This is a genomic window from Acinetobacter calcoaceticus (genome assembly GCF_051947995.1).
Lineage (GTDB): Bacteria > Pseudomonadota > Gammaproteobacteria > Pseudomonadales > Moraxellaceae > Acinetobacter.
In genome coordinates this window covers 249,584-307,254 of record NZ_JBLVVH010000004.1, presented here as the reverse complement: position 1 = coordinate 307,254, position 57,671 = coordinate 249,584, and the positions used below count along the sequence as shown (strand labels likewise).

The window sequence follows — 57,671 nt, the reverse complement described above, 5'->3', positions numbered from 1 at the left end:
AATACTAGCAACTGGCGTAGCAAAGTCATTGGTATTCAGGCGGCGGGCCAAATGGGTCGGGATTTTATTGCCCATGGTACGCACAACAATCTTACTGCCTTGCTGTTGCACATCGACCGGTGTGTTATTGCCTAATAAATCAATCACCACCAGACCTTCACCCTGATTGCCACGCTGGAAACCAATATTGGAAATTCCCTGTTGCACCTGACGGACAGCCGCTACCGGTGTGGCCATTGCTGCCGGCTTAGCTGAATTAATTTTCAGTACAAAGGTATTGCCTTCAACACGGGTGGTAAATGCACCTGCATCTTTCAAGTTCACAATCACACGGGCGCGCTGATCATCTGCCGCAACCTCAACAGAGCTTGCTTCATTGGTGGAAACTGGAATAGCGCTTTGTTTTAAGGTTTGTTGTGCTTTATCAAAATCCAGAATCAAGCGGGCAGGCTGCTCAAGCTGATAGGCTTGTGGTTGTGGTGGCAACCCATTAAACATGACACGGATTTCTGTACCTTGTTCAGCCAAATTCATCGGTACAATATTGGTCATGCTGACTTGTGCTGAGGCCACCTGCATCACCGCAAGCGTAATCGCAGCCATAGAAAATTGACGGAATGCATGATTCATGGTCTTCGCTTCCCCAAATAAAGAATCTTTAAACTGTTTTTTCATTGTTATTCCCTTAATCTTATGGTGCCGGTCCGATCAGAACGAGTGTTCGAGGTCTTTCTACGTAACCTTCCCGTCCATCCGGTACAATTTCCACCAAATCTATCTGCGTCGGGCTAATTTTAATGATACGCCCCTGATTCATGCCTAAATAATTGCCGACCTGCACACGCTCAATCTGCCCGTCCGGTGTCTGAATCAAAGCAATCGTTGCATTGGTTCTACCACGCATACTGCCCTTCATGTTTAATGACTCAAGCGCATAGCTCTCTAGCGGTTGTGGCTGACGATTGAAATTCGGATAAACACGCTTGCCGGCCATAATCTTTAACTCAGCAGCTAAAGAACTTGGCATGAACGGGCTTTTCAGCTGATGCGCCGAATAGTTAAATAGCGGTACAGGTGTAAATACCGGTGCAGGCTCAATCGGTAAAGGCGGCTGATTGCGAATTTCAGCCATCTTCTGGTTGACTGCATCAATACGCGAATCACATCCAACCAGCCCCAATCCAAGCAACAAGCTCAGCAGTAATTTATAATTATTCATGGCTTATTTTCCTCCTGCAGCAGGTGGATTATTTGTTGCTGCCGCAGCGGCATTGGCCTGATCATCCGCACCTACATAACGGTAGGTTTTGGCTTTCACGGTATAATTCACCACAGGAATATCAGATTTTTTCTGAGTATCTTCTTTTGCTTCAACGGTAAAGTCATGCAAAGTGACAATACGAGGTAATGCCGCAATACCGGTAACAAATGCACCAAAGGCATGGTAGTCACCTGTCGCATCGATACTGATCGGCTGCTCAATAAAGAACTCTTGTTTGACTTCATTTTCCAGACGGATATTTTTAAATTTCAGCCCCGAGTTCACTCCGGTCAAGTTAATGTCTTCAACCAGACTCGGAATCTCTGTCTCTTTTGGGAGCTGTTCTAATTGTTGATTAAAATTCGCTTCCATTTCTTGCAGCTGCGCTTGATATTGTTGCAAGTTACGTAGTTTGGAATCTTTTTCACGAAACTCGTTGAGCAAGCTCTGTTCCTGTGCCTGAGCATTTTCAATCGCTTCGAGCTGAGATTTAATCACCACAAAATAACCCAGCGCAAGCACGGCTAGAAATACGAAGATCCAGCAAGTAATCTTGACGGATAAAGGCCAACTGCCATAGTTGTTCATATCCAGCGTATTAAATTGCTGGAAGAACTGCTCGACCGTCATTTTCTTTTTCTTGACCGCAACGGTGTCTTGATTCAATTCATCTTGGTTCATTTCGCGGCCCCCACTGCTACTACCCCTGATGCTGCCTGTTCTGCTGTTGGTGCAGCCTCAGCAGTTGTACCAATCTCACCTAAATCGACAGTGACAATAAAACTGCCATAATTTTCCTCAACCCGAGGAACCAGCGAACTGGCTGCTTTATCTTTGTTTTTATCTTCATCCACTGCCAGGAATGAATTCATGAAGGCATTGCGATACCATGGCGAAGCTTCGAGGTTACGCAACAGCTCAGCCACGGTATTCGGACTTTCTGCTTTTCCTTCAATCGTGAATTTATCACCAGTGCGTGTGAACTTGGTTAAGTACATGGTCGGTGGTGTGACCCGGACCAACTCATCCACCAGACGCACGGTAACCGGACGCTGACCTTGCAAACCCTGAATCAGCTTCATGCGCTCGATAATCGCATTGCGGCGCTCTTGCAAGCCATCCAGTGCTTTCAGTTGTGTATCCAGATTCTGGTTGGTACTCACAATCAGTTGGTTAGCCTGTTCCTGATCACTGAGTTTATGATCAAAATACACCCATCCTGAAAACACCGATGCAACCCCTAATGCAGCAACCCCAACACAAAAAGCGACAAACTGTTTCTTTCTTTGTTCTCTTAGCTCATCACGCCAAGGGAGTAAGTTAATCTTTGCCATTAATCAAAACTCCTCATTGCCAAACCGCATGCCACCATTAATGAAGAGGCATCATTTTCAATTTTTTTAATATCAATTTGGGGAGAAAAACCCATTTGTAAAAATGGATTGGCAATGGTCACCCGGTAACCGAGTTTTTGTTGTAATAGTTTCGCCAGACCTGGAATATTGGCATTCCCGCCAGCAAGCAGAATATGGTCAATTTCATTGAACTGAGAAGATGAAAAGAAGAACTGCAGTGAACGTGCCGCTTGCTGAACAACGGCATCAAGGAAAGGCTCAAGCACTTCGGTGTCATAGTCGTCTGGCAATGTTCTTTCTTTTTTTGCACGTCCTGCTTCTTCAAAAGACAAGCCATAGCGACTTTGTACATCTTGAGTCAGTTGACGGCCGCCAAACACTTGCTCACGGGTATAGATAATTTTGCCTTTCTGCATCACAGATAGCGTGGTCATGGTATGACCAATATCCAGAATACCCACAGTATTGGCACCCATAGGCAAAGTATCGGCAAAAACACTAAAAGCACGCTCCATGGCGTAACTTTCAACTTCTGCAATCTTTGCGGTGAGGCCAGCCAGCTCCAGTACTTCGACGCGCGTGTCTACATTTTCTGTCCGTGTTGCCACAAGCAGTACGTTTACCCGGTTTGGATTGGCCAAACGATCCGGTAAAACTTCAAAATCCAGACTCACTTCATCTAATGGGAACGGAATGTATTGCTCAGCGTCCATACGGATTTGAACTTCACGCTCTTCGTCCGACATGTCAGCATCCATTTCTATGATCTTGTTAATGACCATAGACGTAGGCACTGCGATTGCAACATTGGTGGTGTGAGGATTGGCAAGGTTGACCACTCTCTCAAGCGCATCCCCCACCGCCTCCGGGTTCAGAATGCTTTTTTCCACTACACTATTTTCAGGTAATGGCATCACCGCATAACTTTCAACCCAATATCTACCGTTCTTTACAGAGAGCTCCAATAATTTAACAGTTGTCGAACTAATATCGACCCCTACTAACCCCTTATTTGGTTTACGATATAACCTGAGCACAGTACTTTCCTATTTATTTTTTTATCCCCAAAAATACAACATACTAATTTTGTTTTGGTCTTTAATTGATACGGATACAATAACTCATCTAACAATCCGCATGTCTAAAGGATATACTGACCACAATTAGTTTGCCATTCGCTCTTATTAAAACTTACTTATTATGAAAAAGCTATCCAGTTCTGGTATTGTTCGCCCATTTTTTTTGATCGTTATTATTATCTTAGTCTCACTTCCAATGGGATTTTATGGCATGTATCTCTATCTCGCGCCATCACTGCCAGATATGAGTTCATTAAAAAAAGCGCCTCTATTAAAACCATTGCAAGTCTATACGGCTGATAATAAGTTGATTGCGGAATATGGCGGAAAACTCTCCATTCCTGTTAAGTATGAACAGATTCCTCCAACCTTCATTCATGGTTTCCTTGCAGCAGAAGACTCCTCATTTTTTGAGCATAACGGCATCAGTTTTAAAGGCTTAGGGCGAGCTTTAACTGAATCTGTTACGGGTTCTGATGTTCAGACTGGGGGCTCAACCATTACCATGCAGGTTGCGAAAAACTATTATTTAAGTCCGGACCGCACGCTCAGACGTAAACTGACGGAAGTGTTTCTGGCACGCAAAATCGAACAGAATTTAACAAAACAGGAAATTTTGACGGCGTATGTCAATAAAATTTTCCTGGGTAAAAATGCCTATGGTATCGCTGCCGCAGCTCGTATTTATTACAACAAAAACCTGAATGAGCTGACCACCGCACAAATGGCAATGATTGCGGGTTTACCAAAAGCACCTTCAAAATATAACCCGGTCGTGAATCCAGATCGTGCGCTCGAGCGTCGTAACTGGATTTTAGGCCGTATGCTACAACTGGGTTATCTCAACCAGAACCAGTATCAGCAAGCCGTTGCCGAGCCGATCAATTTGAACATGGTCGATCGCTCCGTCAGCAACGTTTTCCCCTATGTCGGAGAAATGGTCCGTTCCGAATTAGTTGAGCATTTTGGCGAACAGGCAATCGATTCGGGTTATAAGGTTTATACCACCATTGATAGCAACCGCCAGCGCTATGCAGAACAAGCCATTCAAAACGGACTGGAGGCCTATGACCGTCGTCATGGCTGGCGCGGCCCCGAGGCCCATGACAAACCGCTGAAACAGTTCATGGCTTATGCCAACACCTACCCTGCGCAAGTCACCAAAGTGAACAACAATTCCTTTGAAGCCTTGATGCAGGATGGTTCAACCGTAACTGTCAACTGGTCAGGCATGTCTTGGGTCCGTCCATATCGTAACGCCAATAGCGTCGGTGGTGCGCCATCCAATGCTTCACAAATTGTTAAAGTTAAAGATATTGTGCGTTTACGTCCCAATGAGGGCAAAACGGTATGGGCTTTGACGCAAGTACCGAAAGTACAGGGCCAGCTCATTGCCATTAATCCCAATGACGGTGCAATTGAAGCCGTTGTAGGGGGCTATAACTTCTATCAATCAAAATTTAACCGTGCTTTACAGGGTTGGAGACAACCTGGTTCGACCATTAAGCCTTTCGTATATGCACTGGCTTTAGAGCGTGGTATGACGCCATATAGTATGGTTAACGATAGCCCGATTACCATTGGTAAATGGTCACCAAGAAACGCCGATGGTCGCTATCTTGGTATGATTCCATTACGCCGTGCGCTGTATTTGTCACGAAACTCGGTTTCTGTGCGTTTATTACAAAATGTCGGGATCGAGCGTACCCGCCAACTATTTATGGATTTCGGTTTACAAGATGACCAGATTCCTCGCAACTACACCATTGCCTTAGGTACACCACAGGTATTACCGATCCAAATGGCAACCGGTTATGCGACCTTTGCCAATGGCGGTTACCGTATCCAGCCACACTTCATTACCCGTATTGAAGATACCTATGGCAAAGTGATTTATGAAGCCAAGCCTGAGTATGCATGTATCCCATGTATTAGTGATGCAAATAACAATGCGAAGCAAGCAACGGCGGATGCAAGCAAAAAAGATGACGTTAAAGAAATTACCAATGAGACGCTGGATGATGCAAATGCAGCATCTGATGTAGCAATGACGGCTGCCGATACTGAAAAGTCAGGCAAGCCAAATGGTGATTATCGTCAGGCACAACGTATCCTGAAATCAAGTTCGGCCTATGATATGGCGAACATCCTACGTGACGTAATTCAACACGGTACTGGTCGTGCAGCGATGAAAATCGGACGTGACGATCTGGGTGGTAAAACCGGAACAACCAACGATGCAAAAGATGCATGGTTTGCAGGCTTCAATGGCAAGTTAGTCGCTGTGGCCTGGGTTGGCTTTGACCAGCCGCGCACGTTGGGGCGTCGTGAATACGGTGGTGTTGCAGCGCTTCCAATCTGGACCAACTTTATGGGGAACTCTTTAAAAGACACGCCATCTGCATGGGTTCGTCTGGATAAAGAGGCCAAAGATCCGATTTCTCGCGACAAGTTACAGATCCAGCAAAGTGAAGACAAGAAAGAATATCGTGCTTCTCCTCCACTGGCTCGTCCACTTTATCGTCCGGCACCGCCTGTACCAACGCGCTCAACCCAGAACGACTTTTCTGACTTGCCTGGTACTACAGCACCAAGCCTGAATGAAGAACGTCCAATCACCCCTGCGAAGAAGCAGCCACCTGCAATGGGTTCAAACAATCCGGCACCTCAAAAAGAGCGTGACGGAATTGAAAATCTGATTAATCAGATTCAGTAATCAAAAAAGAAGCCATCAAATTGATGGCTTCTTTTTTTTCTGGAACAGATAAATCTGGAAGGATGCGGTCGCTGCAAATTGTGACGACTGTTCCAGCAATTTGCGTCGCTCAGGATTGGCCTTATAAGCATAGGGTGTCATGGCAATCAGGTTTTTTAAAGCCTGCTGATCCAGCGACATGATGCTCTCAACCACCTGTTCTTGCTTGAGCTCAAACTGTGCTTCTAGCTGCTCCACAAACTTTTGCGGCTCGTGCAAGTTCACTTGTTCAAACAAGGCGGCACGCAAATCATATAAATGACGTGGCGCAGGCGTGACTACAATCAGATATCCATCCTGTTGCAGCACCCGCATGATTTCATCTTGAGGAATAGGGCTAAACAGACTGGTACACAGATCAATGCAATGGTCCTGAACAGGCAAGGTTGCCCCCGTTCCCACCACCCAGGTTACGTTGGCATTCAGCTTGGCAGCTCGTTGCACCGCTGTCTTGGCAATATCCACCCCGATACAGTGCTTGGTCTGTGCCTGCATGGCACTGGTGTAGTAACCCTCACCACAACCAATATCCAGTACCTTCTCAGGTTTAAGCCGTTGCAGCATCTCAACCACCGCCTGCTGCAAAGGTTGATAAAAACCTGCCTGCAGAAACTCACGGCGTGCCAGTACCGACTCAGGCGTGTCCCCAGGTGACTTGCTATGTTTATGCTGCACCACATGTAAATTGACATAGCCCTGTTTTGCGACATCATAATGATGTCCTTGTTCACAACGCCATGAGTTCTCTACCAAATTCAATGATTGGCGACAAACAGGACACATCAACAAACTCATCTATTTTCTCCAAACATAAAAAAAGCTGGTCAATACCAGCTTCTTTCTTGAATCTTGGTTTAACGTAATTTTAAGGTCATTAAGCCTAACACGACCAGGAAAATCGTGATAATCCAGAAACGGATGACCACCTGGGTTTCTTTCCAGCCCTGTTTTTCATAATGGTGATGCAGAGGTGCCATCAAGAACACCCGTTTGTTACGCATACGCAATGAACCGATCTGCAAGAATACCGAAATGGCTTCCATCACAAAGACACCGCCCATAATCGCAAAGACGATTTCCTGACGCACCATCACCGCGATGGTACCGAGCATCGCTCCGAGTGCCAACGCACCGACATCACCCATGAAGACTTGTGCCGGATGTGCATTGTACCAGAGGAAGGCCAGACCAGCACCGACCATCGCCGAACAGATCACCACCAGCTCAGAGGTATATTTAACATAAGGAATATGCAGATATTCGGCAAAACGGATATCCCCCGATAAATAAGCAAATACGCCTAAACCCGCTGCCACCATCACAATCGGCATGATCGCCAGACCATCCAGACCATCGGTCAGGTTCACTGCATTCGATGCACCGTTAATCACCAGATAAGTAAAGACAATAAATGCCAAACCTAATGGGAATACAGATAAAGGAATTGAAAGATTCTTAAAGAAAGGAATTAGCAAGTCCAGCATATTCGCGGTATGTACTGCGCTATCTTGCTGTTTTGCAATCACATATAAGGCAATACCGGCTCCTAAAGACGCCACCGAAGTCCAGAAAAACTTCTTCCGTGCAGGTAAGCCCGCATTGTCTTTATAACGGACCTTAATCCAGTCATCAGCCCAACCTACCGCACCAAACACCACCATCACGCCAAGCACGATCCAGACGTATGGATTAGATAAATCCGCCCACAATAAGGTACTGATCCCGATAGAGAGTAAAATCAGGATCCCGCCCATGGTAGGGGTTCCCATTTTTTTGGCATGGTTTTCTGGCGCAAAAGAGCTGACTGCCTGACCATACTTGAGTGCCTGTAATTTACGAATCATGACCGGGCCTAAGGCCAGACCAATCGTCAAGGCAGTCAGTAAGCTCAACAAAGAGCGCAATGTTAAATAACGAACAACCTGAAACGAACTGTTATAGTCCGCCAATTGTTCAAATAACCATAACAACATTTAAATTTTCTCCATCAAGTCAGCCATCAACGTTTCCATATGGGTATAACGAGACCCTTTGAACAGGAAACTCATTGACTGGGGTTGATGTGTGTGGACTAAATTAATTAAAAACGGTAAGGCTTCTGCCTGTGTTGCAAAGGCATGTAGCTTTGCTGAATGAGATGAACCTTGTTGCGCTGCTGCAGCGAATTCACCTACTACAACCAGATGCTCTAACGGCAACAATGCCAGGTCGCGCCCGAGATCATGATGCTCTTGCCAGCTACTGTCACCCAGTTCGCCAATATCACCCATGACCATGACTTTTAAGCCCTGCTGCTGCAAGAGCACCTGCGCGGCTGCACGCATCGAGGTCGGGTTGGCATTATAGGTATCATCAATAAACAGATAATTATGCTGCTGGATAAAGTTCAGACGACCTTTGGCACCCTGTGCTTGCTCTAAGCCTTGCACAATATCATCCAGTGCAATACCTAGTGCTAAAGCAAAAGCCGCAGCAGCAGTGGCATTCTGTACATTGTGCGCGCCAGCAAATGGCAAATTCACTGCACGTATACCTTGTGGCGTATGCAACTTAAACTGTGCCGATTGAGGGTGAAGCTGAATCTCTGTCGCAAAAATATCACCGCCTTCACCAAAGCTCAGCGTCGGATGGGGCTGTGCATTTTCACGAATAGTGGCTGTAAAATCATCTTGCGCAGGAACAATGGCAGTGCCTTGCGGCAAAATATGCGCATAGATTTCTGATTTAGCGCGGCAAATCCCTTCGCGGCCACCAAATTCACCCAAATGCGCTGTACCAATATTCAAAATACCTGCCACATGTGGCTGCACCAGATTGGAGGTGTAATCAATTTCACCTTGGTGGCTGGCACCCAGCTCCATCACTGCATAGTGATGTTCCTGACGTAGTTCCAACAACATCATTGGCACACCCAAATCATTATTCAGGTTGCCACGAGTAATCAGGGTCGGTGCTAAACGCGATAAAATACTGCCCAACATTTCTTTGGTGGTGGTTTTACCACTACTACCGGTCAAGGCAATCACTTTCAACTGCTGATTCTGCTGACGGCGATAGGCTCCAAGGTGTCCTAATGCCAAACGTGTATCTTTTACGACAAGCTGTGCAATATCAGCCTCAACAGGATGCTCTACAATGGCGATCTGACAACCTTGTGCAGCGACTTGCACGACAAAATCATGTGCATCAAAACGCTCGCCCTTTAAAGCAAGAAATGCATCATCGGCCTCGGCATGACGTGAGTCAGTCAAAATACGCTTAATGTTACCCTGCGGAATATTCTGCTGATACCACTCCCCTTGGGTGGCTTGTTGTAATTGTTCTGCTGTCCACGCTTCTAATGGAACAGTACTAGTTGTTGAGGTATGCATGGTTTTTTATTTACCTTTTTTCACACTATTGCGCAGGATAAGCAGAATGTAGCGAATGTGGTTGCGCAGCAATGGCAGACTGCACTTCAACCACATCATCAAACCAATGACGGACGCCATCGATTTCCTGATAGTTTTCATGGCCTTTGCCAGCAATCACCACGATATCTCCGGCTTGGGCTTGTGCTACAGCAAATTTAATTGCTTCACGGCGATCATGGATTTCATGCATCACATGAGCAGTAAAATCAATACCCTGCTTCATATCGGCAAAAATCTGTTCAGGATTTTCAGTGCGTGGATTATCCGAGGTCAGCATGACCGGATTGGCATGATCAAGCGCGGCCTGCGTCATGAGTGGACGCTTGCCACGGTCACGATCGCCCCCGCAACCAAATACCGCCCACAACTGCCCAGTGACATGACGTTTTAATGTGGTCAATACCTGAATCAGGGCATCCGGTGTGTGTGCATAATCCACCACAAAGAGACGCTCGGCATCCTGAATTACCTGCATACGACCCGGCGCACCTTTCAATTGCGGCACAAACTGCACCAGATCTGCCAGTGCGAAACCTGCATATTCGGCAGCAATCAGGCTAGCCAATAAGTTTTCAACATTAAAATGCCCAAGCAGTGGGCTGTGTACTGCATAAGCACCGGTTGGGCTGATCAGGGTAAAACTTGCCCCGCTTAAACGATACTGCAGATCAGCAATATGATAGTCGGCAGAGGTTTGCGTCAAAGAATAGGTAAGGATTTTAGGTTGCGATGGATTGGTTCGTGCTGCATCCAACATAAGCTGTGCATGTGCATCATCCAGATTAATCACAACAGCTTTTAAAGTCGTAAATTTGAACAGCAAGGCTTTTGCTTCAGCATAGGCCTCAAGCGTACCGTGATAATCCAGATGATCACGACTTAAATTACTATAGACCGCAATTTCAAGCTCACAGCCATTGAGACGGCCTTGTTCCAAGCCATGTGAACTGGCTTCGAGTGCCACGAAGCTCGCGCCTTGTTTGGCATAGTCATGCAGCGCATGCTGTAATTGCAAGGCATCTAAAGTGGTGTGCGTAGACGGTGTTAAATTGGGTAGAATCCCGTTACCTGTAGTCCCCATCACTGCACAGCCTTGGCCTTGCGAGCTAATCAGTTCGGCAATCAGGCGAGAAATCGTGGTTTTGCCATTGGTTCCCGTCACCGCAATACCGCGTAAGGACTGCACAGGATCGACTGTCTGCAAATATTGTTTTTGCCATTCGCCCATGTGATAGCGAACCTCAGGACACACCCATTCATTGGCAAGACCTAAAGCACTTTCACTAATCACGGCCAATGCACCTGCATCTAGAGCATTCTGGGCAAACTGGCGCGTTTTTTCTGGTTGGCTATAACTACTCAGGGCAATAAAAATTTGCCCCTTCTCAAGCTTACGACTATCCAGAGAAAAACCCTGAAAAGGTTGGGTAGACCAAGCCGCATCTATGCTGATCGGATGTATCTGTTGAAAACTAATCGACATAATCTACCTACGGATTGGATTTTATAGAAGTATCAAGTGGTTTATCTAAAGGCACGTTAAGCAGACGCAACGACTCTTGCATCATCCGTGCAAATACCGGGGCAGCAACCAGACCGCCGTAGTAACGGCCTTGCGGGTTTTCCACTACCACGATCATCGCCAGACGTGGATCACTAATCGGTGCAACCCCCGCAAACAAAGCACGATATTCACTGTTCGAATAACCTTTACGGTCTGCACGTAATTTATGTGCTGTCCCTGTTTTACCGCCTACACGATAGCCCGGAATCACTGCCTGTTTAGCTGTACCGCCTGGCATGGTCACTTGCTCAAGCATGGTCAAGACCTGATCGGCAATTTTAGGCGCCAGCACTTGTGTACCTTCTGGTGCCTTGTCCAGTTTGCGCAAGCTCAACGGCATTTGCACACCATGATTCGCCAGCATGGCATAGCCTTGCGCCACCTGTAAAATGGTCGCATTGAGGCCATAACCATAAGCCATGGTTCCCAGTTGTGAAGGATTCAGCTTGTTACCGGAATAGAGCAGACCCGCACTTTCACCAGGGAATTTGACCGCAGAACGCTGCCCAAAACCTGCACGTCTAAAGAAAGAAGGAACGGTATCTTTAGGCAGGGACAACGCGATCTTGGCAGAACCGACGTTTGACGATTTAATAATGACACCAGACACCGTCAAGGCGCCATAGTTATGCGTATCGCGGATGGTATGCCAGCCTAAACGCATTGAACCCGGCGAGGTATTGACGATGGTATTGGGCGTATATTTGCCACTTTCCAGAGCCGCCGCCACCGTAAACGGTTTCATGGTCGAGCCTGGCTCAAACATGTCAATCGCACCGCGGTTACGCATGGCGTCTTTGTTGCTCAGGCCGTTTTTGTCATTCGGGTTATAAGACGGCCAACTGGTCATCGCCAGAATTTCACCGGTTTTCACATCGACCGCAATTGCAGTTGCTGAACGTGCATTATTGGCCACACCTGCTGCGGTCAGCTCGCGATACATGATGTATTGCAAACGTGAGTCGATACTCAGGGTAATATTTTCGCCTGACTCGACTTCTTTAATCACTTCAGAAACTTTAAGGCGGTTACCTTTTTTATCCCGAATGATCTTTTGCTCGCCATCGACACCGGACAACTGTTTATTCAGCTGCATTTCCAAGCCTTCGATCCCGACGCCTTCACTATTGGTTAAGCCAATAATCTGTGCATTCGGTTGTGGCTGCGGATAGTAACGTTTATAACTTTTCTCGGCATAAACACCCTGAAAGTTACGTTTGATAATCAGATCAGCCTGTTGAGGCGGAATTTCTTTTTGTAAAACCAGATAGCGTGAACGTGGACGTGCCTGCATCTGTTTCTTTAAATCTGCGCGATCCACACCGACCGCATCGGCCAGCTCATCCAGATTCAGGTTTTTATCAGGCAATTGACGTTTTAATTTACGGTTATTCGGATCTTTTTTCAGTTCAGCTGTAATTTCATCAAACTGTTGTTTGGTTTCCCAGTAATCCCGTGGGTCGATCACGATTTTCATGATCGGAGTACTAATCGCCAAAGGCACACCGTGGCGGTCACTGATCACGCCACGCATCGCCTCAAGACGTTCGGTACGCAGAATATTGGCATTGGCTTTATTCTGTAAAAAGTCTTTATTAACCACCTGAACGTAGAATGCACGTGCGACCAGTACTACAAAGCAAAGTAGCACCGTGCCCCAAAGCAAATAAAATCGCCACATGTCCAAAGCAAGTGTGGGTCTTTCAGAAATCGACTGCTGTTTTTTTCGTATTGGTTTGCTTCTCTTATCTGCCATACAGCATGCCTTATTTATCTTGCTTTGAAGTCATAGGTAAAGAAATCACTACAGTTTGCGTAGCGGGCGGCGAGAACATACGCAGTTGTGTCACTGCCCGAGAACCAATCTGCGCAGTCGCACCAAAGGTCTGCTGCTCGATCAGCAATCGGCCCCACTCTGCATTCAGATCATCCCGTTCACGCATATAAGCGCTTAAGTCACGATAATCATGACGATATTCAAAGACCTGAAACACCACCATCATCGCACTGGTAAAGACCAATGCAACGAGCACAGCATAAACAACAACTTTTTTCAGTCCCTTTCTGCTGCTTGGTAAAACGTCGTCATCATTCTTGTTGTTCATTCTCAGCCTTTTTGCTCTAAACGCTCCGCCACACGTAGCCACGCACTACGCGAACGAGGATTTGCTTTTACTTCTGCTTCACTCGCACGAATACGAGAAACTTTCTTTAAACGTCGAGTATCGACCTGTGCTTGAGGCATGCCCCAACCTGAATCTTCGGCCAGACTCGATTCTTTTTGAATAAATTGCTTGATCAGACGATCTTCCAGCGAATGGAAGCTAATCACCGCCAGTTGCGCCGTTGGTTTTAACAAGGCAACCGCTTGCGGCAAGAATGTCTCGATATCATCGAGTTCTTTATTGATGGCAATCCGGATGGCCTGAAAAGTCCGTGTGGCCGGATGCTTATGTTTTTCCCATTTTGGATGTGCTGTTTTAACCACTTCTGCCAGTTGAGCTGTTGTTGTCATTTCGCCTGCCAGTTTAATGGCTTTGGCAATACGGCGGCTATAACGTTCTTCACCATATTGGTAAATAATGTTTGCAAGTTTTTCTTCTTCAATATCAAGCAGCCATTCTGCAGCAGTTGGGCCTTGCGAATTATCCATACGCATATCCAGTGGCCCGTTTTGCATAAAACTGAAACCACGTTCTGCCTGGTCGAGTTGTGGTGACGACACGCCCAAGTCAGCCATAATGCCATCAACTTCGGTAATGCCAATCTTGGCAAGCTCAGCCTGCAGATCGGCAAAGCTGGCATGAATAATTTTAAAACGCGGATCTTCTTGTTCTAATTGTGCTGCAACTTCAAGCGCTTGAGGATCTTTATCAAAGGCATAGACGCGCGCATTCTGATCAAGTTTTGACAATAAAAGCTTGGTATGCCCCCCACGACCAAAGGTGGCATCGACAAAAATACCAGTATCGCGACCTGCCAATACGCCATCAACGGTTTCATGAAGTAAGACAGAAATATGCGACATAAGAATTGAATCAACAGCTGAAAATGTAACTGCACATTATCACCTTGTTTTACGCCAGCACCAAACGACTTTTTGTAGAGAATTCTTAACTTTTCATAGATAAAACCGTTTTCTTGTCATTTTTCATGCAATAAAAAAGCAAACACCTTGGGTATTTGCTTTTCAATCTTTTGTGTTGATCTGAATGAAGACCAAATTTATGGTTTTTCCGCATAAATCTGGTCAAAAATCGCACCATTTACAAAATGCGTTTTTTGCGCTTTTGCCCAGCCGCCAAACACGTCATTTATATTGAATAATTTGATCTTGGGAAATTGTTTGGCATATTTGGCCGCCACCTGAGGATTGCGTGGACGGAAATAATGTTTTGCTGCCAGTTCCTGACCGAGCGGCGAATAAAGAAAGTTCAAATAGCCACGTGCCAATTGACGGTTACCATTCTTATCTACCGTTTTATCCACGATTGCCACTGAAGGCTCCGCCAGAATCGAAATTGAAGGATAGACGATGTCAAACTTATCTTTACCTAAACCTTGCGTTGCCAATAAGGCTTCGTTCTCCCAGGACAGCAACACATCCCCAATGCCACGCTCAGCAAAGGTGGTCAGGGAACCGCGTGCACCAGAGTCGAGAACTTTGACATTTTGATAAAGCTTTTTCACCAGCTCACGTGCTTTGGCATCATTTCCACCCGGCTGTTTCAAGGCATAGCCCCAAGCCGATAAGTAGATCCAGCGCGGTGCCCCACCAGTTTTTGGGTTGGGGGTAATGATTTCCACCCCGTCTTTGGTGAGGTCATTCCAGTCGCGGATATTTTTAGGATTACCTTTACGCACCAGAAAAACCACAGTCGACGTATAGGGTGCAGAATTATCCTTAAACTGTTTTTGCCAGTCTTTACGGATTAAGCCGGCATTGGCAATTTCATCAATGTCATTTGCCAGCGCCAAAGTCACCACATCGGCTTGCAAGCCATCAATCACGGAACGTGCCTGCTTACCCGAGCCGCCATGAGACTGTTTAAAATCAACCTCCTGACCGGTTCGTTGTTTCCAGTATTGACCAAAGGCCTGATTATATTCCTGATAAAATTCCCGAGTCGGGTCATAAGACACGTTTAAAAATGTCGTCGCGGCTTGCGCCACCCCATTTAAGCCCAGCGCCAATAATGCTGCTGCAATCACTGTTTTCATTGTTTATTGATCCAGTCCACCCCATTTGTAATCACTATATTTATTTAAAAATATTTTACAATCATGCAGTTATATCAATAAATTTATTACTTTTCAGTTTTTAAGCTAAGGTGGGAATGCACTGGCTGGATAAAAAGCAGCCAAAACAACACCCAGCAGCAAAAATGAGAAAAATTATCATTCTCCACTTTTTCTACACATTTGCTTGCTAAATTGCGCTTGTATACAAAGTAGCCATATTGCTATAAACATAGATAAGGATGTGTCAAATTTTAAGATTTTTGTAAAAAGTGTGACTTAGTTCTACTTTTTTATTAAGATTTATGTTTAAATCGTATTATTAAAGCAATAGTATAGTAGTTTGGTAGTCTTATAGACTCAAATTCATGAGGGGGAATGTTAGCAATGCCAACATTGAAATTGAAGAAAACAGTATATATAAGTTTATTTTTGCTATGTTCTGTTCAAGCCGGACATGCAGCCGCGATTAAAGAAAGCAATAACATAAAAACGCTTGATAAATCGTCTTCGAGCCTAATCGTTAAAGCACTGGATCAGCAAAAACGTAATACCAGCATGCTACCGTCAACAGATGACGAGTTAAAAATGTTAAATACCATTCGTACCACGCCAACCCAGACTTTTTTTGCCAGTCAACATGAGCGTTTTTCACGTTTCGTTCAAACCATATTCCAGCCGCATAGCTCATAATTTTTAAATATGTGCCCCTCACATGTTTAAATGAAGCCTAGTCCTGTTGTGACTAGGCTTTTTCGTTATAATAGTTTCAATTTTAATTTAACCTCCGATCATTTATGAAAGTCCGTACCCGTATTGCCCCTTCTCCGACAGGATTTCCGCATGTAGGCACCGCCTATATCGCGTTGTTTAATTTATGTTTTGCCAAGCAACATGGCGGTGAATTCATTTTACGTATTGAAGATACCGACCAGCTTCGCTCTACACCAGAATCTGAAAAAATGATTCTGGATTCTTTGCGCTGGCTAGGTCTGAACTGGTCTGAAGGTCCGGATGTGGGTGGCCCACATGCGCCTTACCGCCAGTCAGAACGGATGGGCATTTATAAGCAATATGCGCTTGAACTGGTTGAAAAAGGCCATGCATTTTATTGTTTTGCAACAGCAGAAGAATTAGATCAAATGCGTGCAGAACAACAGGCACGTGGCGAAACACCAAAATATGACGGTCGCGGTTTAAAATTATCTCAAGAAGAAGTACAACGCCGTCTTGCTGCGGGTGAACCTCATGTTATCCGTATGAAAGTACCGGAAGAAGGCATTTGCAAAATCAATGACCTTCTCCGTGGTGAAGTCGAGATTCCATGGGCGCAAGTGGACATGCAAGTCCTGCTAAAAACCGATGGCTTGCCCACCTATCACCTTGCGAACGTGGTAGATGATCATTTAATGGAAATCACTCATGTATTACGCGGTGAAGAATGGTTACCTTCTGCACCCAAACACCAGTTGCTTTATCAATATTTCGGTTGGGACATGCCAACACTGTGCCATATGCCGTTATTGCGTAACCCGGATAAATCAAAACTGTCTAAACGTAAAAATCCAACCTCAATCAACTACTATCGTGACATCGGTGTCTTGCCAGAAGCCTTGCTGAACTATCTGGGTCGCATGGGCTGGTCAATGCCAGATGAACGTGAAATCTTTACCTTAAAAGACATGATTGAGAATTTTGACGTACAACGTGTTTCTCTTGGTGGCCCAATCTTTGATGTTGAAAAACTCAACTGGCTCAATGGTCAGTGGATTAAAGGCCTGACACCAGGGCAACTGCTAGACCGTTTACTGGCATGGAAGAGCGACCGTCAAACCCTTGAAGATATTGCGGCTGCCATTCAGCCCCGTATTAACTTACTCTCTGAGGCAGTGAACTGGGCTGGTTTCTACTTCAACCATATGCCACAAATCAGCAAAGAACAGTTCGAAAGCAAAAAACTGAGCGAAGAACAGGTTCGTCAAAGTTTACAGTTTGCCATCTGGCGTTTAGAAAGCCAGTTCAGCTGGAACAATGACACCGTCAGTCAAACCCTGATGGATCTGGCTAACCAGATGGAAGTTAAACTACGCGACTTCATGCCGGCCTTCTTTATTGCTATTGCCGGTTCAACCAGTTCAACTCCAGTGATGCAGGCCATGGTTACTCTTGGACCTGATTTGACCTTTGCCCGCTTACGTCACGCACTGGAAATTGTGGGGGCACCAAGCAAGAAAGAACTGAAAGCATGGGAAAAGTTAAATGAATCTCTAAAATTGCCGAAAAATGATGCAAATAGTGAGACTTAATTCAGTTTAATGATTGACGTGTGAGCGCATTCCCCCTAATATTGCGCTCACACATTCTGGGGTCATAGCTCAGTTGGTAGAGCGCTACAATGGCATTGTAGAGGTCAGCAGTTCGATCCTGCTTGGCTCCACCACCGTTTCCGAATAGGAAGCGTGCAGCAGAGTTATGCTCAAATCTTTGTGTATTTCCTCATCTGTCCCTATCGTCTAGAGGCCTAGGACATCGCCCTTTCACGGCGGTAACCGGGGTTCGAATCCCCGTAGGGACGCCATATTCCATACGCTAATAATTATATTTTTCTTACAATCTTGCCTCAAGCAGATTGCACATTTTCGAATTTTCCATAAAATAGCCGCTTCTCTATGCTTGGACAAATTGTCGTATGCAATCTTCCAACTCAAATGCGAATTCAGAGCCAAAAACGCTAAAGCGTGCCATGAGCACTCGCCATTTAGTCATGCTGTCTTTAGGTGGCGCGATTGGTACCGGCCTGTTTTTAGGCTCTGGTGAAGTTATCGCTCAAACCGGACCCATTGGTGCAATTATTGCCTATATTCTGGGTGGTTTGATTGCCTATATGGTCATGCTCTGTTTAGGTGAACTCGCAGTACATATGCCTGTTGCTGGATCTTTTGGTGCATACGCTCAAAAATATATTGGTCCAGGCACAGGTTACATGATTTCTTGGGTGTACTGGCTCACCTGGACAGCAACTTTAGGGACAGAGTTTACCGCTGCTGCCCTGCTGATGCAGGAATGGTTTCCGCATATTTCCATGTGGATCTGGACCATTATCTTTGCCATCACGATTCTGGGACTGAATTTAACCTCAACCCGAATGTTTGCCGAATCTGAGTTCTGGCTAGCCTTGGTTAAGGTAGTAACGGTGATTGCCTTTATTATCCTCGGTTTACTGGCAATTTTTGGTCTGATTCCATTCCATGGTTACGAGGCTGCACCGCTGTTCCACAACCTGACCGCCCATGGCTGGTTCCCGCAAGGCTTAATTCCCATCTTCACCACCATGCTGATCGTGAACTTTGCTTTCTCGGGCACCGAGTTAATCGGTGTTGCCGCAGGTGAAACCAAAGATCCTGCTGAAAATGTACCCAAAGCTATCAATGCCGCGATCTGGCGTTTATTGATTTTCTTTGTGGGTACCATCATTGTGATTAGTGCTCTTCTTCCTTTCCAGGTGGCTGGTTTAGGCGGTGAGGGCGTGAGTAGCAGTCCGTTTGTGACCGTGTTTAACTACATCGGTATTCCTTATGCCGATGACATTATCCGCTTCGTGATCATCACAGCACTGCTTTCTGCTGCCAACTCAGGTTTGTATGCGGCATCACGTATGATGTGGTCCTTATCCGATCAGCGTCAGTTACCCAGCGTTTTCTCTCGACTGTCAAAGAGTGGCACGCCTATCATTGCACTGGTTGTCACCATGTTTGGTGCAATTCCAGGGTTGTTGTCAGAACACTTTGCGCCTGAGACCATTTTCAAGAATTTACTTGGGGTGGCTGCATTCACCATGGTGATTGTATGGATGAGTATCTGCTGGAGTCAGTTTAATTTTAGACGTCAATGGTACAAGGCTGGACATAGCGCAAAAGACTTAAAATTTGCTGCACCACTTTACCCGATTGTCCCAATCTTAGGTTTTATCTTCTGTTTGATTACAGGGTTAAGTATGGCAGCCGATCCTGAGATGCAAGCAGGTTTTATTGGTTGTTTGCTGTTTATTGCCGCATGTTATTTGAGCCATTACATTTTCTATCGTCATCGCAAATAATCCATTCCTATAAAAAATGCAGCTTAAGCTGCATTTTTTACATTTGGAGAAAAGCCCTCTTTGTCATTTTTTTGAGCTTAACTGCTTATTTTTGGTTATTTATTCCTCGATATGTTTTATTTTTAAACACTTGTTTGGTTTTTTTAATTTTTCTTGAGAAAAGTGTTTGACACCCCACCCGATTCACCCTAATATACGCCCACCTCTGAAACGTCCCTATCGTCTAGAGGCCTAGGACATCGCCCTTTCACGGCGGTAACCGGGGTTCGAATCCCCGTAGGGACGCCACTAAATTCGAGGAAAAGCAAAGATGAATCATCCTTGCTGAGAATTTAGGCTTACACGCGATATGTTTCATATTCTGTAAGTAAATCTCCTCCGATAAGTCCCTATCGTCTAGAGGCCTAGGACATCGCCCTTTCACGGCGGTAACCGGGGTTCGAATCCCCGTAGGGACGCCAAATTCTAAAAAGCCACTGCATTGACAGTGGCTTTTTTCTTATCTGCTTTTGCTTTTATTGTCTTCATCTGTGCCAATTCCAACCTGCACTTCCAGACGACCCGACTGTACACGTAAACCACGAATCTCAAACTGATCCACCAGTTGCTGTACCAGTTCACGACTTTCCTGCAAAATATTCAAACCGGGCAAAATACTAAAATCAGTCAGGCTTAATAGTTTATCGACCATCCACGAGCGGTTATTAATGAAATCGATAAAACCCGCCTCTTCCAGATCGATATACCATAATCGATGCCCTTCTTTCTGGATGCCCGGAACATCACGAATCAGGTGATTAATCAGAAAAGGAATAGGAAGCGAATTGATCAGTTCGAAACTGGCGTTACCCACACGGCGGGCCGCCCAGTTGGTGAGTGTCCCACCATGACGGATTTGCAGATCAAGATGTTCATCGACCTGACGTAAGCGTAAATATTTTTCCTGTCCGATCCGACATTCCAAGACATTAAATTCCAGTGAAAGCCGATACAAAAAGCGATGGTAATGTCCATCCAGTTCAATATGAAAGCGGTCATTGCCACATTCAATCTTAATATCATCAATCTCTGAGCGATCCATGCGCTTGCGAATCTGGTTATTCAGCAGCATTTCCGGCAAATACAGGGTCAGACTACTTTTGCCCAAAGAAGCCCTTGCCATTGCCAAAGCCACCTGACGTGCTGCTTCACTGGTTTCCGAGACCATGTCCCGTACCGTATTGCGCATGCCTTCCACACCACGCTTGGTATGATGCGTGACCTGATCCAGTGCATCCAGCGCGGCATCTGCTACACCTGCGATATTCCTTGAAGTATCACTGGCAAATTCAACGGCATCTTGTGCATGTTGCAAGGTCTTATTGATGAGTCGACGTGATAATGATGGTTTCACAGCAGATATCTCTGTATCTGCTGGCATAATATCGAACATCGCCTTTTTATCATCTTGTCGATTCAAGATGTTCTCCCTCTTCCCTTTCTTACTGACTCACTTCTTATGAGCTATGATCTGCTTTCTGAACTTATTCGACGTTTTTCTGTAGATTATCATGCTCTACCAGACAATTTGCGTATTTTTGTTGCACAGTTTTAATTTCTTTCGACCAAGGATTCAGCTCCTGAGCACATCTATTTAATCCGGATCTTGATCTATGGGTACAACCGTATCCACAGGCTGTAATCTCTGAATCTGACTTAAACGGATCACCTTGTACTGCTCCAATGCCAGCTCAATCCGTTGCACTTTCTGGTGAGCCAGTGGCTGCTCAAAATTCGGTAATTCTCGCAAGGCCACCCACGCCACCTGCACGTGCTCAAAAGTATGACCCATTTCCAGTTTATACTGCATCCAGTTCGCAAGATCCTGTACTCGCTGTTGCATTTCAAACTGCAATGCAAATAATCCACTACTCAGGGCGGTTTCATCTAGTTGCATCGCTAAACGGTGTACCTGTTGCAACAATTGAGTTTGCTGTTCAAGATAGGGCAATAAAATTTGCCGATAAAACCATTCTGCAAAAGCAGTCATCTCAGTGACGACTCGATCATATTGCGCATACAAAGCATCGCGTTCGGGATGCTGCTTGTCTAACCGCACTTCACCTAAATAGGCCATCAACCCCTGTTGTAGAATGAGCTGAATATTTTCAGAACGTGTTGAATCTTTGCGTTGTGATGTGCGCTGCTGAAGCCACTCCATCAATTGATCATATTGAGCTGGCTGCACCAATAATTCCAGAATTGCTGGATCGTGTTGCAGCGCTTGCCATAAGGATTGAAGTAAAGATGAATCATTGATGAATGGATGGTGAGCCTGTTTTTCAAAACACTGCTGTAAAGCATGTTGCATCGACTTTGCCTGAGCCAGCCCCTCAACCATGCTTTGCTCTGTTAAAAGCTGTGGTGCACTGGCGATCACCTCCCGACTAAAAGGCAGATGATGCTCCCGACCACCCCATAAGCTATTCAGTGTTTTACCCAAAGCATTCAAGCTGCGTCCAGCATCAGCCATCATACGGGTTTTCGTGGCCCGTGACTGGAGTATGTCTTTAGGTAAAAGTCGACTCACTGCCTGCTGCAGGATGTTCCGATACGCTTTTTGATCAATCGGTTTCTGATAGCGTACCAACAGATCAATCGCATATTCGATATCACTGACCTGAGGTTGATATTCGGGCTGATTGCGCTTGAGCAAACATTCAATATAGGCATAAAAAGCCACTTCATTAAATTGAGTTGCGTGCTGTGCAGCCCATTCAAAATACGTCATCGCCTGGGTGTATTGGCCTGCACCGGCATATGCTTTGGCAAGTGCGTTCGCATGCAGTGCACAGGGAGAATAGTGCTGGAAATAATGGAGTAGCTCTATTTTCGGCGGCTGATCCAGACATTGCTCCAGCTGGCGTAAATAGCTATTAATTTGCTGTTGGGTCGGTTGCGGGACGACAAAGTTAAGCTGATACATCAGGCATTGCTCATACCAGCCATATTTGCGTGCATGCGTGCTATAGGCAGCAATAAACTCATCTTCAATCAGCTGAATCAATTGGGTGGCATAGAGAATATCTTCATCATTCTCATGATGAAATTGCCATTGCTTGGGCAAAGTTAATTTAAAAAGCCGCAATAAAAAATTCGCACTCAGGTCAGGGTTTTCCGAAGTTACCAGCATCAATTGATCTTGTGTGGACAGATACTGTTTTCCCTTCTGGATTCGGGATAAACGTAACTTTAAAATTTTGGTGGGTAACATGCGTATCCTTTCGCATTAATCAGCCAACTCATCCTGCAAATTAGCATGACTGCCTATGCTTTTGCGAATAGCTTTAGACGAGCTGTAACCCCGTGACTCCTCTCTTGTCAAAGAAGCGAGCAGACAATGCATAATTACAAATAAGTAAAGTTATGTATTTGAATCACTCAGCATTTTTGCTTTTGCATAATTTTCGCTAAAATAGCCAAAACACTATAGGAAATCCTTATGCAATACCGCTGCCCTAAATGTCAAAGCGTGAAAATTATGCCTGTCAGCCAGGGTACCAACAGCCCTCGCCCGAACGTACCAAAAAGTCTGGTGCTGTTAGTGCCTGCAATTTTTATTTTATTGTTTTTGGTGCTGATCAGCATTGGCATGTGGATTTTCGGTAATGGTGCAGGACAAGGTCTACAAATCGCGACGGTTGTGGTTTTTGCAGTCTGCGTGATTGCAGGAGTTTTATTCTGGCGTGATCTGCCTGATTTCAAAATTTCAATGCAGGCATTTATGCAAGCGCAAAAACATTGGAAATGCCGTGACTGCAATCATGAATGGCAGAATTAATCCGGTAACAGCAGTAAGATTCACATCAGCTTAATGCTGATGTGAATGGTCATGTGCTTCATGGTCAGCATGTTGATGCGTATGCTGGCAGTTCATTTCTGCATCATCTTCAATTTGCAAGGTCACCTCGGCAATACCATGTTCATGTGACAGCATTTCTGTGGCAGTCCGATGCAACTGATTACGATCCGCCTTGGGTGCAAACAGATGCACCGTCAGATGAATATTCTTGGAGGTGATGGCCCATACTTTCAACTGGTGAATGCTTTCCACCCCATCGAGTGCCAGCAAGTCATTGCGTAGTTTCTCGACATCAACTTCTTCAGGCACACCTTCCAACAGGATATTGATACTTTGTTTGAGTAAAATCCACGTTCTTGGCAAGACCCAGAAACCGATTGCAACCGCAATAATGGTATCAACCCAGTACCAGTTGGTGAAATAAATAATCACCGCACCAATAATCACGCCGACCGAACCCAAGGCATCGCTCAGCACCTCTAAATACGCACCTTTCATATTCAGGCTTTCAGCAGCGCTCGACATCAGGATCTTCATTGAGATCAGATTGATCAGCAAGCCAATCGACGCCACGATCAACATACCCAAACTCTGGATTTCAGGCGGCTGGGTAAAACGTTGATAGGCTTCGTAAAGAATATACATCGCCACAAAAAACAGCATGGAAGCATTAAACAATGCCGCCAGAATTTCAAAGCGTTGATAACCAAAGGTTCGCTTATTGTCTGCTGGGCGTTTGGCAATCTGGATCGCAACCAATGCAATGGCCAGTGCGGCGGCATCGGTAAACATATGCGCCGCATCAGACAGTAAAGCCAGACTTTGGGTGATTAGGCCTGCAATAAATTCAACAATCAGAAATGTTGTGGTCAATACCAACGCAATCGTAAGTTTTTTTGCATTGCCTTCGGTAACGACTGCATGACTATGATCATGCCCTTGATGTCCACTCATGTTGGACTCCTTATAATTTTAAAATTCAACTTTCTTTCTACACTATCTCAAATCATCGATGAATATGATGAGTGAAGTGCAACGAATTGTCCTAAAATCTTTCGCTATCTGATCTCTAACCTATATTTACGATCGTGGTGGCGGCATGGATGCCGCCTGTTGGTCTGCGGCATCATGGAAGTGCCGTCAGACCAACAAAGGATTTTTGTTACTTTTGATCCTTCAAAAGTAAGTAAATCCAATCCCCTCACTGGTAAATGCCTGATTATTGTTCAGAGGACTTTTCATTCATCCAGCGATAAACCACAGGTAAAATCAGCAAGGTCAGCAAGGTCGAAGAAATAATCCCGCCAATTACCACCGTCGCCAGTGGACGCTGGACTTCTGCGCCTGTACCTGTGGCAATGGCCATGGGAATAAAGCCCAGCGATGCGACACAGGCCGTCATCAGTACAGGACGCAAACGCAATACCGCGCCATGCCAAGTGGCATAATGAATATCAAATTGTTCTCTTAACTCTTTGATAAAGCTCAGCATCACCAGACCATTCAATACCGCAACACCCGACAGGGCAATAAAGCCCACACCTGCCGACATGGACAAGGGAATATCACGTAACCACAGCGCGACCAAACCACCCGACAGGGCAAATGGCACACCACTAAAGACCAGCAAGCTCTCTTTAAAGTTATTGAACACTGCCATCAGCAGAATAAAGATCATCAGCAATGCCAATGGCACCACAATTTGCATTCTGGCTTTTGCCGATGCCAGATTTTCAAATTGCCCGCCATAACCAAGCCAATAACCGCTTGGTAATTTTTGCTGGGCCAGTTTCTGCTGCATCTCAGCCACAAATGAGCCCAGATCACGGTCACGTACGTTGGTCGTCACCACCACACGGCGCTTGCCATTTTCACGGCTAACCTGTGCCAGACCTAAGATATTCTCCACTTTTGCCACATCTTGCAGTTTGATCAGACCACCATTCGGTAATTGAATCGGCAGCATGGCCAATTGCTGTGGCGTACGCATGACATCATCCAAACGCACCACAAAATCAAATCGACGGTCACCCTGTAAAATCTGTCCAACACTTTGACCGCCGATACTGGCAGCCACCAGATCCTGAATGGATTTGACCGATAAACCATATTGCGCAGCCAGTGCATGGTCGATATCAACATTGAGTAACGGTAAGCCATCGGTCTGTTCGACTTTGACTTCGCTGGCCCCCGGAATGGTTTTCAGGGTTTGAGCAACTTTCTCAGCCTCCTGGTTCAGCACCTGCATATCATCACCAAAGATCTTGACCCCAATATCACTCCGTACGCCTGAAATTAACTCATTGAAACGGAGTTCAATCGGCTGCGAAAACTCACTGTTATTCCCTGGGATTTTCTCAACGTAGGCCAACATTTTAGTTCGGAGCTCGTCGATACTTTCCGATTGATCCGGCCATTGGTCACGAGGCTTTAACAGTACCACTGCATCGGAAATATTCGGTGGCATGACATCGGTTGCCACTTCAGCAGTCCCGGTACGCGCAAAGATCGCCTTGATTTCAGGAAATTCTGCCATAAGCTGTTTTTCAACACTTTCCTGGATCTTGAGTGACTCCTCAATCCCAGTACTTGGCGCACGCATTAACTGCAACGCAAAATCGCCTTCACTGAGTTGAGGTGCAAACTCACTCCCTACACGTGTACCAATCGCAGCCGTTAATATTAAAATCGTCACAGCACCCGCCAGTACGACATACCGGAAGGCATACGCTCGATCAAGGAGTGCCTCATAATTACGTTTCAGTGCCGCCATCCAGCGACTTTCCTTCTCCTTCACCTCACCTGTGACAAATAATGCCACCGCTGCCGGAACAAAAGTCACCGATAAAATGATGGCTCCAATCAATGCAAGCACCACGGTCATCGCCATAGGATGGAACATTTTCGCTTCCACGCCCGCCAGTGCAAAGATCGGCAAGTACACCACCATGATGATGATTTGTCCAAAGATCAGCGGACGTCTCGCCTGTTTCGCTGCCAGAAATACTTCGGTGAAGCGTTCAGAACGGGTCAGTAATCGTCCCTTATGATGCTGTGCTTCGGCCAACCGCCGGATACAGTTCTCCACAATCACCACCGCACCATCCACGATAATCCCGAAATCCAGTGCGCCCAGACTCATCAGGTTGGCACTGATTTTCTGCTCTGCCATTCCTGTCAGGGTAAACAGCATCGATAGTGGAATAATACAGGCAGTAATCAATGCAGCTCGGAAATTGCCGAGGAACACAAACAAGATCACAATCACCAGAATTGCGCCTTCAATCAGGTTTTTGGCCACCGTCTTAATGGCTTTATCCACCAGATCACTCCGGTTATACACCGTTTCAACCACTACACCTTCTGGCAATGAGCGTTTGATTTCCTGCATCTTGCTATCTAAGGCCTGAGCAATAGATTTACTGTTCTCGCCCATCATCATCATGGCGATCCCAAGTACCGTTTCTTCACCGTTATAGGTCGCACCACCGGTTCTCAGATCATGACCAATCGACACTGTTGCCACATCGGCCACCCGGATCGGTAAACCGTTTTTGGTACTCACCGTAATATTTTCGATATCCTGTACGGTCTTGAGCATCCCCGGAATACGAACCGTCAGTTGCTGCCCATTTTCTTCAATAAAACCTGCACCACGGTTTTCATTGTTTTCAGACAATACCGTTTGCAAGTCAGTTAACGGAATTTGCAGTTGTTGCAAACGTTTCAGATCTGGAGCAACCACATAGGTCTTGTTATACCCCCCAATACTGTTGATTTCGGCGACACCGGGCACACGTTGCAATTGAGGACGAACAATCCAGTCCTGAATTTCACGCAGGTCCATGGCTTGGTACGGCGTGCCATCTGCCTTTTTAGCATTCGGTTCCGCCTTGATCACCCATTGATAAATCTCTCCCAAACCTGTGGAGATCGGTGACATTTGCGGATCAATCTCATCAGGCAAAGCACTCTTGGCTTCCTGTAAACGCTGGTTGATCAGCTGACGCGCCCAATAGATATCGGTGCCATCTTTAAAAATCACCGTAACCTGTGACAGGCCATAACGGGAAATTGAGCGGGTTTGCTCCAGATTTGGAATACCCGACATCGCATTTTCAATTGGATAGGTAATCCGTTGCTCAACTTCAGGGGCTGTGAATCCGCCTGCCTGACTGTTAATTTGCACCTGAACATTGGTAATGTCAGGGACGGCATCAATCGAAAGCTTCTGATAGCTATAAATCCCGACACCAATCCAGGCCACCACAAACAGCATCACCCAAATCGCATTACGAATGGAAAATTGAATAATACGGTCAAACAGGCCTTCCGCAGGGGGAAGTCCTACATTCTCATTAGTGTCCATGTTCAGCCTCTCCCTTCTCCATCTCGGATTTCAGAAGGAAACTGCCCTGACTGACATACTGCTGTTTTTCAGTCAGACCAGACCGGATTTCCACCCACTGTCCATCACTGGAGTAATTGCCCAGTTGGACTGGTGTAGGGGTGAAATGCAACTGATCTTTTTCTTGCTTGGCGACAAAAACCGTGGCTTTGCCTTCAATCTGCTGAATCGCCGCTTTGGCAACGCGCAGCACAGGTTGCTTGTCTGTGCCTTCTAACAGCACATTAACCATCAAGTTAGGTCGCAATTCTTTAGCCGGTGTCAGGACTTTGGCACGTACTTGCAAACGACCGGTTTGGGTATCGGCCGCTGTGGTTAGGGTCTGAATTTGCGCCTTAAAGGTGTTGCTGGTTTGCAGCGACTTAAACTCGATCTGCTGATCCGGCTGGACATTGATGTTATTGACGCTTGGTAAGATAAATTCAATCCAGAGCTGATCCAGCTGATCAATCACGAACAATTGTTTATCCGGGGTAATCTGCTCGCCCACCACGATATCTTTCAGACTCACGATCCCGCTTAACGGTGCGGTCAGCACATAGCGCCCCTGACTCCCTGTAGATGCACCTAAAGCAGATAAACGGCTGCGTGCGGCTTGCACCTGAATCTGGGCCTGACGGTACGCATTATAAGCCCGCTGATAATCCTGACGTGCAGACACGCCCTGTTCCCAGAGTTGCTTTTCGCGCTGATAATCTTGCTGCGCCAGGGTCAAGGCTTCCTGTGCAATACTTAAATTAGCTTGTTGATCGACCAGATCCGGAATAAACAGGGTAGCAAGTACCTGTCCCTTCTTCACCTGCTCCCCCAGTGCCGCATTGACTCTTTCCACCCGTCCGGCAAAAGTTGCAGAAACGTGCGCTTGTTGATCGGTATTCGGTACCAGCTTGGCAGGATAGGCATATTGCTGTGATATTTCTCCAACACCTACCTGAGCCAGTTTCACCCCATATTCCGCCATCTGTTTTGGCGTCAGGTTTAAACTGCCTTCCTCCGTTTCACTGCCTTGTCCAGCTTCCGCTTCAGCATGCCCTTCTTCACCTTCGGCATGCGCGTGCTCCTTGGATGCAGCTTCGCCACCTGCTTTATTTTTCCCCGTGAAAAAGAGCAATGCACTCAATACCAGACCGGCCACCACAACAAAGATGACCCAAAACCACTGTTTCTTAGATTGATTCGTCGACATTATTCTGCTCCTACAACAGTGGGAAGGTTATTGGTCTCTTTCCACAGGGTCTGATTGATCTGGTTTAAGGCATCACTTGAACTCACCATACTCGGTTCAATTCCGAGTGCTAAACTCTCTGCCTCAATCTGTTTCTGCCATGCACTTTTAAGTAACTGGACTTTATTCAAGCGTTGCTCTTGCAATTGCATGGTAGCTTGCTGCACATCGGTAATGGCATATTTACCGACCTTAAAACCGAGCAGCATTTTCTCCTGCACCGTTTCAGACAATGGAATTTGTCGCTGGCTCACCAGATCAAACTGCTGTTTCAGACCAGCCAACTCTGCGCTTAAAGTCTGGATTGCATTTAGGTTTTGTTGCTTATAGAACTGTTGCTGTTTGACCAGCAAATCTTGTTTGGCATTGGCAATCCGCAATGAATATTGCTGAAGATTAAAAATATTTAACGGAATCTCGATCCCGACTCTGAACTTGTTATCTGTTGAATTTGTTTCTACAGTTTTACTTTGCACCATGCCTAAATTAACGGTCGGATTCGGGCGATTCGACACTTTTAAATAATCAATATTGGCCTTTTGCCGTGCGATATCGAGCTGGATCGCGCGCTCGAATAAATTATTCTGCATATAGCTTTGCAAATCCTGTTGCTGCGGCCAGACATTGCTTGCCTGCGCAGAGAAGCGGTCGTCCGTATTGCCCCACAAATTGGCCAGTTGCCGTTTTGCTGTCGCCAGCGCCAATTCGGTTTGCTGGAATAAGCGCTGATTTTCAATATGTGACATCAGCGTACGGTCTAGATCGACCTGAGCAATACTGCCTGCCTTGAGTCGTAAGCGTGTCGCATCCAAGGTCGCCTGACTGGTTTTTAATTGTGCCTGAACCACATCATGCTCTAGCTCAAGAACCACCACTTGTGACCACAGATATTTCACCGCGAGTTCGAGCTGCGCATCATAAAGTTGCTGATTAAGACCGACTTGGGAGGCTTGTACATCAGCGAGTTTCACCGCTGCGCGACGTTCGCCAAACACATCCAGCTTTTGTGAAAGACCAAATTCCAGTTCCTTGTCTTTCCCTGAGCGAAACTCGGTTTGCTGAATCGAAACACTTGGATTTGCCCATAAACCGGCTTGTTTCACATTGGCTTCGGCAATGCTTTGCTGGGTTTGCCAGACACCGATACCAGCCTGATGCTGTTTCACATCTTGCAAAATCTGTTCAAAATTCAGATGACGCTGCCCGGTTTGGGTCGAAGCATGATTCACATCAAGCAAGGACTCTGACTCTGCTGCAGCAGATTGACTAAAAAGCACAGCCGTTAGCGCAATTGCCAAGGCCGACCATTTCATTGACGATGGATGCGTATGAGGATTTGATGCATTGTTCTGAAATGCATGGATACGCTGATTTAAATTTAAAGACATATAAAGCCCCGCAAATAATAAGGTTGCGGTGGGTTATTTTTCGGCTACCCCACCTATAGCGGGGTCAATACAGGGGGCGGATTTAATCCGGAGAGATGGGGGGACTGATAGGAGTTTGACCAGTAATATTTTTGTTCTGCCTGATGCATTCCTAAAATCGGTTGTTCCAGTTGTTGCTGGGCTTCGGTCACTACCACATGAAAACAGGAAGGCAAGTGATCATGATGATCTTGCAAACTTAAAGGCATTGGTAAATCAGAAGCGTCCTGATCAACCGCAATGGCAGGCTGAGCAGAAACTTGGGACTTTTCTGGAACGTGATGTCCAAAATGATTGAGTGAACTATACTCGCCTGACGTTTCATGCGCACAAAAAGCCGCCGCCACATTCCAGAACCCCTGAAACATGAACAAACTCAGCAAGACGGTAATGAAAATCGCGGAACGATGCAATGTTTACTCTTTAGACAAAAATTGCTCGGATGAACTATAGCAAGTAAAGCAGATGTAATAAAATTACATGTCTGGATTTAGCTACAAAATCCCAGCTTAAGATCAAAGCAGACTACGATAAAGGTTTAAAACAGGAAACGGCCCTGCTCATTCAGCCGTTTCCCTTCGGTTTAAACTAACTTATTTACACTTTTGGTGATGCTTGTGCTCAAGCGTCTGTTCAAGCTTGGCCTTGGCCTGTTGCTGAGAGTTAAGATTCTTTTCCAGAAAAATCAAACCACCATCGGCATTGGCCCAGCTTGCTGAAAATAATAAAACCAAAAAACATAGCGCTGTATTTAATTTAATAGACATAACATTCACCTGATTTAAATCTGTTGATTCATGTTCCATTTCTGTCAATGAGAAATGGAGTGAGGGTGAATTCATCTTCAACAAACGCCTGATTCCAAACCGCTGCAAGAAATGCGGCATGTCTCTAGAAGCTACGATTTATCGAGACAAGTTAAAATCTGCCAAGCATTTGATTAAGGACAAATAACCCCGTGAAATAGATATATTTCCAGTGAGTTATTTTTAGGCTACCTCACTTATAGCGAGGTCAATATCGGAGGCGGATTTAATCCGGATAAATGTGGGGACTGGTAAGCATTAGACCAGTGATAGTTGTGCTCGATTTCATGGATCCGTACAACAGGCGTATGCCACTGCTGCTGTGTTTGCATCACCATCACATAGGAACAGGACGGTAAATGATCATGATGATCTTGCAAGTTTAAAGAGGCGGCAACATGCGTATCTGCTTCAACAGCAGAAGATGAATGCGTTGCAGAAACATGACGCTTTTCAGGGGCGTGATGCCCAAAATGCTTGAGCTCACTGTATTGGCCCGACTTTTCATGCGCGCAGAAAGCCGCTGCCACATTCCAGAAACCTTGGAACATGAACAAGCTTAACAACAGGGTCATAAAAATGATCGAACGTTGCAACAGCGCACCATTACAGTAAATTGCATAAAGTCACTATAGCAAGTGATGGCAATGTAATAAAATTACAAAACAATTTTCAGTTAATTGACGACTGATTTTAAAGATTTTTTCCTATACATCGATAACAAACATTTTCAAATACGGGTCTTTTATGTCAAAAATATTTGCGATCTTAGTGCTGGCTTCAGCTCTCGGCCTCAGTGGCTGTGCCACCAGTATGCTTTCGACTGCACTTCCCAATGAAACCACTCAGGTTCAAACCAGTACCATAAAAAATGACCAGATTATTGCCCTCGGACAAGCTATACATAACCAGCAGAGCCAAGGTCTGGTGTTTATTGGTCAAGATTTTAATTATTTAATGACCGATGGTAGTGAGCAACTGCTTAAACTGCTGCAGGCCATTCCAGCAGAGCAACGCAGCTTTAGCAATCCTAGCCCGCTGGTGCTAACGATGGATGACCCGAGTCATTTCCGCGGTGTATTACAAATTCGCTATCACACCCGTATGGTCGATCTCAATCAAAAGCAAAAAGAGCTATTGAAGTCTTTAGGTTTTAGACAGAATTTTGACCTGATCCAGAATCAAGACACCGCGCCTTACCCTTATATCAATGTATTTTTTAAAGGCCAACTGTATCAACGACCCGATACCCAGAAAGTTCAGCAGAAGTTAGCCGAGCCATACCCGGTCACTCTACAACAGGAAACGACAATCACCACCAAACATCCATTTAAACGGGCAACACGCAAGGTGCTTTATCCACTCGCCATGACCTTTGATGTGATTACTGTTACACCACTGTTAATCTGGTCTGATTTACGTGGCGATTTTAATAAATAGGCTTTATCTTGTTCCACGACCTGTTTATCCAGCGCAGGCTTTGCATAAGCATAAAAAAACCAGCCCTGAGGCTGGTTTTTTTATTTACGGAATATTAACCCGTAATTTTTTTGTATTTAGTGCGTTTTTGAGCCGCATCTTCACCTAAACGTGACTGACGATAAGCTTCATATTCTGCATAGTTACCGGTGTAGAACTCTGGCTGTTCGTTCTCGAATGACAAGATATGCGTTGCAATACGGTCAAGGAACCAACGGTCATGCGATACCACCATGACGGTACCCGGGAATACCAGAATGGCATCCTCAAGTGCACGTAAAGTTTCGATATCCAAGTCGTTCGACGGTTCATCCAGCAAGATCACGTTTGCACCCATCTGCAAGATCTTGGCAAGTTGTAAACGGTTACGCTCACCACCCGACAATTCACCTACACGTTTTTGCTGATCTTGGCCTTTAAAGTTAAAGCGACCAATATAAGCACGTGATGCAATTTCGTAATCACCGATTTTCAGGATATCTAAACCGCCAGAAACTTCTTCCCAAACGGTTTTGTTGTTATCCAAGGTGTCACGAATCTGACCCACGTAAGCCACTTTAACCGACTCACCTAAAGTCACAGTACCAGTATCCGGTTGCTGTTCGCCCGTCATCATACGGAATAAGGTGGTTTTACCCGCACCGTTTGGACCAACGATACCCACGATCGCTGTAGGCGGTACAGTAAACGTCAGGTTTTCATAGAGTAAGCGACCATCGAATGATTTACTGATCCCTTCCACTTCCACCACTTTGTTACCCAAACGTGGGCCAGGTGGAATGTAGATTTCAGAGGTTTCATTACGTTGCTGGAATTCTTTAGAGTTAAGCTCTTCAAAACGTTCCATACGCGCTTTGTTTTTCTTTTGCTGGCCTTTGGCATTTGAACGAACCCATTCAAGTTCTTTTTTCAATGCTTTAGCAAAAGATTCTTCTTGTTTCTGTTCCTGCTCTAGACGGGCATTCTTTTGTTCCAACCAAGAAGAATAGTTACCTTGGTAAGGAATACCATGTCCACGGTCAAGTTCAAGAATCCACTCAGCCACGTTATCCAAGAAATAACGGTCATGCGTAATCGCAACGATGGTGCCAGGGAAGTCTTTCAAGAAACGTTCTAACCAAGATACTGATTCAGCATCCAAATGGTTGGTCGGTTCGTCGAGAAGCAACATGTCTGGCTTAGAAAGCAATAAACGGCACAATGCCACACGACGACGCTCACCACCTGAAAGCAATGATACATCGGCATCCCACGCTGGAAGGTTCAATGCATCAGCAGCAATTTCAAGCTGGTTATTGAGGTTGTGTGCATCCCATGCATGGATGATGGATTCCAATTTTTCCTGCTCTTTCGCAAGTGCATCAAAATCTGCATCCGGTTCAGCATATTCAGCAAAAACCTGATCAAGACGTTCTAAAGCGTCAAGTGCTTCACGTACACCATCTTCAACGTTACCACGAACGTCTTTGGTCGGATCAAGTGGTGGCTCTTGTTCTAAGTAACCGATTTTGATTCCTGGTTGTGCACGAGCTTCACCTGAGAAATCTTTATCTACGCCAGCCATAATACGGAGAAGGGTTGACTTACCTGCACCGTTCAAACCAAGCACACCAATCTTCGCGCCTGGGAAAAATGATAAAGAGATGTCTTTCAGGATTTCGCGTTTCGGCGGAACCATTTTAGACACTCGGTTCATCGTATAAATATATTGGGCCACGCAGGACTCCTCAATTGAAAAACCAGTACATCGCAAATAAGCGAAAAAATATCTGGCATATTATACGCTGAAACCCCATTGACTTGAAGTTAAGTTGGCATTTGTTTGGCTTCAACAAAGAATTTTCTTTTTCAAGACATTACAGGCTTGAAGAATGAAGCACTGATAAAAAATTGATCTGCTTCGGATTAACCCTGCTATATCACTAAAAACACTATACAGCGCAAAATTTATGCACCCTTCTGGATAAAATATCGGCTAGACTCGATGATTATTTAACTCACGTAGATGAAGTCATCATGACCTATAAAGATGAAACTTTAGCCATTCATGCGGGATATTCACCAGAAGCCACCACCAAGGCTGTGGCCGTGCCAATCTATCAAACCACTTCTTATGCCTTTGATAATACACAGCATGGTGCAGACCTATTTGATTTAAAAGTTCAGGGTAATATCTATACCCGGATTATGAACCCGACCACTGCCGTGCTTGAACAACGTATTGCAGCACTGGAGGGCGGGATTGGGGCGTTGGCGCTGGCCTCAGGCATGGCTGCGATTACCTACGCAATTCAGACCATTGCCGAAGCAGGCGACAATATCGCCTCTGTCTCCACCTTATATGGCGGAACTTATAATTTATTTGCCCACACCTTGCCGAAGCAAGGCATTGAAGTGCGTTTCTTTGACTATCAGAATCCGGAAGCGCTGCGTCAAATTATTGATGACAAAACCAAACTGGTGTTTGTGGAATCGATCGGTAATCCGCTCGGCAATATCATCGACCTTGAAGCCATTGCCAAGATTGCGCATGAGTATGGTGTGCCTGTGATTGTCGATAATACGGTAGCAACACCTGCACTGCTTAAACCTTTTGAATTTGGTGCAGATATTGTGATTCATTCCCTGACCAAATATATTGGCGGTCACGGCAATAGCATCGGTGGTGTGATTGTCGATAGCGGCAAGTTTCCTTGGGGCAAATATCCTGAACGCTTCAAAGCATTAAACACGCCAGACCCAAGCTATCATGGTGTCAATTATGTCGAAGTATTGGGAGAAGCCGCTTATATTGCCCGTGCGCGGGTGGTACCGTTACGCAATACCGGCGCGGCAATTAGTCCGCTCAGCGTATTCCTGATCCTGCAAGGACTGGAAACTTTAAATCTACGCATGGAACGACATACTGAAAATGCCATCAAGATTGCTGAATATTTAAAACAGCATCCAAAAGTAAAATGGGTCAATTATGCGGGTCTGAAAGATCATCCACAGCATCATTTGGCGCAAAAGTATGTGAAAGGTAAACCTTCTGCCATCCTGTCCTTTGGTGTACAAGATGGCTTAAAAGGCGGTACTCGCTTTATTGATGCCTTGCAACTGTTTACCCGTCTGGTCAACATTGGCGATGCCAAAAGTCTGGCCTGCCATCCTGCGACCACAACTCACCGCCAACTCAATGCAGAAGAGCTAAAATCAGCGGGTGTCAGTGAAGATTTAGTGCGTTTGTCGATCGGGATCGAACATGTGGATGACCTGATTGCCGATCTCGAACAAGCCCTCGCCCAAGTTTAATTTTAATGAAATCAATGAGCCCCGAAAATGGGGCTTATTTTTTGTGCAAAACTAAAAAAATATGCTCGATTTTTCAACTAATACAACACCTTGTTTTAGAGCTTTTACTCTAAAAAAGATATTATTTTTCAAATGTTTACACTGGACAAACAAAAAAGATCGGTTAATATTAGACCAAAATAAATTGCAGTGTTAAGCGGTATAGGACAGCATTGCACACAACAGCATGATTCGTGATGAATGTAGGATACTTACATGAATGCAAAACTCAAAAAACTTTTTCAGCAAAAAGTCGACGGTAAAACAATCATTGTCACTGGTGCATCAAGTGGTATTGGTTTAACGGTTTCAAAATACCTTGCGCAAGCTGGGGCCCATGTCTTATTGCTCGCTCGCACCAAGGAGAAGTTAGATGAGGTCAAAGCAGAGATTGAGGCTGAAGGTGGAAAGGCGTCTGTGTTTCCATGTGATCTCAACGAAATGGAATCCATTGATGCAGTTTCAAAAGAAATTCTGGCTGCAGTGGACCACATCGACATTCTTGTAAATAATGCCGGTCGTTCAATTCGCCGAGCGGTACATGAATCGGTTGACCGTTTTCATGACTTCGAGCGCACCATGCAGCTTAACTACTTTGGTGCAGTACGTCTGGTTCTGAATATCCTGCCGCACATGATGCAGCGCAAAGATGGCCAGATCATCAATATCAGCTCGATCGGGGTACTTGCCAATGCGACCCGCTTCTCGGCTTATGTTGCATCAAAAGCGGCTTTGGATGCATTCAGCCGCTGCTTATCCGCAGAAGTACATTCACATAAAATTGCGATTACCTCTATTTATATGCCTTTGGTCCGTACGCCAATGATTGCGCCAACCAAAATCTATAAATATGTCCCAACCCTTTCACCGGAAGAAGCTGCGGACCTGATTGCTTATGCCATCGTGAAACGTCCAAAGAAAATCGCCACCAATCTTGGTCGTCTGGCGTCGATTACCTATGCAATCGCACCAGACATCAACAATATCCTGATGTCGATTGGCTATAACCTGTTCCCAAGCTCTACCGCATCTGTGGGCAAACAGGAAAAACTCAATCTGGTGCAACGTGCTTATGCCCGCCTGTTCCCGGGCGAACACTGGTAAGCCTTTAGCCGATTCAATAAGAAAAACAGCCCATCCTTTGACTGGCTGTTTTTCTTTCGCATAAAGCTCCGTTTAACGGGCCTGACTGACCCAATCCGTGGTTTTACGAATTGCATCTTCCAGATCACCCGTTGAAATCTGCCAGCGCTGTTTGAACTGCTGTAACACGGCTTGCTCTAATGGTTCGGTTCTAAGGAAATCTAACATTTCCCGAGACATTTCCAGCTTCGTCGCCAGCCATTGCCACTTTAAAATCAGCTTCAACAAAGCGATCGGGATATGCCGTGTAGGTGCCTTGACCTGCAACTGCGTTGCAATCATGCCCGTCAATTGCGCTAGGGCCAGATCATGCTCGCTGACTGCCAGCATCGACTGATTTGTTAACGCCTGATCCATCGAAGCCTTGACCATGATCTGACATAAATCATCAACCCGGATCAAAGGCAGATAATGTTGTGCAGTTGCCGGCAGTGCACTCATTTTCTTGCGTTTTAGCAAATCTATCATTTGGGCAATCGGCTGGTTCAACGGAATCTCACCAGAGACATCATCACCCAAAACCGTTGCTGGATGGATAATGGTCCAGTCCACCGATAAGCGTTGTGCGGTGCGAATCCAGGCAAAATGGGCCTCTATCTTTGAGGCCTCATAGGCACCTAAGCGCTGATATACCGAGAGCCAGTCAGTCTGTTCGGGCTGTTCAAGACAAACGCCAGCCTGACGTAAGTGATCAAGCAGCGTCAGCATATATCCTGACATATGCACAGCGCGTTTTAAGTCACAATGCTGATGTACACAGGCCAGTAAATTCAGTGCGCCATCAACATTGACTGCCCGTGCCTGCTGCATCTCCAGATTCCAGGCAAACAAGGCGCTACTATTATATAAGGTATTGACGGATTTTAATTTTTCCCAGTCATGTGGCTGAATACCAAGATTTACCTGAGTCACATCCCCTTGAATAAAAGTCAGTTGCTGCAAAGAAACATTTTTTTGTTGCAGCCATTGAGTCAGGGCCTGTTGTTGCTCGAGCGGATGACGGAGCAAGGCAAAGACAGAATGTCCCTGTTGCAAAAGTTGCAGAATCAGATAACGACCAATAAAACCCGTCGCGCCAGCAACCAGTGCAATTTGACGAGATTGTTGATTTTTTAAATGATTATGGTCCATTTTTTATGCCTATTTGATTGACTGTAGGCACAGGTTAAAGGATGGAGTACACTCAATGGTCAAGGGGTTAATACCGCTTTTTTTATAACAATAAAGGATACGCAAAATGTTGATTGGACAGTTGGCAAAACAGGCAAATCTAAGCCGGGACACCATTCGCTTTTATGAAAAGATGCAGCTGATCCAGTCCATGACCTGTAATAATGGCTATAAAGACTATCCGGAACAGACGCTGCAACAGCTACAACTGATTCGTTCTGCCAAAAATCTGGGCTATACCCTGAATGAAATCAAGCAAATTTTAAATATGACGGCGCACGAGGAAATTCCTGCGGCACAGGTCCAGACCCTTCTTCAAGAAAAGCTCAATCTGATTGATGAAAAAATTGCCCAGCTTTATCAGATCAGAAGCATGCTGACTCAATTTACGCAGGGAGAGCCCTGTCCATTCAGAGCAGACTGCGTTATTCCAGTGCTGGACTAAGTGTTATTTCAAAATAGCTTGCTGCTCTAGCACGGCATAAGCCAAAAGCAAAAAATCAGGACGGGTGAAAATACGATTAAAAACAACACTGATTGACTGTGTGTATAAACTGAAACTTATCCACAGCTTTGACGATTTAATCACCAGCTCTAACGACTCGGCCTGTTTATAGCTTAGTGAATGGATATTCATGTCTTAATGCATCGACCAAGCTTGAATCTCCACACAGCCATGCAATCATCTAAAAAAATGCTTAAGATAGATTGCACCAAAATGGCTCTATTACAGACCATTTACATAAACTAAATTAGGCGAATGCAAATATTGTCTCTGATAAATACTTAATTATCTGCTTTTAAAAAGATTAAAACCTATACATTGACCATTCTGACAATGTATATCTGTCAATGAGTTAGCTCAGGATTCTAGTAATTGTCTATTAATAAAAATATATTCATAAAAAACATACAAAATAGTGTCATTTTCATGCTTCTTTAGCGGTATATAACATTCTGTAAAGATTCAGTTACAGAATCTTGCTTGGTGAAAAGGAACGTATATGAGTCAGGTATATAGCAAGGAAGAAAGAAGAAGTCGTATCAAGGGTATCGTCGGTGCGGCATCAGGGAACTTGGTTGAATGGTTTGATTTTTATATCTATGCCGTCTTTGCTGCTTATTTTACGCATGCATTAACTGCACCGGATATGGATCCAACCACTAAAGCGATTTATGTATGGGGTGTATTTGCTGCCAGCTTCTTTATGCGACCAATCGGCAGTTGGTTATTTGGACGAATCGCTGACCGTCACGGTCGTAAACAGTCCATGGTGATTTCAATCTGTCTGATGGCACTGAGTTCATTCCTGTTTGCAGCCTTGCCGACCTATGATCAGGTAGGTATGTGGGCCCCTTTCCTGCTACTGATGGTTCGTTTATTACAAGGCCTTTCGGTCGGTGGTGAATATGGTGCTGTCGCCACTTATATGAGTGAGCTGGGCTTAAAAGGACAACGCGGTTTCTTTGCTTCATTTCAATACGTCACCTTATCCGGTGGTCAGCTGCTCGCCAGCTTACTCGGGGTCATCCTGCTTGGCTTTATGACCGAACAGCAATTGAATGATGGCGGCTGGCGTATTCCATTCGTGATTGGGGGTATTGCTGCAATCTTGTCTTTACTGGCACGAAGCCGTTTAGAAGAAACCTTATCGCATGAAGATGCGGAACGTGAGGAATCCGGGAGTCTGGTTGCCTTACTGAAACAGCACTGGAAAACCTTCTTGCTGGTAGTCGGTTATACCTCTGCAGGTTCACTGACTTTCTATGTGGTTACGGTGTATTCTAAAACCTATCTCACCAACATCGGGATGGATGGCAAAACTGTCGGCTTCATTATGACCACAGCCTTGTTTGTGTTTATGTTGGCGCAACCGTTGTTTGGGATGCTTTCAGATCGCATCGGCCGTCGTGCATCCATGCTGGCTTTCAGTTTACTTAGCGCGATCTTTATCTATCCGGTGATGGTCACCGGTATGCGCAGCTTTGCTGACTCGCCTGTTATTATTACCTTATTACTGATTTTCCTGATGATGCTGCTGAGCTTCTACACCTCAATCAGTGGTTTGGTCAAAGCAGAAATGTTCCCTCCGCATGTGCGTGCCTTAGGTGTCGGTTTCTCTTATGCCGTCGGTAATGCCTTGTTTGGTGGTTCAGCACCATCGGTGGCGTTGCTATTTAAAGATGCAGGTATTGAAAACATCTTCTTTATTTATGTGATTATCATGCTGATGATCTGTTTCTTCTGTAGCTGGGCCTTACCGAAAAAACCTGAATATCTGGAACATGACCACTAAATCCATTCAAACTTAACAAGCAAAAACCACTTTTGTTCAGGCAAAAGTGGTTTTTTATTTTGGACTTATTTTAAATAAGGATTTGAATTCACCAACTGCTTAAATCCACTCTGGACCAGCATGGCGGTGCGGGAACGGGGACGCTGTTCAGCTTCTTGCTCGGTAAATTCAATCATGATCCGGTTAAAATCGAGTCGCGGATAGTGTTGCTGTAATTGCTGTCTAAATTGTTTGGAAAATTCAAAACCACGGCTACCAATGACATCGCAGCTGGCAGCCTGTTGTAATAAATGCGCCTCAATCCCCTCCTTAAGGGCGACATAGGGGTTCATATGCAGACTGATCACATCAAAGAGTTGGTCAGCACGCCCGATTGGCCAGCCTTGTTGAATTGACCAGTCTTTCGCCGCATGGGCTCCTTGTCCGGCAAAGCAACGGCAATGTGCATGATGCTGATAATGTTGTGTAGTCATCCCCAAATCGTGTAACAGGCATGAAACTGCTAACAGCTCAGCATCACATTGCAGTCGTTGCATTTTGGCAAAGGCAATGGCGTAACACCATGTACGCAGACAGTGATTCTGTAAGGCCTCAGCACTACAAGACTGCATCTGTGCCAAGGCCTGTTGTACATCTGGGCTATCGGGTAATACCAGATCTTCGATACTCAGTTGCTGCATTCTATTGCGCTGTTTATGGTGGGCTAGAGCATAGCTTTTAATGGTTTGCTGAATGACTGGCAGTAAACTGTGACTCAGCAAGGTTATGCGATCTTTTAATCCTAGATCACCAGAAGTCCGGATCATCCAGTGCTGTCGACCAATCTGCATCGTATTCTCCAAAATTAGAGTAATTACTCTAATTTTTAAAGCAACGCATTGAATCTGTCAAAGTCTTTTACTTCCTCGACCTGAGCTGGTTTATACAATACCATCATGAGGCCTGGATAAACTTTGGCTTTTCTCCCCCATCTTTCGATATTTTTCACTGCTGAATAAGCGCAAAAAATGATAAAAACTCCATCACTTTTCAGCCAGTTTCCCAATTTCCTTTACAACCATTTTTAGCAAAAATTAAATAACTTGCTCACTTATGCAGCATTTCGTTTAGTTTTTCTGCTGAAATTTAAGCTTAATTTAAGTTTTTATGCATAATGGACGGCGTTTTATTTTTTATTTTTTGGTGTACTTTTAACACTTTTTTTATGGCAAGAGGTTACGACTTAAGGGAGTAAATAATGCTTACGCTGATAGGTATTCTAATTATTGTAACGATTGTCGCGTTACTCATGTCGGGTAAAACCAGTCCAATTGTTGCAATGTCGATTGTTCCGCTTATTGGGGCACTCATTGCTGGCTTTTCGATTAGCGAGATTTCCGGCTTCTTTGAAGCAGGTTTATTAAAAGTCAGCAAAGTGGCCACCATGTTTTTATTTGCCATTTTGTTTTTCAGTATTTTAAAAGAGTTACATGTTTTTGATCCCATGATCCGCAACATGGTGCGTCTGACCCGCGGTAATGTCGTGATTGTTGCGGTGATGACCACCTTGATTGCTGCTATCGTGCATCTGGACGGTTCCGGGGCGGCCACTTTTCTGATTATTATTCCTGCCTTACTGCCGCTCTATCGCAAACTGGGGATGAGTCCTTATCTGATGCTTTTGCTCATGGCCGGCAGTATGGGCATTATGAATATGGTGCCATGGGGTGGCCCTTTAGGTCGTGCATCTGCCGTCACTGGCATTGAAGCCGCCGCACTCTGGCAGAGTCTGATCCCGGTACAGGTGATTGGTATTCTGGGCATGATGGGCTTTGCCGTATTGATGGGCTTACGTGAAAAAAAACGTATCCTTGCAGCACAAGCCTTGGGTACTACACCTTTTGAACAGGACTGCATGGCAGCCGATATGGCGGAAGATGTACAAGAACAAGTCAAACCTAAAAAGTTCTGGTTTAACATCGGTCTGGTTGTTCTTGCGGTTATCTGTCTGGCATTTGGTCTATTCTCTGCACCCTACGTCTTTATGATTGCCTTATCGCTCGTATTATTGGTGAACTTCCCTAAACCAAGAGAGCAAATGGCGGTGATCAGCCGACATGCACCTCAAGCCTTAAGCATGGTGGCCATTATTTTTGCGGCTGGCGCCTTTTTGGGAATTCTCTCCGAATCAGGCATGTTGAAGTCAATCGCACTGGATCTGATTCATATTTTACCAACGACTTGGGTCGGTAGCCTGCATATTCTGGTCGGTATCCTGGGTGTTCCAATGGATCTGTTTACCAGTACCGATGCTTACTATTTTGCCCTCTTGCCGATTGTTCAGGAAGTGACTGCAACTGCTGGTGTAACTGCTGATTCGGTGGTGTATGCCATGGCCATTGGCAATAACGCCGGTACCTTCGTTAGCCCATTCTCACCAGCAACCTGGCTGGCCATGGGACTTGCAGGTACAGACATGGGACGTCATCTACGTTATTCATTTGGCTGGATCTGGCTATTTAGTTTCTTCACCCTAGGTGTTGGTTTCTTGCTCGGTCTTTATTAATCTTTGCCAAAATAAAAAGAGCGTACTCAGGTATGCTTTTTTTATGTCTTATAAATTTTTATCGTGAGCAGATCAATGCCTAGAGCTGCTGCTTTAATAATTCCTCTAACCAATCAATAAAATCCTGAAAATATTGAGGACGATACTGGCGATCCGTCAATAAAATATTGACCGGTAATTGCAAGTCCGGAACCTCTACAAATAAACGCTGTAACACACCTTGCTGTACATAGGGTGCAGCATCAAATTCAGGAATCTGGATAATACCAATGCCAGCCAAACCGGCCTGAATATAGGCTTCGGTATTTTCAATCAGTAAACGGTACGGCATTCTCAGACGCTGATCCTGAAATACCAATTCGCTCCATTCCCGATAATGTTTCGCCACATGGTAGTCCACAGCATAATGCTGCTGCAGCTCCTCAAAGCTTTTGGGTTCACCAAATTCGGCTAGATAAGCAGGTGCTGCCAGTGTCCAGATATGGGTGTGTGTGATGGGTCTGATCAGCAGATATTGATCCTGTACCTGTCCCACCCGCACTACACAATCCAGTTGCTGTTCAATCAGATTGGAAAAGTCATCACGACCATTCACCAGCACCTTGACCTTGGGATAGCGCTGATAAAAAGAACCTAAATGAGGAATCAACAGCTGAGTGGCCAAGCGTTTCGGCATGCCAATGCTAATCTTGCCTTCCGTACTCCGCACATGCGTCTTAAAGCGATTCAGCTCTTTTAATTGCGTCACCAGACGCATGGCTTCCTGATAAAACAGGCTCCCCTCATGGGTTAAAGCGACTTTACGAGTGGTGCGATAAAACAGCAGTACTTCATATTCTTTTTCAAGCGCCTGTATGGCATAGGTCACATTAGAGCGGGGCAATCCCAGTTGCAGTGCAGCTTGTGCAAAAGATTGCTTCTCTGCCACTAAACAAAAGATTTTTAAGCGCTCAATCTTATCCATTTTATTATTCAACTTTTCTGCACAATCAGTTCAATACTAACAACTATTTCAAACAAATAAATTGCATTAGCATGATTTTCATACACAACAATCAGGAGATCGAGATGTCACAACATACGCTAGCAGGAAAAACCGTATTGATTACGGGCGGCGCTAAAAACCTGGGAGGCTTGATTTCACGCAAGTTTGCAGAACAAGGGGCAAACTTACTCATTCATTATAATAGTGCAGCAACACAGGCAGATGCAGAAGAAACCTTAAAAGCCGTACAGGCATTCGGAGCAAAAGCGGTTTTGGTGCAAGCAGATTTATCCGATATTCAGAATATTGAACACCTGTTTATCACTGCCAAAGAAAACTTTGGCGGGGTGGATATTGCCATCAATACCGTCGGTCGCGTGCTCAAAAAACCATATCTGGAGACGACTGAACAGGAATTTGACGGGATGAACGATATTAACAATAAAATTGCTTATTTCTTCATTCAGTCTGCAGGCCGTCATCTCAATCCACACGGAAAAATCTGTAGTATTGTGACCAGTTTGCTGGCTGCCTATACCGGTCTCTATTCCACCTATGAAGGTCTGAAAGCACCGGTGGAACATTACACGCGTGCCGCATCCAAAGAGTTTGGTGAACGTGGCATTTCGGTGACTGCGGTTGCGCCGGGTCCGATGGATACGCCATTTTTCTATGGTCAGGAAGCCCCTGAAGCCGTGGCTTATCATCAATCTGCTTCGGCTTTAGGCGGACTGACCAAGATTGAAGATATTGAACCGCTGGTTCGTTTTCTGGTCACAGAGGGCTGGTGGATTACTGGACAGACCATTTTCGCCAATGGCGGTTATACCACCCGTTAGTTGCAAAACCAAAGGCTTGGGCACGTCATTGAATGGCCCCAGCCTTTACGGTAACCAGAACACCAACCCGTAAAAACAGGCCAGACTCAGGATAATCGTCAGTAAGGTATGCTTGACCTTGTAGGCAATCACAATGGTGATCAGCGTCGTCAGAAAATAGGGATTAAGTAAAGTACTACGGAAAGCCCCATCCTCACCCATAAATACAATCGGCGTGGCAATCGCGGTCAATAAACACGGTGCAGAATACTGCAAGGATTGCTGGAACCATTTCGGTAAGCGTAATGGAATATTCGGTTCCAGCAGAATATAGCGATTCATGAAGACCACAATGGCCAGAATAATCAGCAGAAACCAACTCATGCCGCACGCTCCCGCAGATTCTGCAAACAGGTCGCAGTTAACATGCCAATCACCCCCGCTAAGATGGCTGCACTTTTAATACCCAGACTCAAGAAAACAACCGTCAGCATAACCGAGACCAGTACACCGACCAGTGTATTCAGGTTTTTAATAAATGGAATCACTATGGCGATAAAGGTCGCAACAATGGAAAAATCGAGATGATATTGATCCAGATTGGGCACTGAAGCTGCCAGCAATACGCCACACAGGCTGAACAATACCCAGCATAGATAGAAGCAACTGCCTGCACCCAGCAAGTAATAAATGTAATGCTGCTGTTTTTTAATACTCACCGCAAACAGTTCATCTGTCAGGAGAAATCCCAACATTAAGCGATGCTTCAATGGCTGTCTGGAAATATCGTCACGTAGATAGAGCGCATACAAATAATGCTGGGTGGTGATTAAAAACACGGAGATAATAATGGTTAAAGCAGGTGTTCCTGCCATGACCAGCCCCAAAGTCATCAACTGTGCTGCACCCGCAAAAACCAGCGCAGACATGCCCACCGCCTGTAAGGTGGTCAGCCCAGCCTGAATTGCCATAGAGCCCGCGAGTAAGCCCCACGGTAATACTGCAAAACATAGTGGTAGTATTTTGACGACACCATTTAAAAATGCCCGCGTTACGGTCATGGGGGTATCATCAGTTACGCTGTCACTTAACATCAAAATCACAAGGGTTGATAAAAGACCGTATGACTATGCCAAAATTTGCATCAGGAGAATTGCATAAAATTGCTGTTTTATTTGAGATAGGCAATATAACCGCCGGGCGTAATGCCAAAGGTCTGACGGAAATGACGGCTAAAATGGCTCTGATCCGAGAAACCACATTGTTGTGAGACTTCGGATAAATTCAGTCCCTGTCTTAACAATCTTTGCGATTTCTGCAACCTTGCCTGTACCAGCCATGCATGCGGCGACAACCCGACATGTTTTTTAAATTGTCTCAAGAAATGCCACTGACTCAGATTAGCCATTTCTGCCAGCTCAACCAAGGAAAATTCCTGCTCAGGCATCGTTGCCATCAGTTCTTTAATATTAAGGATTCGCTGTTTGGCATTGCTCAAGTCAGCCACATGCGGCTTGACCTGACTGTATTTGGACACCAGCCATGCAATCGTCGACAAGAATAAGGTCTGTTTTAACAAGCTATTGTTCGGTTGTTCCAGTAAATCAAACAATAAACGGAATTGCTGGGCCAATCCTTCATCATGCAATACCGCTTCTCTGAACCAAGGTGCAGTACCGTGTACCGTCGTCAGATCGCGGGTGAGTTCATTAAATACTTCAGGTGTTGGATAGATTGCGCGATAGCGCCAGCCGGTGTCTACCGCCGAAGATCCGGTATGCACTTCATCGGCATTGACCAGAATAATATCGCCTTGTGGTGCCACATGATTGCCACCGGTTCGATAAAAGCGCTGTGCGCCCTCTTCGATCACGCCAATACAAAATCCTTCATGAACATGTCGTGAAAACTCCTGCTGATAATAACTTGCTTTCAGCATTTCCAGACCACCCAGTTCTTCCAGATGGAGGTAATCAACTTGTTCACGAGGTCTACGCGACATCACGACCTCCTTTGAATTTTTTGCATCATGTCAGGTTAGCGCGATTGCATGAAATTTATAGAATAAAATTGCTGTTTATAGCGGCTATTCTACGCCCATGACAGCAGTAGGTCAGGGTTTATTCTGCTTTTCAACAAATAAACGTCTTATCCAGTATATGCAATCGATTGATCATGATATCAATAAAAAAGCGCCTGAGAACAGGCGCTTTTTTAGATGAAGCATCAACGATCCAGAAACTCGACCTGTCCGGTCTTCACATCATAAATTGCACCAACTATTGCAATTTCGCCTCGATCCAGCAGGTCTTTCAATACCGGACTATGCGCCGTAATGTATTGAATATTGTAATGCACATTCATTGCCGTGACCTGATTGATAAAAGCCTGACTTAAATCGCGCGGTTGCATAATGTCATAGACACTATCGACTGAATGCATCAACGGCCCCAGTACATACTGGATATGGGGCATCTCTTGCACATCAGAAACCCGTTTCTGCTGTAAACGTAACTGGCAGGCACTGGTAACAGCACCACAATCGGTATGACCCAAAACCAGAATCACCTTGGAGCCTTTGGCCTGACAGGCAAACTCAAGCGAACCCAGTACTTTTTGTCCCGCAATATTTCCTGCAATCCTTAAACTGAATAAATCGCCAATCCCGACATCAAAGATCATCTCGGTTGGTGCACGCGAATCCATACAGCCCAGTACCGCTGCTATCGGGTGCTGTCCTTCATCCGCAGTGACCCGGATCTGGCGATAAACATCCCGTTGCAGGCGTTCATTTTTGACAAAACGCTCATTACCCTCTTTGAGTAAGGTGATGACCTGTTGCGGGCTTAATTTACGTTGCAGTTCCCGGGTACTGATATAAATATCCAGCGCTGCCTCATCGACATCCTGATAATGTTGCTTAAATCCGATCAGCTTTAAGTCGATCTGACGCTTACTGGCAGTTTCATTCTGATAGTCCTGAATCACTTGATAAATATCGGGATCAATCGAATCACACTGGGTTGCATCAATAATCAGCTGCTGGTGTTTATGTACATGCTCCAAGGCTGAAATCAATGCAGAACGGTTCAGAAAGGTCACTTGTGAAGGCAGTTCAATCCGGGTCACAATGCCATGCAAATGCTTCTCTTTATAGACCCGCACCCCTTTATTAAAATTACCATACAGAATGAAGCCGCTACTGGTGAGCAAGCCGATCACGATGCCCGTCAACAAATCTGTCAGTAAAATTGCAACCAGCGTAATAATAAACGGTAAGAACTGCTTCCAGCCTTTTTGATATAACTGTTTGAATAATTTGGGATGCGTGAGTTTAAAACCCGTTACAATCAAGATAGCTGCCAGCGCAGACAATGGAATCATGTTCATCAATGGCACGAAGAACTAAATTGCCAGCAACAGGAGTATCCCATGAAAAATAGTGGAACATTTGCTACGTGCACCTGTATTGGCATTGACTGAACTACGCACAATCACCGATGTCACGGGCATACCACCAATTAAACCCGATACGATATTGCCTGCTCCTTGTGCCCATAGTTCACGATTGGGTGGAGACGATCTTTTTTGTGAATCCAGTTTATCGGCAGCTTCCAGATTGAGTAAGGTTTCAAGGGAGGCCACGATGGCCAAAGTGACTGCTCCAGTGTAAATCAGCGGCTCCGCCAGATAAGCAAAGTCAGGAAAAACCAGCACCTCCTGAGGTGCCTCCAGGATATTGGGTAACTGAATCAGGTTATCGGTTTGTACTGCCCATGGCGAACCGATACTGATTAAAATAAAATTGAGACCCGCAGCCAGTACAACTGCAATCAGGGCCGAGGGTAAGGTCAACTTTTTAAGTGGACTGCTATCCCAGGCCAGAATCAGAAACAAACTGAGCAGGCCAATTAAGGCCGCACCCAGATCAAAATGCTGAACCAAGGCACTCGGTGTACTGGTCCACAACATGTCCCAAGAGAAGCTGGATAAACCGAATAAGTAAGGTAATTGAGTTACAATCAAAATTGCGCCAATGGCCGCCAGTAATCCCAGAATCACATTATTGGGAATAAAATTCGCAAAGAAGCCCAATTTAAACAGCCCAAATAAAATCTGTAAAATCCCGGCAAAAACAATACACAATAAAAAAGCGGCATAATTGCCGCCTAATTGATCCAGTTGCACAAGAATGACTGCTGCCAGTCCTGCCGCGGGACCTGAAACGCTAATGTGAGAGCCACTGAGCAGCCCGACAATAATACCGCCAACTATTCCGGCAATAATGCCTGAAATAATCGGTGCTCCGGAGGCTAACGCAATCCCTAAACACAAGGGTAAGGCCACGAGAAAAACAACAACTCCGGAGAGGAGGTCATTTAAATGGAATCTATTTTTCAGTGCTAAACTTGTCATGAAGTAACCATTTATAATAAAAAAATAATTAATTTTTACTGCCTGAAAGCGTTTTCCCTACTTCGAGGCTTGAATGATATTGTCCGACAAAGTGCAAGGTTTAAAGTTTGGTTACGTTATAACGTTGTATATTTATTTATCGATTTCAGCCTATTTTTGTTGATCTTAAGATTCGCCTCATCTTGTATGTTCGCAAAGGTCAGATCTGCCGTAATTCGGCTCACAAATCAATAACCGCAATAAAAAAACCTCCCGAAGGAGGTTTTTTAGGAATTATCAATTTATTTAGAACCTTTAATCCCGGCTTGTAATAACAAGGCACCTAAACCACCAATTTTTTGCTCTTGTGGTTTTTCAGTTTTTGGCTTGTTCTGTTGTGGACGCTTAAAGTCACCTTCTTTACGTGGAGGACGTTGACCTTGTGGCTTACGTTCTGAACGTTCAGTACGGTCTTGTGGTGCACGTTGTGGACGTGAAGCTTTCGCTGGCGCAGAACCTTCTGCACGCATACTCAAGTTGACACGATTACGTTCCACGTCAACCTGCATGACACGTACCTGTACGATTTGGCCCGGTTTCACCACTTTATGCGGATCAGAAACAAATTCATTCGCCAACTCAGAAATGTGTACTAAACCATCTTGGTGTACACCTACATCGACAAAGGCACCGAAGTTGGTCACATTGGTCACGACACCTTCAAGCTGCATGCCTTCGGTCAGATGCGCAACCTCAGTAATGTCTTCACGGAACTTGGCCGTACGGAATTCTGGACGTGGATCACGGCCCGGTTTTTCCAATTCAGCCAGAACATCCTGAATGGTTGGCAAGCCGAATTTATCATCGACAAATTCATCTGCATTCACTTGGCGAATAATTTCAGTATTGCCAATAATGTCTTTCACCGTCGTTGCTTTTGCTGCAACAATCTTTTCTACCAAGCCATAACTTTCCGGGTGAACCGCAGAAGCATCCAATGGCTCTGAACCATTTTGAACACGTAAGAAACCTGCTGACTGTTCAAAGGTACGCTCGCCTAAACGTGGTACTTTTTTCAAGGCCTGACGGTTATCAAAGCGACCATTTTCTTTACGGTACTCCACGATTTGCTGCGCAATCGACTTATTCAAACCTGCGATATAAGCCAGAATTGCAGGAGAAGCCGTATTCACATCTACACCAACGGCATTCACACAGTCTTCAACTACAGCATCCAGTGTTTTTGCCAAACCGGTCTGGTTCACGTCATGCTGATATTGACCCACACCAATTGATTTCGGATCAATTTTAACCAGTTCAGCCAATGGATCTTGCAAACGGCGTGCAATTGACACGGCGCCACGAATCGACACATCAAGCTCAGGAAGTTCTTGTGATGCCAATTCACTTGCAGAATAAACCGATGCACCTGCTTCACTGACGGTGATACGTGTCAATTTCAAATCTGCATTGGCTGCCATCATTTCTGCAACCAAAGCTTCAGTTTCACGGCTTGCTGTACCGTTACCAATCGCAATAAGTTCCACGTGGAACTCTCGGCATAAACGCGCAAGTTCTGCCAGCGAACCTTCTTTATCTTCTTTTGGTGCAAATGGATAAATGGTGCTATGCGCCAGTACATCCCCTGCATCGCTTACCACTGCAAGTTTCACGCCCGTACGGATACCAGGATCTACACCTAACGTGGTACGGCTACCTGCAGGTGCAGAAAGCAATAAATGACGCAAATTTTCAGCAAACACATCCATTGCTTCAGCTTCAGCAGCTAAACGCTTATCTGTTAATAATGAATGTTCGATTTGCGGACGAACTTTACCCAGCCAGAATAATTTAGCAGTTTGCTTTAAATAGTCCTGACGGCTTTGTGGCTGAAGTTGCTCAAGATTATATTCTGTCTCGATACGTGCCAATGGAGCATCGTCTTCACCATCTACTTTTAGGCCTAGTACATTTTCCTGACGGCCACGTAACATCGCCAATAAACGATGTGAAGGGACTTTATTGAGATTTTCTGAAAATTCAAAATAATCACGGAATTTCTTGCCCACTTCTTTTTTCTCATCAGAAGCGACTGCACTTTTCAATACTGCAGTTTTAGCAAAAGTTTGTTTTAATTCAGTAGTTAAGGCGATGTTTTGTGCCCAGTCATCAATCAAGATATGCTGGATCGCATCCAACTGGCTTTCAACATCAGAATAGTCTTCATGACTAAAGCCAGCCAGAGCTTCTACAGGATCAATTTGATCTGCAATAATTTTTTCAGCAATCGGACCTAAGCCAGCTTCTTTTGCTTTAAATGATTTGCTGGTGCGTTTTGGACGATAAGGTGCATAAATTTCTTCTAATGCATTCTTCGTTTCAGCCGCATTGACGCGTGCCAATAAATCATCGCTTAATTTATCTTGTTCTTGTAAAGATTGAATCACCTTCTCACGACGCTCGTATAAATCACGTAAATAGGTTAAACGTGTATCGAGTTGACGTAATTGCGTATCGTCTAAGCCTTGCGTGACTTCTTTACGGTAACGTGCAATAAAAGGAACGCTAGCACCTTCATCAATTAAACGAATAGCAGCTTCTACTTGGTTTGGACGTACGGCAAGTTCATTTGCCAACTGCTGAACTAAGTCAGTCATCGTGATTGATTCCACAAGGGTTAATTCTAAAAGCACTGATTATAAAGTTCATGGCTATAAAATCCACCATTGTTTTTTTGAATATTGTGTTTTATTCCTGTATAAATTTCACTCACAGGCTATTAATTGCAGTATTCACCCGCTCTTCAAGAAAAATCTCTGGACTCAATCTTTTATGCAAATCGCCGCATATTTCTCAAATCAGCTGTTTTTTCTGCCTAAATATTGAAAAATAGGTTGATTGTCATATTTTTGCCTGTATATATTTGGTATCTATCTCTTGATTTTATTGGCAATATTTGTTGCTTTATAACATAGCCAAAACTGTGCAATGAATCGTATACTCAAAGGTCTATTGATATTTCACACTCGCATTGCATAAAGACGATGACAATAAACGATAAAGGAGCACAATCATGAGTTTAGTTGTACCTGCTGAATCGACGGAAACCGTACACCATGAGACAGACCGGGTCGAACGCATTTTAGTGGTCGATGACGATGTGCGCTTGCGTACGCTTTTACAACGCTTCCTCGAAGATAAAGGTTTCGTGGTAAAAACTGCTCATGATGCGACACAAATGGATCGTTTGCTGCAACGTGAACTGTTTTCTTTAATCGTGCTTGATTTTATGCTCCCTGTTGAAGACGGTTTAAGTATTTGTCGTCGCCTACGTCAATCTAATATTGACACCCCGATCATCATGCTCACTGCACGTGGCAGTGATTCTGACCGTATTGCAGGTCTTGAAGCAGGCGCAGATGATTACCTGCCAAAACCCTTCAATCCAAATGAACTACTGGCCCGTATCCGTGCCGTGTTACGTCGCCAAGTGCGTGAAGTACCTGGCGCACCAAGCCAGCAAGTTGAAGTGGTCAGCTTCGGTCCATGGTCACTCGACCTTTCGACACGTACCTTGACCCGTGAAGGCCAAGTCGTGACCTTAACGACAGGTGAGTTTGCGGTATTGAAAGCACTGGTCCAGCATCCTCGTGAGCCCTTAACCCGCGATAAATTGATGAATTTGGCGCGTGGTCGTGAATGGGGTGCAATGGAGCGCTCAATTGATGTGCAAGTCTCTCGTTTACGTCGTTTAATTGAAGATAACCCTGCCCGTGCACGTTACATCCAGACCGTTTGGGGTGTGGGCTATGTGTTTGTTCCAGATGGTGCAGAGTAAGTTCGGGAAATTAAACGTTGAAACTTGAACCCATTGATCCACAAGAGTTTACCGAGTTCGCGGCTTATTCCGAAAGGCCCCGAACAAAATGGGAACGTTTTTTAGATAAAATCAAACCACGTTCCGCTGCCATGCGCACTACCATTCTGGTCTTGTTCATGGTGTTTTTCAGCCTGTTTATGTCCTTGTGGTTCTTTTGGCGAACCCTTTATCTTCCCGAATTACAGCAACATGCCCGCTATCTCGCGATTGAACTGGAACTGGTGAATAATCCGGATATCCGTATTTTACATCGTGATAGCGAAGTCGATGTGGATACCTGGTTAAAAAACCGGATCGGGATTGAATACGTCACCGATCCAAAAGAGTTTCCACGGGTTGAAGATAAATTCCTGGCTGAACTCTTTACCAATCAGATTGAAGAGAAGCTGGCCAAAGAACTCGGTGTTAAAGACGTCACGGTTTATTTTAAATTCAAGCCGATTCCGCGTATCTGGATTCAGACACCTGAAATGAATGGCAACTGGGTCAGAGAACCTCTGAAAACCTATACCAATTACAGTGTTGAACTCATCGCTGGCTGGCTGTTTGGTGTCCCGATTGTATCGTCTATCATTATCTTAATTTTGGTGCGCCAGATGAATCGGCCTTTACGTCGATTACAAAATGCCGCCAATAACTATAGTAAAAACGGTAAAGCTCCTTATCTGGATACCAATCATGGACCACTGGAAATCCGTCAGGTTAATCAGGCCTTTAACCATATGGTATATACACTGGAACAGACCGAACGTGACCGTCAGATCATGCTGGCGGGTATTTCCCATGATCTACGTACACCGCTGACCCGTATTCGTTTAACGGCTGAAATGCTGCCTGACGAGTTTTTCCGCGAAGGCCTGATCTACGATGTTGACGATATGGATGCGATTCTGAATCAGTTCATTTCCTATATGCGAGACGGTTCTGACGAAGAGCTCACAGAGACCAATCTGAATACCCTGCTACAAGAACTGGTGGTGCAGTTCAAACCGCTTGATATTCGTTTTGAAGTACAGGAACTTCCGATTATTGCTGCACGGAGTCTGTCGCTGAAACGTCTGATTGCCAATCTGATCAATAATGCGAAACGCTATGGCGCAGAACCGATTGAATTGTCCGCCAGTCATGTCGATGATCATATCTTAATTACGGTTGCCGATCACGGTGAAGGGATTCCTCCCGATCAGGTCGAAGAATTGATGCAGCCGTTTGTTCGCGGTAATTCGGCGCGTACCATTCAAGGTAGCGGCCTTGGACTGGCGATTGTGAAACGTATTGTCGATATTCATCAAGGTCAGATCAGTATCCGTAACCGCGAACAGGGTGGACTGGAAGTGGTGATTTCCCTCCCTATTCCTACGGCGGCACCGGCAACCGAATCACCGAATAATGCCATTGATAAGATCAAACAGACCATTACCGGGCATTTCTAAAGCAGAATCCCGGTTCAATCGCTTTAAATCTGTTGTTTTAGACTAAAGTCGCCTATTTAATCATCATACAATCGGCGACTTTCCATCCATTTAGCACACGTGCTAATACTCACTTCAATCGATTCATCCATGTCTTTTTTCTTCTAAATTCAACCAGCTAGATTACCCCTGAAAAATAGTCTAAAACCTAAGTGCATAAAGCGTATGCAGCTGTATTAGACCTTAGCCTTATTTCAATTCACTTTTCATGTTTTAGCGCTAAAATCCATATCCAATGAAAAGCAAAATTGAGAATGGATGATGTCTTTAAGTCGTATTCGCCTCGCAGCTCTACACGACAAAGTGATGAGTGCAGAACAGGCTGCCAGCTTTATTAAAAATGATATGACGGTCGGTATGAGCGGTTTTACCCGTGCAGGTGAGGCAAAAGCTGTTCCTCAGGCACTGGTTGAACAAGCCAAGAAAAATCCGTTAAAAATCACGTTAATTACTGGTGCCAGCCTCGGCAACGACTTAGACAAGCAATTGACGGAAGCCGGTGTACTGGCTCGTCGTATGCCCTTCCAGGTTGACAATACCTTGCGCCGCGCGATTAACAACGGCGAAGTAATGTTTATTGACCAACATTTGTCTGAAACCGTTGAACAGATGCGTAACCAGCAACTGAAACGTCCTGATGTTGCGGTAATTGAAGCAGTTGCGATTACCGAAGATGGTCATATCGTTCCAACCACTTCGGTCGGGAACTCGGCGAGCTTTGCCATTTTTGCAGAAAAAGTGATTGTTGAAATCAATACCTCACTCAGTGAAAACTTTGAAGGTCTGCACGATATTTATATTCCGACTTATCGCCCAACCCGTATCCCATTGCCATTAACAAAAGTGGATGACCGCATTGGTTCAACCGCGATTCCAATCGATCCAGCGAAAATCGTGGGGATCGTGTTCAATGACACCGCAGATTCGCCATCAACCGTAACAGCGCCAGATGCAGAAACCCAAGGCATTGCCAACCACCTGATCAAATTCTTTGAACAGGAAGTGGCTGCAGGCCGTTTAGCCAAGAACTTAGGCCCATTACAGGCGGGAATTGGTTCAATTGCCAATGCAGTACTGACTGGTCTGAAAGACTCGAATTTTGAAGATCTGGTGATGTATTCAGAAGTACTGCAAGACTGTACCTTTGAATTGATTGATGCTGGCAAGATGAAGTTCGCTTCAGGCAGCTCCATTACCTTGTCGGCACAATGTGGCGAACGTGTTTTTGGCAATCTTGAAAAATACAAAGACAAGCTGGTGTTACGTCCACAGGAAATTTCCAACCATCCTGAAATTGTACGTCGCTTAGGCATTATCGGGATTAACACGGCACTTGAGTTCGATATTTACGGTAACGTGAACTCAACCCACGTTTGCGGCACCAAGATGATGAACGGTATCGGCGGTTCAGGCGACTTTGCCCGTAACGCACATCTTGCCATCTTCGTGACCAAATCAATTGCCAAAGGCGGTGACATTTCATCGATCGTACCGATGGTCAGCCATGTCGATCATAACGAACATGATGTTGATATTCTGGTGACTGAAGTCGGTCTTGCAGATTTACGCGGTTTGGCACCACGTGAACGTGCCCGTGTCATTATCGACAACTGTGTACACCCTCTTTACCAAGGCGCGTTAAACGATTACTTTGACCGTGCTTGCGAACGTGGTGGTCATACTCCACATATTCTGCGTGAAGCATTGTCTTGGCATGCCAACTTTGAAGAAACAGGCCATATGTTAGCGCCTGTAGAGGTTGCTAAATCTGCTTAAGCTACGCATTTCTTTCTAAAAAGCATGCTTCGGCATGCTTTTTTTATTTTCAGTCTTTCAAGTCCTTTGCCGCCCTACTCTCAGCAACAGCGGAAAGGTCACCCGCATCGGCTGCCGGATCAATAGAATATCCTGTAAATCAGCCAGCGCACTGACCCGCATATGACCTTGATAATGTTGGACTGCAGACCAGGTCTGGAGATAATCCCACAGTTGCTGTCCTGTCCAGTGTAATTCAATTTGAAACTGCGGCATTGCAATTTCTTGAAAAGGAAATGGAATGCTCTGATACTGCTCATCAATATAGCGCCGCTCTGCATCCCAGAAGCCGTTTAAGGTCTGATGATAGAGCTGTTGCAGCCGATCATTTAAAAACGCATCCTCAAGCGTTAACAGGCCATAACCAATCACTGCGAAAAGACCATCTGCTTTGAGCGTGCGTTTCACTTGTGCGTAGAATTTTTCAAAGTCAAACCAGTGGATGGCCTGCGCAACGGTAATCAGGTCAAAATACTGATCGGGGAAAGTGCATTGTTCTGCGGCTTGCTGTAAATAGCTGACATTACTCAAGGCTGGCGCCTGATCAAGCTGGTTCTGACTCAGGTCAGTGGCGATCACCTGTTGAAAATACGGCGCAATCAGGCGGGTTAATTGCCCTGAACCTGCGCCACAGTCCCACGCGCGGTCAAAACCCTTGAGCTGCTGAATTAAGCTGTCTATGAGCGATTGTGGATAAGTCGGTCGCGCCTGTTGATAAAGTTCACTTTGCGCCGAAAATAAATCCTTCATGCGATGTTATTCTTCAATTTTTCTACTTGGCTTCAATATAACAAACTATTAGCGCAATAAAAAAAGCCCCAAACTTTCGTTTGAGGCTTTTTGAATATGGTGGCGAGACCCAGGATCGAA

Annotated in this window: 45 protein-coding genes, 5 tRNA genes and 2 pseudogenes (2 of these 52 running past the window's edge); 19 read left to right on the top strand and 33 right to left on the bottom strand. The window is 45.2% G+C overall.

Translation table 11 applies throughout. The features are described from left to right. The 5 genes from pilQ to ACNQO6_RS10105 form a co-directional block, all read right to left on the bottom strand. Nucleotides 1–630 carry the beginning of a type IV pilus secretin PilQ gene (pilQ, locus tag ACNQO6_RS10125; RefSeq protein ID WP_440208966.1) on the bottom strand. It extends 1,506 nt beyond the left edge of the window, so the window shows 630 of its 2,136 coding nt (coding positions 1–630); it begins with the start codon at nucleotides 628–630; its stop codon lies off the left edge, out of view. 61 nt (nucleotides 631–691) lie between these two features. Further along, complete coding sequence (locus ACNQO6_RS10120; protein ID WP_343581682.1) at nucleotides 692–1,219, bottom strand: pilus assembly protein PilP; 528 nt, start codon at nucleotides 1,217–1,219, stop codon at nucleotides 692–694. Nucleotides 1,220–1,222: 3 nt separating this feature from the next. Beyond that, nucleotides 1,223–1,942, bottom strand: a complete 720-nt coding sequence (locus tag ACNQO6_RS10115) for a type 4a pilus biogenesis protein PilO (protein ID WP_343581683.1) — start codon at nucleotides 1,940–1,942, stop codon at nucleotides 1,223–1,225. Next, the gene (locus tag ACNQO6_RS10110) at nucleotides 1,939–2,595 is read right to left on the bottom strand and encodes a PilN domain-containing protein (protein ID WP_440208880.1); all 657 of its coding nucleotides are present in this window, start codon (nucleotides 2,593–2,595) and stop codon (nucleotides 1,939–1,941) included. Before ACNQO6_RS10110 ends, ACNQO6_RS10115 begins: the two co-directional genes overlap by 4 nt. After that, on the bottom strand, nucleotides 2,595–3,653 hold the full coding sequence (locus tag ACNQO6_RS10105) for a pilus assembly protein PilM (protein ID WP_005227665.1): 1,059 nt from the start codon (nucleotides 3,651–3,653) through the stop codon (nucleotides 2,595–2,597). Before ACNQO6_RS10105 ends, ACNQO6_RS10110 begins: the two co-directional genes overlap by 1 nt. A gap of 163 nt (nucleotides 3,654–3,816) precedes the next feature. Here ACNQO6_RS10105 and ponA point away from each other — a divergent pair, with 163 nt between their 5' ends. Then, nucleotides 3,817–6,411 (top strand): penicillin-binding protein PBP1a, encoded by a 2,595-nt coding sequence (gene ponA, locus ACNQO6_RS10100; RefSeq protein WP_343581685.1) that lies wholly within the window; start codon nucleotides 3,817–3,819, stop codon nucleotides 6,409–6,411. Nucleotides 6,412–6,426: 15 nt separating this feature from the next. Here the strand turns inward: ponA and ACNQO6_RS10095 are convergent, their stop codons facing one another. The 8 genes and pseudogenes from ACNQO6_RS10095 to ACNQO6_RS10060 form a co-directional block, all read right to left on the bottom strand. Further along, nucleotides 6,427–7,245: a putative RNA methyltransferase gene (locus tag ACNQO6_RS10095; RefSeq protein ID WP_440208879.1), complete on the bottom strand. Its 819-nt coding sequence runs from the start codon at nucleotides 7,243–7,245 to the stop codon at nucleotides 6,427–6,429. 59 nt (nucleotides 7,246–7,304) lie between these two features. Beyond that, nucleotides 7,305–8,423, bottom strand: a complete 1,119-nt coding sequence (mraY, locus tag ACNQO6_RS10090) for a phospho-N-acetylmuramoyl-pentapeptide-transferase (protein ID WP_005227668.1) — start codon at nucleotides 8,421–8,423, stop codon at nucleotides 7,305–7,307. After that, nucleotides 8,424–9,821 carry a UDP-N-acetylmuramoyl-tripeptide--D-alanyl-D-alanine ligase gene (locus ACNQO6_RS10085; protein ID WP_440208878.1) on the bottom strand — a complete coding sequence of 466 codons (1,398 nt, stop codon included), beginning with the start codon at nucleotides 9,819–9,821 and terminating at the stop codon, nucleotides 8,424–8,426. It lies immediately after the preceding gene. Nucleotides 9,822–9,846: 25 nt separating this feature from the next. Continuing rightward, nucleotides 9,847–11,346 carry a UDP-N-acetylmuramoyl-L-alanyl-D-glutamate--2,6-diaminopimelate ligase gene (locus ACNQO6_RS10080; RefSeq protein ID WP_440208877.1) on the bottom strand — a complete coding sequence of 500 codons (1,500 nt, stop codon included), beginning with the start codon at nucleotides 11,344–11,346 and terminating at the stop codon, nucleotides 9,847–9,849. Nucleotides 11,347–11,349: 3 nt separating this feature from the next. Continuing rightward, nucleotides 11,350–13,183: pseudogene (gene ftsI, locus ACNQO6_RS10075) on the bottom strand (penicillin-binding protein PBP3). Between the two features lie 10 nt (nucleotides 13,184–13,193). Further along, nucleotides 13,194–13,532, bottom strand: a complete 339-nt coding sequence (ftsL, locus tag ACNQO6_RS10070) for a cell division protein FtsL (RefSeq protein WP_202740429.1) — start codon at nucleotides 13,530–13,532, stop codon at nucleotides 13,194–13,196. Between the two features lie 2 nt (nucleotides 13,533–13,534). Then, nucleotides 13,535–14,455, bottom strand: a complete 921-nt coding sequence (rsmH, locus tag ACNQO6_RS10065; protein ID WP_005227683.1) for a 16S rRNA (cytosine(1402)-N(4))-methyltransferase RsmH — start codon at nucleotides 14,453–14,455, stop codon at nucleotides 13,535–13,537. Between the two features lie 197 nt (nucleotides 14,456–14,652). Continuing rightward, the gene (locus tag ACNQO6_RS10060) at nucleotides 14,653–15,648 is read right to left on the bottom strand and encodes a sulfate ABC transporter substrate-binding protein (protein WP_009506617.1); all 996 of its coding nucleotides are present in this window, start codon (nucleotides 15,646–15,648) and stop codon (nucleotides 14,653–14,655) included. A gap of 405 nt (nucleotides 15,649–16,053) precedes the next feature. On the opposite strand from ACNQO6_RS10060, the gene ACNQO6_RS10055 reads away from it, so the two are divergent. From ACNQO6_RS10055 to ACNQO6_RS10025, 7 genes are all read left to right on the top strand, one after another. Next, nucleotides 16,054–16,359 carry a hypothetical protein gene (locus tag ACNQO6_RS10055; protein WP_005227687.1) on the top strand — a complete coding sequence of 102 codons (306 nt, stop codon included), beginning with the start codon at nucleotides 16,054–16,056 and terminating at the stop codon, nucleotides 16,357–16,359. Between the two features lie 104 nt (nucleotides 16,360–16,463). Further along, nucleotides 16,464–17,972 carry a glutamate--tRNA ligase gene (gltX, locus tag ACNQO6_RS10050; RefSeq protein WP_343579694.1) on the top strand — a complete coding sequence of 503 codons (1,509 nt, stop codon included), beginning with the start codon at nucleotides 16,464–16,466 and terminating at the stop codon, nucleotides 17,970–17,972. A 58-nt stretch (nucleotides 17,973–18,030) separates the two neighbouring features. Further along, nucleotides 18,031–18,106 (top strand) — tRNA-Ala (locus ACNQO6_RS10045). 62 nt (nucleotides 18,107–18,168) lie between these two features. After that, nucleotides 18,169–18,244: transfer RNA gene (locus ACNQO6_RS10040), tRNA-Glu, on the top strand. Nucleotides 18,245–18,355: 111 nt separating this feature from the next. Continuing rightward, nucleotides 18,356–19,762, top strand: coding sequence for an amino acid permease (locus ACNQO6_RS10035; protein ID WP_343579693.1), 1,407 nt, complete (start codon nucleotides 18,356–18,358; stop codon nucleotides 19,760–19,762). Between the two features lie 212 nt (nucleotides 19,763–19,974). Then, nucleotides 19,975–20,050: transfer RNA gene (locus tag ACNQO6_RS10030), tRNA-Glu, on the top strand. Between the two features lie 97 nt (nucleotides 20,051–20,147). Beyond that, nucleotides 20,148–20,223: transfer RNA gene (locus ACNQO6_RS10025), tRNA-Glu, on the top strand. A 38-nt stretch (nucleotides 20,224–20,261) separates the two neighbouring features. On the opposite strand, the gene ACNQO6_RS10020 is transcribed toward ACNQO6_RS10025, so the two are convergent. Both ACNQO6_RS10020 and ACNQO6_RS10015 read right to left on the bottom strand, forming a co-directional pair. Further along, on the bottom strand, nucleotides 20,262–21,221 hold the full coding sequence (locus tag ACNQO6_RS10020) for a hypothetical protein (protein WP_440208876.1): 960 nt from the start codon (nucleotides 21,219–21,221) through the stop codon (nucleotides 20,262–20,264). Nucleotides 21,222–21,395: 174 nt separating this feature from the next. After that, a complete protein-coding gene (locus ACNQO6_RS10015) occupies nucleotides 21,396–23,015 on the bottom strand; it encodes a hypothetical protein (RefSeq protein ID WP_440208875.1) in 1,620 nt (539 codons plus the stop codon). A 228-nt stretch (nucleotides 23,016–23,243) separates the two neighbouring features. Here ACNQO6_RS10015 and ACNQO6_RS10010 point away from each other — a divergent pair, with 228 nt between their 5' ends. Further along, nucleotides 23,244–23,582, top strand: coding sequence for a hypothetical protein (locus tag ACNQO6_RS10010; protein ID WP_343579689.1), 339 nt, complete (start codon nucleotides 23,244–23,246; stop codon nucleotides 23,580–23,582). 30 nt (nucleotides 23,583–23,612) lie between these two features. Here the strand turns inward: ACNQO6_RS10010 and ACNQO6_RS10005 are convergent, their stop codons facing one another. The 7 genes from ACNQO6_RS10005 to ACNQO6_RS09975 form a co-directional block, all read right to left on the bottom strand. Next, nucleotides 23,613–24,557: a cation diffusion facilitator family transporter gene (locus ACNQO6_RS10005; protein WP_440208874.1), complete on the bottom strand. Its 945-nt coding sequence runs from the start codon at nucleotides 24,555–24,557 to the stop codon at nucleotides 23,613–23,615. A 265-nt stretch (nucleotides 24,558–24,822) separates the two neighbouring features. Next, on the bottom strand, nucleotides 24,823–27,972 hold the full coding sequence (locus ACNQO6_RS10000; protein ID WP_440208873.1) for an efflux RND transporter permease subunit: 3,150 nt from the start codon (nucleotides 27,970–27,972) through the stop codon (nucleotides 24,823–24,825). Next, a complete protein-coding gene (locus tag ACNQO6_RS09995; protein ID WP_440208872.1) occupies nucleotides 27,962–29,197 on the bottom strand; it encodes an efflux RND transporter periplasmic adaptor subunit in 1,236 nt (411 codons plus the stop codon). Before ACNQO6_RS09995 ends, ACNQO6_RS10000 begins: the two co-directional genes overlap by 11 nt. Next, on the bottom strand, nucleotides 29,197–30,624 hold the full coding sequence (locus ACNQO6_RS09990) for a TolC family protein (protein WP_440208871.1): 1,428 nt from the start codon (nucleotides 30,622–30,624) through the stop codon (nucleotides 29,197–29,199). The genes ACNQO6_RS09995 and ACNQO6_RS09990 overlap by 1 nt, the downstream gene beginning before the upstream one ends. 53 nt (nucleotides 30,625–30,677) lie before the next feature. Next, a complete protein-coding gene (locus ACNQO6_RS09985; RefSeq protein WP_440208870.1) occupies nucleotides 30,678–31,076 on the bottom strand; it encodes a cation efflux protein, CzcI-like in 399 nt (132 codons plus the stop codon). Between the two features lie 180 nt (nucleotides 31,077–31,256). Next, entirely contained in the window at nucleotides 31,257–31,430 is a 174-nt protein-coding gene (locus ACNQO6_RS09980) for a hypothetical protein (protein WP_343579678.1), read from the bottom strand. Between the two features lie 236 nt (nucleotides 31,431–31,666). Next, nucleotides 31,667–32,065 carry a cation efflux protein, CzcI-like gene (locus ACNQO6_RS09975; RefSeq protein WP_440208869.1) on the bottom strand — a complete coding sequence of 133 codons (399 nt, stop codon included), beginning with the start codon at nucleotides 32,063–32,065 and terminating at the stop codon, nucleotides 31,667–31,669. A 151-nt stretch (nucleotides 32,066–32,216) separates the two neighbouring features. Here ACNQO6_RS09975 and ACNQO6_RS09970 point away from each other — a divergent pair, with 151 nt between their 5' ends. After that, a complete protein-coding gene (locus ACNQO6_RS09970) occupies nucleotides 32,217–32,909 on the top strand; it encodes a hypothetical protein (protein WP_440208868.1) in 693 nt (230 codons plus the stop codon). 94 nt (nucleotides 32,910–33,003) lie between these two features. Here ACNQO6_RS09970 and ettA read toward each other — a convergent pair whose 3' ends face one another. Continuing rightward, on the bottom strand, nucleotides 33,004–34,665 hold the full coding sequence (gene ettA, locus ACNQO6_RS09965) for an energy-dependent translational throttle protein EttA (RefSeq protein WP_199949060.1): 1,662 nt from the start codon (nucleotides 34,663–34,665) through the stop codon (nucleotides 33,004–33,006). A gap of 299 nt (nucleotides 34,666–34,964) precedes the next feature. Here ettA and ACNQO6_RS09960 point away from each other — a divergent pair, with 299 nt between their 5' ends. Further along, nucleotides 34,965–36,242 (top strand): O-acetylhomoserine aminocarboxypropyltransferase/cysteine synthase family protein, encoded by a 1,278-nt coding sequence (locus tag ACNQO6_RS09960; protein WP_009506728.1) that lies wholly within the window; start codon nucleotides 34,965–34,967, stop codon nucleotides 36,240–36,242. A 255-nt stretch (nucleotides 36,243–36,497) separates the two neighbouring features. After that, nucleotides 36,498–37,385: an SDR family NAD(P)-dependent oxidoreductase gene (locus ACNQO6_RS09955; RefSeq protein WP_199949062.1), complete on the top strand. Its 888-nt coding sequence runs from the start codon at nucleotides 36,498–36,500 to the stop codon at nucleotides 37,383–37,385. A 72-nt stretch (nucleotides 37,386–37,457) separates the two neighbouring features. Here ACNQO6_RS09955 and ACNQO6_RS09950 read toward each other — a convergent pair whose 3' ends face one another. Continuing rightward, entirely contained in the window at nucleotides 37,458–38,555 is a 1,098-nt protein-coding gene (locus ACNQO6_RS09950) for an SDR family oxidoreductase (protein ID WP_440208867.1), read from the bottom strand. A 106-nt stretch (nucleotides 38,556–38,661) separates the two neighbouring features. Between ACNQO6_RS09950 and ACNQO6_RS09945 the strand changes: the two genes are divergently transcribed. Beyond that, nucleotides 38,662–39,039 carry a MerR family DNA-binding protein gene (locus ACNQO6_RS09945; protein ID WP_343579672.1) on the top strand — a complete coding sequence of 126 codons (378 nt, stop codon included), beginning with the start codon at nucleotides 38,662–38,664 and terminating at the stop codon, nucleotides 39,037–39,039. A gap of 559 nt (nucleotides 39,040–39,598) precedes the next feature. Continuing rightward, nucleotides 39,599–40,891, top strand: coding sequence for an MFS transporter (locus ACNQO6_RS09940; protein ID WP_005227716.1), 1,293 nt, complete (start codon nucleotides 39,599–39,601; stop codon nucleotides 40,889–40,891). A gap of 65 nt (nucleotides 40,892–40,956) precedes the next feature. Here the strand turns inward: ACNQO6_RS09940 and ACNQO6_RS09935 are convergent, their stop codons facing one another. Beyond that, the gene (locus ACNQO6_RS09935; protein WP_343579671.1) at nucleotides 40,957–41,721 is read right to left on the bottom strand and encodes an HD domain-containing protein; all 765 of its coding nucleotides are present in this window, start codon (nucleotides 41,719–41,721) and stop codon (nucleotides 40,957–40,959) included. A 407-nt stretch (nucleotides 41,722–42,128) separates the two neighbouring features. On the opposite strand from ACNQO6_RS09935, the gene ACNQO6_RS09930 reads away from it, so the two are divergent. Continuing rightward, entirely contained in the window at nucleotides 42,129–43,436 is a 1,308-nt protein-coding gene (locus tag ACNQO6_RS09930; RefSeq protein ID WP_005227720.1) for a CitMHS family transporter, read from the top strand. A 79-nt stretch (nucleotides 43,437–43,515) separates the two neighbouring features. On the opposite strand, the gene ACNQO6_RS09925 is transcribed toward ACNQO6_RS09930, so the two are convergent. Then, complete coding sequence (locus tag ACNQO6_RS09925; RefSeq protein WP_440208866.1) at nucleotides 43,516–44,400, bottom strand: LysR family transcriptional regulator; 885 nt, start codon at nucleotides 44,398–44,400, stop codon at nucleotides 43,516–43,518. 104 nt (nucleotides 44,401–44,504) lie between these two features. Between ACNQO6_RS09925 and ACNQO6_RS09920 the strand changes: the two genes are divergently transcribed. After that, nucleotides 44,505–45,260 (top strand): SDR family oxidoreductase, encoded by a 756-nt coding sequence (locus ACNQO6_RS09920; RefSeq protein ID WP_440208865.1) that lies wholly within the window; start codon nucleotides 44,505–44,507, stop codon nucleotides 45,258–45,260. 45 nt (nucleotides 45,261–45,305) lie between these two features. Here the strand turns inward: ACNQO6_RS09920 and ACNQO6_RS09915 are convergent, their stop codons facing one another. From ACNQO6_RS09915 to ACNQO6_RS09895, 5 genes and pseudogenes are all read right to left on the bottom strand, one after another. Next, nucleotides 45,306–45,623 carry an AzlD domain-containing protein gene (locus ACNQO6_RS09915; RefSeq protein WP_440208864.1) on the bottom strand — a complete coding sequence of 106 codons (318 nt, stop codon included), beginning with the start codon at nucleotides 45,621–45,623 and terminating at the stop codon, nucleotides 45,306–45,308. Next, nucleotides 45,620–46,333 carry an AzlC family ABC transporter permease gene (locus ACNQO6_RS09910; RefSeq protein WP_396514071.1) on the bottom strand — a complete coding sequence of 238 codons (714 nt, stop codon included), beginning with the start codon at nucleotides 46,331–46,333 and terminating at the stop codon, nucleotides 45,620–45,622. The genes ACNQO6_RS09915 and ACNQO6_RS09910 overlap by 4 nt, the downstream gene beginning before the upstream one ends. Nucleotides 46,334–46,410: 77 nt before the next feature. Next, entirely contained in the window at nucleotides 46,411–47,241 is an 831-nt protein-coding gene (locus ACNQO6_RS09905; protein WP_279695347.1) for an AraC family transcriptional regulator, read from the bottom strand. A gap of 224 nt (nucleotides 47,242–47,465) precedes the next feature. Further along, a pseudogene (locus ACNQO6_RS09900) lies at nucleotides 47,466–49,655 on the bottom strand (bifunctional SulP family inorganic anion transporter/carbonic anhydrase). Nucleotides 49,656–49,936: 281 nt separating this feature from the next. Further along, a complete protein-coding gene (locus ACNQO6_RS09895; RefSeq protein ID WP_440208863.1) occupies nucleotides 49,937–52,291 on the bottom strand; it encodes a Tex family protein in 2,355 nt (784 codons plus the stop codon). 416 nt (nucleotides 52,292–52,707) lie between these two features. Between ACNQO6_RS09895 and ompR the strand changes: the two genes are divergently transcribed. The 3 genes from ompR to ACNQO6_RS09880 all read left to right on the top strand — a co-directional run bounded on the left by ompR (nucleotide 52,708) and on the right by ACNQO6_RS09880 (nucleotide 56,762). Further along, entirely contained in the window at nucleotides 52,708–53,472 is a 765-nt protein-coding gene (gene ompR, locus ACNQO6_RS09890) for an osmolarity response regulator transcription factor OmpR (RefSeq protein ID WP_004657337.1), read from the top strand. Nucleotides 53,473–53,489: 17 nt separating this feature from the next. Further along, nucleotides 53,490–54,947, top strand: coding sequence for an ATP-binding protein (locus ACNQO6_RS09885; protein WP_440208862.1), 1,458 nt, complete (start codon nucleotides 53,490–53,492; stop codon nucleotides 54,945–54,947). A gap of 300 nt (nucleotides 54,948–55,247) precedes the next feature. Beyond that, complete coding sequence (locus tag ACNQO6_RS09880) at nucleotides 55,248–56,762, top strand: acetyl-CoA hydrolase/transferase family protein (RefSeq protein ID WP_440208965.1); 1,515 nt, start codon at nucleotides 55,248–55,250, stop codon at nucleotides 56,760–56,762. Between the two features lie 57 nt (nucleotides 56,763–56,819). On the opposite strand, the gene ACNQO6_RS09875 is transcribed toward ACNQO6_RS09880, so the two are convergent. Beyond that, a complete protein-coding gene (locus tag ACNQO6_RS09875) occupies nucleotides 56,820–57,551 on the bottom strand; it encodes a methyltransferase domain-containing protein (RefSeq protein ID WP_440208861.1) in 732 nt (243 codons plus the stop codon). 97 nt (nucleotides 57,552–57,648) lie between these two features. Then, nucleotides 57,649–57,671 (bottom strand) — tRNA-Phe (locus ACNQO6_RS09870); it runs 153 nt beyond the window's last position.

What these genes read in the sequence shown, in the direction of transcription:
- ACNQO6_RS10120 (WP_343581682.1), bottom strand. Translation starts at nt 1,219, where the DNA reads ATGAATAATTATAAATTACTGCTGAGCTTGTTGCTTGGATTGGGGCTG.
- ACNQO6_RS10115 (WP_343581683.1), bottom strand. Translation starts at nt 1,942, where the DNA reads ATGAACCAAGATGAATTGAATCAAGACACCGTTGCGGTCAAGAAAAAG.
- ACNQO6_RS10110 (WP_440208880.1), bottom strand. Translation starts at nt 2,595, where the DNA reads ATGGCAAAGATTAACTTACTCCCTTGGCGTGATGAGCTAAGAGAACAA.
- ponA (WP_343581685.1), top strand. Translation starts at nt 3,817, where the DNA reads ATGAAAAAGCTATCCAGTTCTGGTATTGTTCGCCCATTTTTTTTGATC.
- ACNQO6_RS10095 (WP_440208879.1), bottom strand. Translation starts at nt 7,245, where the DNA reads ATGAGTTTGTTGATGTGTCCTGTTTGTCGCCAATCATTGAATTTGGTA.
- mraY (WP_005227668.1), bottom strand. Translation starts at nt 8,423, where the DNA reads ATGTTGTTATGGTTATTTGAACAATTGGCGGACTATAACAGTTCGTTT.
- ACNQO6_RS10085 (WP_440208878.1), bottom strand. Translation starts at nt 9,821, where the DNA reads ATGCATACCTCAACAACTAGTACTGTTCCATTAGAAGCGTGGACAGCA.
- ACNQO6_RS10080 (WP_440208877.1), bottom strand. Translation starts at nt 11,346, where the DNA reads ATGTCGATTAGTTTTCAACAGATACATCCGATCAGCATAGATGCGGCT.
- ftsL (WP_202740429.1), bottom strand. Translation starts at nt 13,532, where the DNA reads ATGAACAACAAGAATGATGACGACGTTTTACCAAGCAGCAGAAAGGGA.
- rsmH (WP_005227683.1), bottom strand. Translation starts at nt 14,455, where the DNA reads ATGTCGCATATTTCTGTCTTACTTCATGAAACCGTTGATGGCGTATTG.
- ACNQO6_RS10060 (WP_009506617.1), bottom strand. Translation starts at nt 15,648, where the DNA reads ATGAAAACAGTGATTGCAGCAGCATTATTGGCGCTGGGCTTAAATGGG.
- ACNQO6_RS10055 (WP_005227687.1), top strand. Translation starts at nt 16,054, where the DNA reads ATGCCAACATTGAAATTGAAGAAAACAGTATATATAAGTTTATTTTTG.
- gltX (WP_343579694.1), top strand. Translation starts at nt 16,464, where the DNA reads ATGAAAGTCCGTACCCGTATTGCCCCTTCTCCGACAGGATTTCCGCAT.
- ACNQO6_RS10035 (WP_343579693.1), top strand. Translation starts at nt 18,356, where the DNA reads ATGCAATCTTCCAACTCAAATGCGAATTCAGAGCCAAAAACGCTAAAG.
- ACNQO6_RS10015 (WP_440208875.1), bottom strand. Translation starts at nt 23,015, where the DNA reads ATGTTACCCACCAAAATTTTAAAGTTACGTTTATCCCGAATCCAGAAG.
- ACNQO6_RS10010 (WP_343579689.1), top strand. Translation starts at nt 23,244, where the DNA reads ATGCAATACCGCTGCCCTAAATGTCAAAGCGTGAAAATTATGCCTGTC.
- ACNQO6_RS10005 (WP_440208874.1), bottom strand. Translation starts at nt 24,557, where the DNA reads ATGAGTGGACATCAAGGGCATGATCATAGTCATGCAGTCGTTACCGAA.
- ACNQO6_RS10000 (WP_440208873.1), bottom strand. Translation starts at nt 27,972, where the DNA reads ATGGACACTAATGAGAATGTAGGACTTCCCCCTGCGGAAGGCCTGTTT.
- ACNQO6_RS09995 (WP_440208872.1), bottom strand. Translation starts at nt 29,197, where the DNA reads ATGTCGACGAATCAATCTAAGAAACAGTGGTTTTGGGTCATCTTTGTT.
- ACNQO6_RS09990 (WP_440208871.1), bottom strand. Translation starts at nt 30,624, where the DNA reads ATGTCTTTAAATTTAAATCAGCGTATCCATGCATTTCAGAACAATGCA.
- ACNQO6_RS09980 (WP_343579678.1), bottom strand. Translation starts at nt 31,430, where the DNA reads ATGTCTATTAAATTAAATACAGCGCTATGTTTTTTGGTTTTATTATTT.
- ACNQO6_RS09970 (WP_440208868.1), top strand. Translation starts at nt 32,217, where the DNA reads ATGTCAAAAATATTTGCGATCTTAGTGCTGGCTTCAGCTCTCGGCCTC.
- ACNQO6_RS09960 (WP_009506728.1), top strand. Translation starts at nt 34,965, where the DNA reads ATGACCTATAAAGATGAAACTTTAGCCATTCATGCGGGATATTCACCA.
- ACNQO6_RS09955 (WP_199949062.1), top strand. Translation starts at nt 36,498, where the DNA reads ATGAATGCAAAACTCAAAAAACTTTTTCAGCAAAAAGTCGACGGTAAA.
- ACNQO6_RS09950 (WP_440208867.1), bottom strand. Translation starts at nt 38,555, where the DNA reads ATGGACCATAATCATTTAAAAAATCAACAATCTCGTCAAATTGCACTG.
- ACNQO6_RS09945 (WP_343579672.1), top strand. Translation starts at nt 38,662, where the DNA reads ATGTTGATTGGACAGTTGGCAAAACAGGCAAATCTAAGCCGGGACACC.
- ACNQO6_RS09940 (WP_005227716.1), top strand. Translation starts at nt 39,599, where the DNA reads ATGAGTCAGGTATATAGCAAGGAAGAAAGAAGAAGTCGTATCAAGGGT.
- ACNQO6_RS09935 (WP_343579671.1), bottom strand. Translation starts at nt 41,721, where the DNA reads ATGCAGATTGGTCGACAGCACTGGATGATCCGGACTTCTGGTGATCTA.
- ACNQO6_RS09930 (WP_005227720.1), top strand. Translation starts at nt 42,129, where the DNA reads ATGCTTACGCTGATAGGTATTCTAATTATTGTAACGATTGTCGCGTTA.
- ACNQO6_RS09925 (WP_440208866.1), bottom strand. Translation starts at nt 44,400, where the DNA reads ATGGATAAGATTGAGCGCTTAAAAATCTTTTGTTTAGTGGCAGAGAAG.
- ACNQO6_RS09920 (WP_440208865.1), top strand. Translation starts at nt 44,505, where the DNA reads ATGTCACAACATACGCTAGCAGGAAAAACCGTATTGATTACGGGCGGC.
- ACNQO6_RS09915 (WP_440208864.1), bottom strand. Translation starts at nt 45,623, where the DNA reads ATGAGTTGGTTTCTGCTGATTATTCTGGCCATTGTGGTCTTCATGAAT.
- ACNQO6_RS09910 (WP_396514071.1), bottom strand. Translation starts at nt 46,333, where the DNA reads ATGTTAAGTGACAGCGTAACTGATGATACCCCCATGACCGTAACGCGG.
- ACNQO6_RS09905 (WP_279695347.1), bottom strand. Translation starts at nt 47,241, where the DNA reads ATGTCGCGTAGACCTCGTGAACAAGTTGATTACCTCCATCTGGAAGAA.
- ACNQO6_RS09895 (WP_440208863.1), bottom strand. Translation starts at nt 52,291, where the DNA reads ATGACTGACTTAGTTCAGCAGTTGGCAAATGAACTTGCCGTACGTCCA.
- ompR (WP_004657337.1), top strand. Translation starts at nt 52,708, where the DNA reads ATGAGTTTAGTTGTACCTGCTGAATCGACGGAAACCGTACACCATGAG.
- ACNQO6_RS09880 (WP_440208965.1), top strand. Translation starts at nt 55,248, where the DNA reads ATGTCTTTAAGTCGTATTCGCCTCGCAGCTCTACACGACAAAGTGATG.
- ACNQO6_RS09875 (WP_440208861.1), bottom strand. Translation starts at nt 57,551, where the DNA reads ATGAAGGATTTATTTTCGGCGCAAAGTGAACTTTATCAACAGGCGCGA.